Below are 56,688 nucleotides of genomic sequence, written 5' to 3'. Positions count from 1 at the left end.
ACATCATCAGACTCGATACGAGTCCGATCATCGGCACGAGCGGTGCCCCTGAAGGAGTGTTGACGGCCAGGGCCAGCACAAACGTCGCGAAAGCGGCGCCGTAGGCCAGCGCGACCGCGAAGAGCCCCAGCGCGGCGCCCACACCCTGCTGCAACCGGAAGCCCATGACCATGCCGACCGCAAGCAGAACGATGGTGACCGCGGCGACACGCACGAGCTCCGAGACGACGCGCGAGGTCAGGTCGGCCGCCCGGTTGATCGGCAACACGTACAGCCGTGCCAGCAGCCCGGTGGAACGCTCTTGGTTGAGCCGCACCGCTGACGCGATCGAACCGAACATGGCGCCGACCAGTATGACCATCGGGACGGTTCCGTAGATACTGTCCTCGCCGGTCACAGCGGCCAGCGAATCACCGAGCACCACGTTGAACATGACAAGCGTCAAACCGGGCACGATCAGCGATTGCAGAAGTGTGGGGACATCTCGCACGGTCACCAACAACTGCCGACCCGAGAGAGTACGACTCTGCCTGAGCCATGCGGCAAAGGACCGTTCCGGCAGAGGCGCAACGGCTTGTGCCGACGTCGCGACGAGTGCGCCTGATTCCCGGCTCACGTCCGCACCCTCCTGCTTCCGACGAAAAGGAGCACGACGGCGGCGACTGCCAGGGCCAGGCACCACCAGATACTCGGACCGACTGTCGCCCATCTGACCGTGTCGGGCGAGTCGAGGACACGCATCACGTCGACGAACTGCGAGATCGGTTGATTGCGCGCGAACGGTCGGATCCACTCGGGAAACCGCGATTCGGGGACGAATCCCGTCGAGAGCATTCCGAGTATGAGCGTCGGCAACATGAGGGCCTGGCTCGTCGCCTCAGGCGAACCGGCGACCAGACCGATTCCGTCTGCCACCATCGACAGAAGTACGCCGACGAGCGCGACGAACCCGATCACCCCGATTGTCCCGAGGACTCCCCCGCCTGGCCTCCACCCGATGACGAGCGCCGCAAGGCAACCGAATCCAATGGCGATACCCAACAGCACCACGTTGGTGGCGGTGCGAGCCAGCATGGGGATCCATGCCCTCATGGGCAGCACGCGAAATCGGGTGTTGATGCCCTGAGTCGCGTCGAGCGAGGCCCGCATCGCGGCGGCCGACACCGCGAAGCTGACCGCCTGCAACAAGATGATCGGCATCAAGAACTGCCCGTAATTGACGCCGGGCAGCGAGTCCATCACTTTGCGCAACGGCAGGTAGAAGCAGACGGCAAGGAAGATGGGAGACAGGAAGGCGAGGATGATCTCGCCGTTACGCACGACCTTCGCCAGCCCGCGTGTCGTCAACGCCCACCATTGCTGAAGCGCCTTCGGGTGAGCACCATCGGCCAGCGCCGAGGAGACCCGCAGCCGGGGTTGTGCCCGCACGTCGGTTGTCATCGTTGTTGTACCGCACTGTCTCCCGAGGGGTGGTCACGATCGGGATCGGTCAGTACGAGGAACACCTCGTCCAGCGACGGACGGCGCATCGCGACGTCGGACAATGCGATATCGGCGGCCTCGGCTCTGCGTAGGACCTCGACGAGCGTCTGCGGGCCGTCCGGGGCAGGAATGGAGACCATCGACGACTCGGTGCTCGCGTCCGCATCCATGAGGTCGCGCAGCGCCACTCGCAGGCGATCGACGTCCGTGGCCCGGGCAGGTGTGACCTCGCAGTACGATTTACCGATCGCGGCCTTGAGCTGGTCCGCCGTGCCGTCGGCGATCACGGTTCCCTTGTCGATCACGACGATGCGGTCGGCGAGCATGTCCGCCTCTTCGAGGTACTGGGTCGTGAGCAGGACGGACACCCCGTTGTCGCGTAACTGTTCCACGAGAGTCCAGACGTCCGAACGACTACGGGGATCCAGACCGGTGGTCGGTTCGTCGAGGAAGACGACCTTCGGCGAACCGACGAGACCACACGCGATGTCGATCCGTCGACGCATTCCGCCCGAATACTGCCCCACTCGCTTCTTCGCGGCGTCGGACAACGAGAACATCTCGAGCAGCTCGTTTGCCCGCTGTTTGGCCGCTGACTTCGACAATCCCAACAGCCTGCCGAACAGGATGAGATTCTCTCGCCCCGAGAGGGACTCGTCGAGCGCGGCGAACTGCCCGGTCAGCATGATCGATCTCCGCACGGCGGCTGGGTCCGTCGAGACGTCATGCCCCGCGACCTGAGCGTGCCCGCCGTCGGGTTTGAGCAATGTGCAGAGCATGTTGACGGTGGTCGTCTTGCCCGCTCCGTTGGGGCCGAGCAGCGCGACGATGCTGCCGCTGGCGACCTCGAAACTCACATCCGACACAGCCGCCGTGTCGCCGAACTGCTTGCGCAGATTGCGTGCTTCGATCGCCAGATCGCGCGCGGGGATCGCCGTGGCGGGATCCGCCGACGACGACTCCGGCGCAGCGCTTGGTCGAGCGGTGTCGGCGACCTCGTCCGGCGAGACCGCAGGACCCCGCTGTCGGGGCGTCCACGAATCTGAGTCGGATGTGCTGTGCTCCCGCCACGATGCCGGCACCAGATTCTCGACGTCACCGATCGGCTTCCCCGGTCCGCGCCCGCCCAACGGACCAACGGCAGGACTCTCGCCGTCGACGGCGGCGTGGCGGCCGACGGGCGTGGTCGCTTGCCGGGCGATCGAGCCGGCGCCTCCGGACACCGACCCGACCTCGGGTCGGCTGCCCTGTCGCAGGGAATCGCCGACAAACCCATTCACGGCCGAAGCCGCACCGTTCCCGTTTATGGAGCTCGTGGCAACGCGTTCCTCGCGCCACCGACGCAACAATTCGCCGGCAGGGTCGGAATCCGCATCGTCGAAAGACAGCGTCGACCGCTCCGGTGGCAAAGAAGTCTGCGCCGCGGACGCATACCCGACCTCATCGACACGCCAACGTCTCTGTGCGTCGATCGAGACGTCATGCATCAGATGCCTTTCTTCGGAAAGCTAGCGCTGAGAACAGCGGCAGATCTGCCCACGTGTGCCGAGCGGCCACGTTCGGAAACCACCTCGTCCCGACCGCACCACCATATCTTCGATGGCCGTTGTCTCCAGACGACGATCACCGATATCGAAGTGCACAATTCACTCATACATCGGTTTGCCTGACCATTTCGTAACATTCTCCGCGTCGGATTACCGACGACACACCGAGGAGACGCGTCATCAGGTGCGGCGCATCGCGGACTCGCCACCGCGGGAACGAGCTTCCGATCCGTCTCACGACTGAAGACTATTGTGCGAAAGGGAACCCGGGAACTCGTTCGCCACACACTGTCGGCTGACCGATGGACTCATCACCACCGATTCAAGGAGACCCATGACCACCGACAAGACCGGAGCCGAAACCAACGTCACCCACCTTCCGGACGACAATCGCTACCAGATCAGCGTCGACGGCCGTGTCGCCGGCCTGACCGCTTATCGCGATCGTGATCATGACGGGAACGCAGAGCGGGTTTTCTACCACACGGAGGTCGGGCCGGATTTCGGCGGACGCGGGCTCGCGACGATCCTCGTCCAGGAGGCACTCGACGACTCGATCGCCGCGGGCAAGCTGATCGTTCCCGTCTGCCCGATGGTGCGACACTTCCTGCAGGAGCACTCCGACTACGCGGCGAAGTCGCGCAAGGTCACGCCCGACGACATCAACTGGATCCAGAGCGTCACCACGTAGCGTTCCGTCGGCCAAGTCGGGCCCAAAGTCCCTGTCCGACACCCAGGCCAGTTCTTATATTTGAAGTGTGAGCGGGGGTGGACGACCGCTCACCACGACGGTCGAGCAGCTCACCGGCCACCTCTCCGGGTGAGTAGCGGCGCACCGGTCACCGACCCGCCTGGCTTTCCGTAGTCGGGCGGGTCGAGTCGTTTCTGACGAAGCGTTCCTGTCGAGTGGCTAACGGGCTCATCCCCGCTCGGCGAGTCCGGTGGCCAGTACGCGCGACTGCGGCACCTCACCAACGCCGACGGCCTCGACACGATCACGACGCATGCAGCCGGTCCCGGCACCATTCGACACATCGTCAACCGTCGCATGGCCGGCTGATGCCATCGGACACCCGCACCGAACAGCGAAAGCACCCCAACACAAACGACTGTGGCCCGCCCCCTCAAAGGGGACGGGCCACAGTCGTTGTCTGGCGGAGACGGCTCTTACTTGGCCTTCTCCAGCACCTCGACGAGACGCCAGTGCTTGGTCGCGGACAGCGGGCGGGTCTCCATGATCCGCACGCGGTCGCCGACGCCGGCATCGCCCTTCTCGTCGTGGGCCTTGACCTTGCTCGTGGTGCGGATGATCTTGCCGTACAGCGGGTGGCGCGTACGATCTTCCAGCTCGACCACGATGGTCTTCTGCATCTTGTCGCTGACGACGTAACCGATGCGCTCCTTGCGACGGTTACGCTCTTGCGTCTGGGTTTCGGTCACCTTCTGGTCCTCACTCATGCGTCATCACCATCCGGTCCCGACGCCAGACCCAGCTCACGCTCGCGCATCACGGTGTAGATGCGCGCGATCTCGCGACGCACGGTCCGCAGACGACGGTTGTTGTCGAGCTGGCCGGTGGCCATCTGGAACCGAAGGTTGAACAGCTCTTCCTTCGACTCTTTGAGCCGGTCGACCAGGTCGGTGTCGGTGAGCTCACGAAGCTCGGCCGCTGCAACTCCGAGTGCCATCAGAACTGCTCCTCTCTGGTCACGATCCGGGTCTTGATGGGCAGCTTGTGCTGCGCGCGGCGCAGTGCCTCGCGAGCGGTCTGCTCATCCGGGTAGGTCATCTCGAACAGCACGCGACCCGGCTTGACCGGGGCGACCCACCACTCGGGCGAACCCTTACCGGAACCCATGCGGGTCTCGGCGGGCTTCTTGGTCAGCGGACGGTCGGGGAAGATGTTGATCCACACCTTGCCGCCACGCTTGATGTGCCGGTTGATGGCGATACGAGCGGACTCGATCTGACGGTTGGTGATGTAGGCGCTCTCCAGAGCCTGGATGCCGTAGTCACCGAACGTCACCTTTGTGCCGCCCTTGGCCTGGCCCTTGAGGCTCGGGTGATGCTGCTTGCGGTGCTTGACCCGACGAGGGATCAACATGCCTCAGCCCTCCTGCTTTTCTGCTCCGGCGCCGGCGCCAGCAGTTGCCTCGGCAGGAGCCTCCGCTGCCCGACCTGCGTCGGTGCTGGTGGCCGTGGTGCCCGAGGCACCGCTGCGGCGAGGACGGCTGGGACGACGCGGACGACGATCCTCGGCTGCCGGCGCGGCTGCGGACAGCTCACGCTTGCCACCGACGATATCACCCTTGTAGATCCAGACCTTCACGCCGATGCGGCCGAAGGTCGTCTTGGCTTCGTAGAGTCCGTAGTCGATGTCGGCGCGCAGCGTGTGCAGCGGCACGCGACCCTCGCGGTAGAACTCACTGCGGCTCATTTCTGCTCCGCCGAGGCGACCCGAGCACTGGACCCGGATGCCCTTCACGTTCGGCTGACGCATCGCCGACTGGATCGCCTTGCGCATCGCGCGACGGAACGCCACGCGGTTGCTCAACTGCTCGGCGACGCCCTGGGCGACGAGCTGTGCCTCCGACTCCGGGTTCTTGACCTCGAGGATGTTCAGCTGGACCTGCTTACCGGTCAGCTTCTCCAGGTCACCGCGGATGCGGTCGGCCTCGGCGCCACGGCGGCCGATGACGATGCCGGGACGAGCCGTGTGGATGTCGACGCGGACGCGGTCACGCGTGCGCTCGATCTCCACCTTGGCGATGCCTGCGCGCTCGAGCCCCGTCGAGAGGAGCTTGCGGATGGCGACATCTTCTTTCACGTACTCCGCGTACTGCTTGTCGGCGTACCACCGCGAACTCCAGTCGGTGGTGATGCCCAGACGGAAGCCGTGCGGGTTGATTTTCTGGCCCACTGTCAGGCTCCCTTCTTCTTCGGCTGACGCGACCGGCCGCGTGCGGACGATGCCTTCTCGGGAAGGCTCTCGACCACAACAGTGATGTGGCTGGTGCGCTTGCGGATTCGGAACGCGCGACCCTGAGCACGCGGCTGGAACCGCTTGAGCGTCGGGCCCTCGTCGGCGAACGCGGTCGCCACGACCAGGGTCCGGCGATCCAGATCCAGGTTGTTCTCGGCGTTCGCGACAGCGCTGGCGAGAACCTTGTAGACGGGTTCCGACGCCGACTGCGGTGCGAACCGCAGGATGTCGAGCGCCTCGTCGACGTTCTTGCCGCGGACCAGGTCGAGTACACGACGGGCCTTCATCGGCGTCACGCGAACGAACTTGGCGGTCGCCTTCGCGGTGGGATTATCGGTCTGCGTAGTCATTACCGGCGCTTCGCTTTCCGGTCATCCTTGATGTGACCCTTGAAGGTACGGGTGGGGGCGAACTCGCCCAGCTTGTGCCCGACCATGTTGTCCGAGACGAACACCGGGACATGCTTACGACCGTCGTGGACGGCGAAGGTATGACCGATGAAGTCGGGAATGATGGTCGAACGGCGCGACCAGGTCTTGATGACCTGCTTGGTGCCTTTTTCGTTCTGCGTGTCCACCTTGGCGAGCAGGTGGTCGTCGACGAACGGGCCCTTCTTGAGGCTGCGTGGCATTCTCTAACTCCTCCCTGCTTATCGCTTGTTCTTGCCGGTGCGACGGCGCCGGACGATCAGCTTGTCGCTGGCCTTGTTCTTACGGGTACGGCCCTCGGGCTGACCCCACGGGCTGACCGGGTGGCGACCACCGGAGGTCTTGCCCTCGCCGCCACCGTGCGGGTGGTCGACCGGGTTCATCACGACACCGCGGACGGTCGGGCGCTTGCCCTTCCAGCGCATACGGCCGGCCTTGCCCCAGTTGATGTTGCTCTGCTCGGCGTTGCCGACCTCGCCGACGGTTGCGCGGCAGCGCACGTCGACGCGACGGATCTCACCGGACGGCATACGCAGGGTCGCGTATGCGCCCTCCTTGCCGAGGAGCTGGATCGACGCGCCCGCGCTGCGGGCCATCTTCGCGCCGCCACCGGGGCGCAGCTCGACGGCGTGCACCTGGGTACCGGTCGGGATGTTGCGCAGCGGCAGGTTGTTGCCGGGCTTGATGTCGGCGGCGGGACCGCTCTCCACCACGTCGCCCTGCGACAGACCGCGGGGTGCGATGATGTAGCGCTTCTCGCCGTCCACGTAGTGGAGCAGCGCGATACGTGCGGTGCGGTTCGGGTCGTACTCGATGTGAGCGACCTTGGCGTTGACGCCGTCCTTGTCGTTGCGACGGAAGTCGATCAAGCGGTATGCGCGCTTGTGACCGCCGCCCTTGTGCCGGGTGGTGATCCGGCCGTGTGCGTTACGTCCACCGCGACCGTGCAGCGGACGAACCAGCGACTTCTCGGGGTGATCGCGGGTGACCTCGGCGAAATCTGCGCCGCTCGATCCGCGACGACCCGGGGTCGTCGGCTTGTACTTACGAATAGCCATGAGTTCTCAGTCCTTCTCTGGAGTCCCGGTCAGCCGACCGGTCCTCCGAAGATCTCGATGGGCTTGCTGTCAGCGGTCAACGTGACGATCGCGCGCTTGGTGGACTTGCGCTGGCCGTAGCCGAAGCGGGTGCGCTTACGCTTGCCCTGGCGGTTCGCGGTGTTGACGTTCGAGACGGTCACATCGAAGATCTGCTCGACGGCGATCTTGATCTGTGTCTTGTTCGAGTCCGGGTGCACCAGGAAGGTGTAGACGTTGTCCTCGATGAGTCCGTAGGACTTCTCCGAGATCACCGGCGCCAGGATGATGTCACGCGGGTCAGCCTGCGTAGCCATGCTCAGGCCTCCTCTGTCTCAGTCGCGACGGACGCGGCCGTCGACGTGTTCTGTGCGATGAACGCGTTGAGCGTCTCGACGCTGAACACCACTTCGTCCGACTCGAGGACGTCGTAGGTGTTGAGCTGGTCGGGAGCGATCGGCAGAACGTTCTGCAGGTTCGCAACGCTCTTCCACGCGGTCAGGTCCTCACGGCCGAGCACGACGAGGAACTTCCGTCGGTCGCTGAGTGCCTCGAGGAACTGCCGAGCGCTCTTGGTCGACGGCGCCTGGCCTGCGACGAGCTCGGTGATGACGTGGATGCGCTCGTTGCGAGCGCGATCGCTCAGCGCGCCGCGCAGTGCGGCAGCCTTCATCTTCTTGGGGGTGCGCTGGGTGTAGTCGCGCGGCTGCGGGCCGTGCACGGTGCCACCACCGGTGAACTGCGGTGCGCGGGTCGAACCCTGGCGGGCGCGACCGGTGCCCTTCTGGCGGTACGGCTTGGCGCCGCCACCGCTGACCTGTCCACGGGTCTTGGTTGCGTGTGTGCCCTGGCGTGCAGCGGCCTGCTGGGCCACGACGACCTGGTGCATCAGCGCGATGTTCGCGGGCGCGTCGAAGATCTCGGCGGGCAGGTCAACGGTTCCGTTGGTCTCGCCGTCAGCGGTCTTGACGTCCAGCGTCAACTTCGTTGTGGTTTCGGTGCTCACTTGGTCGCACCACCCTTCACAGCGTCACGGACGACCACGATTCCGCCCTTGCGGCCGGGGATGGCGCCCTTGATCAACAGCAGACCGGCCTCGGCGTCCACCTTGTGGACGGTGAGGTTCTGCGTGGTCACGGTGTCGTTACCCATGCGACCGGCCATACGCATGCCCTTGAAGACACGACCCGGGGTGGCACAGCCACCGATCGAGCCGGGGGCACGGTGCACGCGGTGCGCGCCGTGGCTGGCACCCAGGCCTGCGAATCCGTGGCGCTTCATGACGCCTGCGAATCCCTTGCCCTTGGAGGTGCCGGTGACGTCGACCAGCGCACCGTCGGCGAAGATCTCGGCGGTCAGTTCCTGACCGACCTCGAACTCGCTGGTGTCGGAGACGCGGATCTCTGCAAGGTGGCGACGCGGCGTGACGCCTGCCTTCGCGAACTGGCCCGCGACCGGCTTGGTCACCTTGCGGGGGTCGATCGCACCGTAGGCGAGCTGCACCGCGGTGTAGCCATCGCGGTCCTCGCTACGGAGCTGGGTGATGACGTTCGGGCCCGCCTGGATGACGGTGACCGGAACGACACGGTTGTTCTCGTCGAAGACCTGGGTCATGCCGAGCTTGGTGCCCAGAATACCCTTGGTCGCTTTCTGATTGCTCATGATTCTCTTCGCCCCCCGCCTACTGGATGTTGACGTCGACGCTCGCCGGAAGGTCGATGCGCATCAGCGCGTCGACGGTCTTCGGCGTCGGGTCGAGGATGTCGATGAGTCGCTTGTGAGTGCGCATCTCGAAGTGCTCGCGGCTGTCCTTGTACTTGTGCGGCGAGCGGATGACGCAGTACACGTTCTTTTCGGTGGGCAACGGCACCGGGCCGACGACGCGTGCACCCGTACGGGTCACGGTCTCCACGATCTTGCGCGCCGAAGCGTCGATCGCCTCGTGGTCGTAGGCCTTGAGCCTGATGCGGATCTTCTGTCCCGCCACGCTGTGTCCTCTTCCGTCAGTTGTTCTCGACAGACAAACACCGCGCACCTGGGGCCGACACGGGTCGGCGGGCACATAGATCTCCGCGTGAGAGTCGGGGATCGACGCTGTTCATCTGTCGTTGTACGTTGGCTCGTCGCTGGTACGAACCGTTTTGCTCCGGCACCCGCGGTCGGGCGTGTCGAGGCCGTGAACCGGATTCGGCGCACGCGTTACACGCCCTCGGTCCGTTGGATCGGGAACCTTGGGAGTCATTCACCCGATCGGGGCCGCAGAAAACCACGTCCACCGGTCAAGGCAACCCGACAAGTATGCACCAGGTCGGGGGCGAGATTCAAATTGCGCTTGCACGCGGTCGGAACGAGATCATCCAATCCCGGTTACGCAACGATCGCCACGTCGCCGAGCAGTGTGCGTCGCAACCTCATACGCTCGGCGTCAGGGACCCCGACATTCGGCCTGCCAGCCCCGGGCCTACGACTAGGTCTACCCATGAGCACGCTCAATCCTCCACGTCCGGACAAGCCGACGACGGTCGGCACACCCCGAGCGGTCACACCGATGCCGACAGCACGTCGCCCGCGTCCGAGCAACGTCGCCCTCAAGGTCACGATGGCTCTGACGGGGACGGTGTTCGCGCTGTTCGTGCTGGTGCACATGATCGGCAACCTCAAGGTGTACACCGGCGCCACCCACTTCGACGACTACGCGCACTGGCTGCGCACGCTCCTCGAACCACTACTCCCCTACGAGGGAATGCTCTGGATCTTCCGTGCGGTCCTGGTTGCGTGTCTCGTGCTTCACGTAGGTGCGTCGACTGTCCTGATCGGGCGTTCCCACAAGGCGAAGGGCCGCTTTCGGCGCACCGGCATGAGCATCAAACGACTGCCCGCGACGCTGATGCCCTACACCGGGCTGGTGCTGCTCGTCTTCATCGTCTTCCACATCCTCGACCTGACGACCGGAACGAGGCCTGCGGCCAGTGACCACTTCGTGAGGACGACAGAGAACAGCTCGCACGCCTATCACAATCTCGTCGAGAGTCTGCAGCGCTGGCCGGTGGCGACCTTCTACATCCTTGTGATGGTGCTGCTCGGCATTCATCTCGTCCACGGCCTGTGGAGTGTGGTCAACGATCTCGGTGCCACGGGCCACCGCACACGACAGGTCGGTGCGGTCATCGCGCTCGTGGTCGCCGGTGCGGTCATGATCGGCAACATCTCGATTCCGATCGCGGTCCTCGCGGGTCTGGTGAGCTGACGTGACACACACGGCACCCGACACCACAACACCCGACGTGAAGCCGGCCGAGTCCGCTGGACGCGTCGCGTCCCCCGACATCGACGTCCTGCGCAGTATCGGCACCGACCTCGCCTCCGGTGTCCCCGACGGCGATCCCGCGACGGCCTGGCAGCGTCGGCGCGACGCCTACAAACTCGTCGGACCACTCAACCGGCGCAAGTTCACCGTGATCGTGGTCGGTACCGGACTGGCCGGCGCCGGGTGCGCCGCGGCGCTCGGTGAGCTCGGCTACAACGTGTCGTCCTACACCTTCCACGACGCCCCGCGCCGGGCACACAGCGTCGCCGCGCAGGGCGGCATCAACGCCGCGCGGGCACGCAAGGTCGACAACGATTCGCTGCACCGCTTCGTCGTCGACACCGTCAAAGGCGGCGACTTCCGTGGCCGCGAGGCTGACGCCTTCCGTCTCGCAGAGGAGTCGGTGCGCGTCATCGACCATCTCAACGCGATCGGTGCCCCGTTCGCCCGCGAGTACGGCGGGTCGCTGGCCACCCGCAGCTTCGGCGGCGTACAGGTCTCGCGCACCTACTACACGCGCGGCCAGACGGGCCAACAGTTGCAGGTCGCGGCGTCGCAGGCCTTGCTGCGCCAGGTTTCCGCCGGGACCGTCACGCTGCACACGCGGCAGGAGATGCTCGACCTCATCGTCGCCGACGGTCGGGCGCAGGGCGTTGTGGTCCGCGATCTGATCACCGGGGAGATCACCGCGGAGACCGCACACGCCGTCGTCCTCGCCACGGGCGGCTACGGGACCGTGTACTTCCAGTCGACGCTCGCGCGCAACTGCAACGCGACGGCGTCGTGGCGGGCGCATCGTCGCGGAGCGCTCCTGGCCTCGCCGTCGTTCATCCAGTTCCACCCGACCGCGCTGCCGGTCAGTGCCGAGTGGCAGTCCAAGACGACGCTCATGAGTGAATCCCTGCGCAACGACGGCCGTATCTGGGTGCCGAAGAAGGAACACGACGACCGCGCTCCCGGTGACATTCCCGAGGCCGAGCGCGACTACTACCTCGAACGTCGCTACCCCGCCTACGGCAACCTCACCCCGCGCGACGTCGCGTCGCGGGCAGCTGTCACCGAGATCAACAGCGGGCATGGCGTCGGACCGCTACACAACAGCGTCTACCTCGATTTCGCCGACGCCCTCGCCCGCCTCGGCAGAGCGACGATCGCCGAGCGCTACGGCAACCTCTTCTCGATGTACCACGACGCGACCGGCGAAGACCCGTACCGGGTTCCGATGCGCATCGCGCCTGCAGCGCACTTCACCATGGGCGGGTTGTGGTCGGATTTCGACCAGATGTCCTCGATCCCCGGACTGTTCGTCGGCGGGGAGGTCGGCTGGGGCTATCACGGCGCCAATCGTCTCGGCGCGAACTCCCTGTTGTCGGCCTGTGTCGACGGCTGGTTCACGCTCCCCTATTCGGTACCGAATTACCTTGCGCCGCTCCTCGGTGAGGCACCACTGCCGCTTGATCACGAGGCTGTCGGGGAGGCCGTGACATCGGTGCGCGACCGCATCTCCCGTCTGATCGCCGTCGACGGCACCACCGGACCCGACCGCTTCCACCGCAGACTCGGCGAGATCCTCTATCGCGGATGCGGGGTCATGCGCAGCGCGGAGTCGTTGACCGCCGCGCTCGGCGAGGTCCGCGAACTGCGGGACGAATTCTGGTCGGACGTGCGGGTCGTCGGAAGCGGCGCGCAGTTCAACCAGGAACTCGAACGCGCCGGCCGCGTTGCCGACTTCATGGAACTCGCCGAGGTGATGTGCCTCGACGCCCTCGACCGCGACGAATCGTGTGGCGCCCACTTCCGCGTCGAACACCAGACCGCGCAGGGCGAGGCCCTACGCGACGACGAACACTGGACGTTCGCATCGGCGTGGGAAACGACGCCGAGCGGTGAGCAGATACGTCACCGTGAGCCACTCACGTTCACGGCGGTGCCGTTGCAGACACGAAACTACAAGTGACAGTCGAGGAGTGACGCCATGAAGCTCACCATCGAAGCCTGGCGACAGGCCGACGCCGACGACGACGGCCGTTTCGAGACCTACGTGATCGACGACGCCACCGCCGAGATGTCGCTTCTCGACGTCCTCGATCGCCTCAACGACCACCTCGTCGACCAGGGAGAATCGCCGATCGCGTTCGACTCCGACTGCCGCGAGGGTGTCTGCGGCGCGTGCGGGATGATGGTGAACGGCCGCCCGCACGGTCCGACACCGAACACGCCGTCGTGCAGACAACACCTGCGACACTTCGACGGAGTCTCACACCTCAAGCTCGAACCGTTGCGCGCCAACAGCTTTCCCGTGGTGCGCGATCTCGTCGTCGATCGTTCCGCGCTCGACAGGGTCATCGAGGCAGGCGGCCACGTCGCCGTCGCCGCAGGCCAGGCCCCCGACGCCGATGCCGAGTTGGTCGACAAGGACACGAGCGAGAAGGCCCTCGACTACGCGGCGTGCATCGGGTGTGGGGCGTGCGTCGCCGCCTGCCCGAACGGCGCAGCGCACCTGTTCGCGGGCGCCAAGCTGCTCCACCTAGCGGCCCTCACGCAGAGCAAGAAGGAACGCGGTCGCCGCGCCCATGCCATCACCGGACAGATGGAGCAGGACTTCGGCCCGTGCTCCACCTACGGCGAATGTGCCGAGGTGTGCCCCGCGGGCATCCCACTCGACGCGGTGGCAGGCGTCAACCGTGAGGCCCTACGATTCGGCTTCCGCCGCAAGGCGGACTGAGTACTTGAGTCGCAAGGCGGACTGAATATCCGAGCCGCAAGGCGGATTGAGCAGCCGAGCCGCAAGGCGGATTGAACAGCCCGTGTCGACGCCGGTTCACCAGATCCCGATCAGCTTCATCCACGGCGCGCCGATGGCGGTCCAGATGATGATGTTGACCACCGACATCAGGAAGCCGACACGGAACCACTCGCTGGTCTTGATGTATCCCGACCCGTACATGACGCCCGCGGGTCCCGACGAGTAGTGGGCGAGGCCGCCGAAGAGGCTGCCGATGAAACCGAACACCAACGCACTGAACAGTGGTGGAGCACCGGTCGCCACGGCGGCACCGAGGAACACCGCGTACATCGCGACGATCTGCGCGGTGTTCGACGCGAACAGATAGTGCACGTAGAAGTACACGAGCGTGAGAATCGCGAACGCCACCATCCACGGCAGGCCGTCGACGCTGGAGGCCACCTTGTCGCCCACCCAGTCGATGACCTTGAGTTTGCGCAGTTCGTCGGCCATCGCGACGAGCACACCGAAGAAGATCAGCGTCTGCCACGCACCGGTGTCGGTGACGAGGTCCTTCCACGTCAGCACGCCGGTGACGAGCAGTATCGCGATGCCGGCGAAGGCGGTGGTCGTCGCGTCGACGTTGAGCTGCTTGCCCAGACACCACAGGACGAGGAGCAGCACGAACGTCGCCGCGAGAATCCACTCGTTGCGCGTCATCGAACCGCTCTTCTTCAGTTCGTCGCGGGCGAGCGCAGGCGCCTCGGGAGTCTTCTTGAGTGTTGGCGCGTAGATCTTCGACATCACCCACGGAGTCGCGACGAGACTGACCAGGCCGGGGACGATCGCGGCGAGCGCCCAGTTGCCCCAGGTGATCTCGATGCGCATCTTCTCCGCGGCCTCCTGCGCGAGCGGATTGCCTGCCATCGCGGTGAGGAACATGGCCGACGTGACGACGTTGACCTGTAGCGCCGTCAGCATCAGGTAGGCGCCCAGTTTGCGCCGCGAGGCGTCGGTTTTCGGTGTCGAGTCGACGAGTTCGGCGAGCGATCGCACGATCGGGTAGATCACACCGCCTGCGCGTGCGGTGTTCGACCGCGTCGCGGGCGCGAGGATGAGATCGGCGAGACCCATCCCGTAGGCCAGGCCGAGACTCGATTTGCCGATGGCACGCACGAAGATCAGCGCGACCCGGCGCCCGAGACCCGTCACGATGAACGCCTCGGCGATGAAGAACGACGCCACGATCAGCCAGATGGTCGTGTTCGAGAAGCCGGCGAGCGCCTCTTTGGGTGACATGGTTTTCGTGACCATGGCCAGCGCGAGCCCGATGATCGCCACCGATCCCGTCGGCAGGGGCTGCAGGATCAACCCGAGGATCGTCGCGACGAAGATCCCCAGCATGTGCATGCCGTTGGGATCGACGCCGTCGGGAGCCGGGATGAAATAGATGATCACGCCGACGATCAGCGGGATACCGCCGCGCCACCACAACGGACTGAAGTGGACATGGTGCGGATGGTCGTGGTGATCGGTGCCGGTAGGCGAGGCGTCGGGCGTGTCGCCGTTGTCGGTGGATGCCTGTGGATCGGCGGGCTGTGGGTCCTTCTCCGAAGGAGGTGTCACCTCACCAAGGTTCCTCGTCCGGGTAGCATCCGGGCAATGTCCGACGCCAAATCGTCACCTTTGCCGACCAACTCGTCCTCACCGACCTACGCCCTGCGCCGCAGGCTGCCCGACAACGTGCTCGGCAAGGCACTCTTCTCCCTGGGGATGTCGGTGCGCGTGCCGTACTTCGGCACCATCCTCCCCTACGTCGAACAGATGCAGCCCGGCCTGTGCCGGGTGAGCGCCCCCAAGTGGTTCGGCGTCTACAACCACATTCACACCTTTCACGCGATTGCGGCCTGCAACCTCGCCGAGGTCGCCATGGGCATGTTGATGGAGGCGACGACTCCGTCAACGCACCGCTGGATCCCCAAGGGCATGACGGCGTCGTATCTGACGAAGGCGACGACGCGACTGACCGCCGTCGCGACGCTTGCCGAACCTGTGGACTTCGCCGCCATCGACAGTGGCCGCGACGTCGTGGTCTCGATCGCCGTCACCGACACGCGCGGTGTTGAAGTCGTGCACTGCGAGATCACGACATGGGTGACGCCGACCTCGTGACCTGCACCTCCGCTCGCCCTGCCGGGCCGTTGCGAAACTCATAGGCTTGGACACGTCAAGCAACCGAGAGGACTGACCTACATGTGTGGCATCTGCGGTGAAATCCGGTTCGATGGTTCGGCGCCCGACGCCTCGGCCGTCGACACCATGACCTGCTCGATGACCCGTCGTGGTCCCGACGGTTCCGGACTGTTCGTCAAGGGCTCCGTGGCCCTCGGCCATCGACGGCTCAAGATCATCGACCTCTCCGAACGCGGCGCACAGCCGATGGTCGATTCCGAACTGGGCCTGGCGATGGTGTTCAACGGCTGCATCTACAACTACAAGGAGTTGCGCAGCGAACTCGAGGGCCGGGGCTACCGTTTCTTCTCTCATGCCGACAGCGAGGTGATCATCAAGGCGTTCCATGCGTGGGGTACCGACTGCGTGGACCATCTGATCGGAATGTTCGCCTTCGCCGTCGTCGACACCGACTCGGGCGTGGTCACACTCGCGCGCGACCGGCTCGGCATCAAACCGCTCTACCTGTCGGAGACTCCGGGACGTCTGCGCTTCGCGTCGTCGTTGCAGGCACTGCTGCGCGCCGGTGATGTCGACACCTCCCTCGATCGCGTCGCGCTGCACCACTACTTCAGCTTCCACGCGGTTGTTCCGGCGCCGCACACCATCTACAACGGTGTCCGCAAGCTGCCGCCGGCCACGGTCCGCGTGATCCATCCCGACGGCCGCAGCACCGAACGTCGTTACTGGGAGCCGGTGTTCGCGCCCGACCCCGGCCGCGCGGACTGGGATGCGGTGCGCTGGCAGGACGAACTGATGGACTCGCTGCGCACCTCTGTCCGACGCCGCATGGTCGCCGACGTCCCGGTCGGTGTGCTGCTCTCGGGCGGTATCGACTCCTCGTTGGTCGTTGCGTTGCTCGCCGAGCAGGGTCAGCAGGATCTCGCCACCTTCAGCATCGGATTCGATTCCGCGGGCGGCGAATCGGGTGACGAGTACGCCTACTCCGACCTGATCGCCGACACCTTCGCCACCGACCATCACAAGATCCACATCGGCACCGATCGCCTCCTACCAGCCGTGCCGGACACGATCGCGGCGATGAGCGAGCCGATGATCAGCCACGACTGCGTCGCCTTCTACCTGCTTTCTCAGGAGGTCAGCAAGTCCATCAAGGTCGTGCAATCCGGGCAGGGCGCCGACGAGATCCTCGGCGGCTACTCCTGGTATCCGCCGTTGCAGGGCATCGCGCGCGAGGAGACCACCAAGGCCTACCGCGAGGTCTTCTTCGACCGATCACATCAGGCCATCGGCGCGCTGCTGAACGATCCGTACCTCCTCGGCGACAGCGACTACGACCCCAGTTGGGAATTCGCCCTCGCACACCAGTCCGCACCCGGCGCCGACTCGGCCGTCGACGCGGCGCTGCGTCTGGACACCACGGTCATGCTCGTCGACGATCCGGTCAAACGTGTCGACACCATGACCATGGCGTGGGGGCTCGAAGCCCGCGTGCCGTTCCTCGATCACCAATTCGTCGAACTCGCGGCCACCTGTCCGCCCGACCTGAAGCTGAATCCGAGCGGCAAGGGCGTACTCAAGGAAGCTTCGCGGAAGCTGTTGCCCGCGGCGGTGATCGACCGGACCAAGGGGTACTTCCCTGTTCCGGGTATCCGGCACCTCGAGGGTGGCGTGCTCGATCTGGTCACCGACACCCTGCGCGCACAGTCGGCGAAAGACCGTGCCCTGTATCGACCCGAGACCCTCGACCGCCTCTTCGCCGATCCCAACGGCACCCGCACCACCCTGGACTCCAACGAGTTGTGGCAGCTCGCAGTGCTCGAGATGTGGTTACAGACAATGGAAGACATCACGGCACGGTGAGCGCGGACGACATCACCGACACCGTCCCGTCGAACAATGAGGTAGCCAAGGAGAAGCCACTCGTCAATTTCGACGACCGCGGTTGGCACACGTACGGTCCGTCGGTCTCCCCGGACGGCAGGGCATTCGCCTACATCGTCGACGATGGCGCCGGTTATCCTCGTGCGGCGCAACGGGTGCTGTCGCCTGAGGGTGTCGGCGAACTGCGTTGGGTGACCGTGCCCGCCACCGGCCCGGTACGCAAGCTCGTCCATTCGATGGACGGCGAGTGGCTCGCCGTCGAGCTGGCGCCGAGCGGCGGTGAACACCATCAGGTCTGGGTGGTCACCACCGATCCCGATGACAACAGGTCGCACCGTATCGGCAGCAACCGTCAGGAGACTGAGTCCGACTGGTCCAATCGGGCGACACTCGGTTCGCGACGCTCGTTCGGTACGGTCTCGCTCGTCGGCTGGGACACCGACTGGGTACTGATCACTGCGACGACCCCTGACGGCACGGCGTATTCGGTGCGCGCACATCCCGGTACGGGCGCCACCGAGATCCTCGACGTCCGCGTCGGCGGGGCATTGATCGACTCCTGGAAGGGCGCCGCGTTGCTGCGCGTCGGTCCGCGCGGCTACCGCGACATGCTGCTGCTGCGGCGACCGGACCAACGCGAGGACGCCGATCTCGAAGCGACGGAGTCCGACGAGATGGAGATGTCGACGATCCTGCCCAACGATCCGGGTTCGGTGACCGATCAGGGCTACATTCTCGACCAGGGTTTCGATCACCCGTCACTCGTGTTCGTCGGGCCCCCACAGGATTCCTACCGCGACCTCGACAGCGTGCAGGCCCTGGTGACTAGCGACTTCGACGCCAAGTTCCCACGTCTGCTCGGCGTCGAGGTCTCCAGAACCGGAAGGCGTTTCCGCGTCCTCGCGCAGCGCGCGGGGGCCGGGCTCGACGAGTTCGCGGTCAGTAACGACCAGTCGACGGTGGCCATGCTCTGGAATGTCGATGGCCGCAGCGAACTGCAGATCCTCACCCTTCCGGATCAGACGCTGCACGAACCGATCCCGCTGCCCGGCGACGTAGCGTCGGATCTGTCGATCAGCGCGGCGGGCACGATCGTGGCGCTGACGGTCTCATGCCCTCAGCACTCGCCGCTCGTGCACCTCGTGCACACCCCGTCGAGCACCGTGACGCCCATCCGCGACGACGTCATCACCGGCAGCGGACCGTCGGCGGCACTTCGCCCCGAATATCGTGAGTTCTCAGCCCGTGACGGAATGCCGTTGACGGGCTGGCTGTATCGCGCCACGAACCCCGATCCCGACTCCGGCCCGCCGCCGTGTCTGCTGTACTTCCACGGCGGCCCGGAGTCGCAGACCCGCCCCGACTACCAGTTCCTGTTCGGACCACTCGTCGACGCCGGGATCTCGGTCTTCGCACCCAACGTCCGCGGATCGTCGGGATACGGGCGTCTGTTCTCGCACGCCGACGACCGTTACGGGCGCTACGCGGGTATCGACGACGCCGCCGACTGCGCCGCCCACGTGGTGTCTTCGCAGATCGCCGACAAGGACAGGCTCTACGTGGCGGGCCGCTCCTACGGCGGCTATCTCACGCTGGCGGCGTTGACATTTCACCCCGAGGTGTTCGCGGCCGGTATCGCGATCTGCGGCATGAGCGACCTCGAGTCGTTCTTCCGTAACACCGAACCGTGGATCGCCGTGGCCGCGTACACCAAATACGGACACCCCGAATCCGATCGCGAACTACTACGGGACCTGTCCCCCATCCACCGCATCGACGACATCACCGCACCGCTGCTCGTCGTCCACGGCGCCCACGACACCAATGTTCCGGTCAGCGAGTCACAGCAGATGGTCGACGAGCTACGCGCCCGTGGGGGGATCGCCGAACTGTTGATGTTCCACGACGAGGGGCACGAGATCGTCAAGCGCTACAACCAACAGCGACTCACCGAGGCTGTGGCGCAATGGATCAGACGGCATCCCTCGGCAGCCAAGGCACACCGCGAGGTGCGTGAACGCAAACAGTCGAACGCGGCGCCATGAGCAGGAACATGACAAACCGCTTGCTCGTCCAACTGGCGGAGACACGATCGGGCAACGACCGGGCCAATGTGCTCGAGGAGTTGCGTCGACTGATCCTGTCGGGCGGCGCACCTCCCGGTACGCAGATCATGCCCGCCGACATCGCCGACGCCTTCGGCGTCAGCGCGATTCCGGTGAGGGAGGCACTCAAAACCCTTGTCGGCGAAGGGCTCGTAGATCATCAGCGCAATTCCGGCTACCACGTGAGCCAGCTGTCCCTGGCCGAACTCAAGGAGATCTACTTCGTTCGCGGCGTACTCGAGCAAGCCGCTCTGACCCGATCGGTCGAGAACATCACGGACGCACAGATAGCGGCGGCGACCGAGTTCCACCACGAACTCGTCACGGCAACGAGGTTCAACGACGGCAAGGCGTTCCACGACGTCTCGCGCCGCTTCCACACCACACTGACGGCACCGTGCGCCATGCCGCGCCTACTCAACATGTTCGACGCGACGTGGAATCTCACCGAGCCGTTCCAGGTGATGCGCTCGGTCGACGCGCCGACCCAGGACAAGCTGAACGTCGACCACGCCGACCTACTCGCAGCGTTCGCAGCTCGCGACACCGCAGCCGTCCTCGACGCCGCCCGGGTGCACCACGGGCGGCTCGAGGAAGCGATCATCCAGACGAGCGCCTCACTCGGCGTGCGTCCGGAACTCGGCTGAGTCCGCGCTCCCACCGGGATTCGCGCGAGCCGGAGCCGACGCGAGGTCGGGCAATCCCTTGTCGAGGTGCAGGTGCGACTCGATGAGGGAGTGGACACACCCGCGAATCACTCACGAGTCGATTTCGATGTCCGCGAGCGGCGTGCCGTCCGCCACCTGTCCCCGGGTGCATCGCCTGGGTTACAGTTGGTCATACCAAGATACCAGGTTCGGGAAGCCATGCCCCGGAACGGAGACCCACATGCTGCGTCGCGGACACACCCTCAGCGCGAGTACTGCGGCGTACCTGGAGGCGATGGTCGTCAACGACCTCTCGCCAGGAGACAAACTTCCACCGGAACGGGTCCTCGCCGAGAACCTCGAGGTGTCCCGAACGACGATCCGCGAAGCGCTCAGCGACCTGGAGCAGCGCCGTCTGGTGACCAGGACTCCGGGTAGGGGAACCATCGTCGCGCCACGCTCGCCGAACGCGACGGCAATCCTCGAGACGATGAGCACCGACGCAGAAGAAGAGCACGTGGCCGAACTGCGCAAACTGATCGAGCCGCAGGTCGCCGGCCTCGCCGCGGATCGTGCGACGTCGTCGGATCTCGTTGCGCTCGAGTCGATCCTGACATCCACACACGCGGGGCTCGATCCCGCCGAATCGTTGGCGCAGGACGTCGCCTTTCACATGCAACTCGCCAGAGCCGCGCGCAATCCGCTTCTGGTGTCGCTGTGCCAACTCAGTGCGGGATGGGTACACACCGTCCGCGCACGCTCGCACGCCACCCGGGAGGGGCGGCGCAACTCCTTCGAGGGCCACAAAGAGATCCTCGAGGCGGTACGCCTCCACGACCACGAAGAAGCAGTCGCCGCCATGACAGCGCACCTCGACGAGGTCGGGCGGCTCGTCGAACGGAGTACCTCGTGACCACCCAGCCATCAGCACTCGCGCACTTGTCGGGCGGTGACCTGATCCTCCCCGCAGGCTCGGGTCCGATCAGCGGCGACGACTACTTGCCGTGCAGGCCAGAGGACGTGTACTGGGGCGACCTGCCGTGTGCGGCGGACACCCCGGTGATGTCGGTGGAATCCGGCGCCACAGTCACCATCGACACCCTCAGCCACGAGGGCATCCTCGCCGACCAGGGCCGGGATCCGCTGGCCTTCTTCGGTTCCCACGGCGTCGACCCCGAGATGGTTCTCGACGAAGCCGTCACCCTCTGCGCGTCGGACCGACCACATCGACAGGGTGTCGACGGCCCTCACGTCGTCACGGGTCCGATCGAGATCAGAGGCGCCCACCCCGGCGATCTCCTCGCGATGACCGTCGTCGAGACACGTCGCCGAGTCCCCTACGGCGTCGTGTCCAACCGCCATGGCCGCGGCGCACTGCCCGGCGAATACCCGATCGGAGGTGCCACCTACAGCGCATTCGTGACGGTGGAGGGCGACGGCGAGGACGCACGCGGGGTCCTCCCACTGTCGCCGTCGAATCCTGAACCTGCCGCACGATTCCCGCTCGCCCCTTTTCTCGGGATCATGGGCGTGGCAGCACCGGGCGATGTCCGACCGAATTCGATCCAGCCGGGACCCCACGGCGGCAACCTCGACATCACACTGCTCACCGTCGGAGCGACCCTCTATCTGCCGGTGAACGTCGAGGGCGCACTCGCCTACGTCGGCGATCCCCACTTCGCGCAGGGCGACGGCGAGGTCGCCCTGACAGCTCTCGAAGCCTCACTGCGGGCGACGATCCGCTTCGATGTGATCCCGGCATCCGACGTCGCAGCGCGGTTCGGCGAACTCGTCGCGCCGGTTGCCGAGACACGGGAATTCCTGATCCCGACGGGCCTCGACCCCGATCTAGATGTGGCCGTGCAGAATTGCGTTCGATCGGCGATGTCACTGCTCGGTGTGCGATACGGTATGCACCCTGCCCAGGCGCTGGCCTATCTCAGTGCCGCAACCGATTTCAACATCTCTCAGGTCGTTGATCTGGTCAAAGGCGTGCATGCGCGTATCCGCAAGTCGGACTTCGCGCGGTGAGGTCTTCGCGCAAGGTCGGCCACAGTCTCGTCGGCCCACGTGGCTGCGATACCGCACTCATCGGCCGGGCAGTCGAGTTCGCATCAGCCTCGCCGACCGCATCTCGCGACAGCTTCGCCACCCAAGGAGGCACACCGCGGTGCTGAATCGAATCCGCGCTATTCCCCTCGAGCGTATGCATCTGGCCCTGATGTTGGTGCTGACGTTCACCACCGGCATCAACGACGCTGTCGGTTATCTCGGCCTCGACAAGGTCTTCACGGGCAACATGACCGGCAACGTCGTGATCCTCGGGATGGCGCTTGCGGGCGGTTCGGGACTGCCGATACTGGGACCGGCGATGGCGCTCGTGGGATTCATGGCAGGCGCAGCTGCGGGCGGTCGGACTCTCCGACGAGCCGACCGCGCGTGGACGCTCGGGACGACGCTGCTGTTCGCCACGGTCGCGGCGACGATGGTCGCGCTGGCCGTCGTACTGTTCGCCTCAGGCGACCATCCTGAACACCCGGTGATGATCACGGTGACGACGATCGCCGCGACTGCCATGGGCATTCAGGCCGCAGCCGCCCGCGCGGTCGCGGTCAAGGACGTCACGACCGTCGTCGTGACGTCGACGATCACCGGCCTCGCAGCCGACTCCTTCCTCGGATCGGGCCGCGGCAAGGGCACCGGACGTCGCACCGCGGCGGTGGTGTCGTTGATCGCCGGCGCGGCGCTCGGCGTGGTGTTGATGCGCGTGCACATGGGCACGGCTCTCCTCGTGGCGGGCATCATGATCGCCGCGGTTGCCGTTGTCGGCGCCATCCATGACGCCCCCGCCGGCCGGCGGTACCGGTCACAGACACCGTCGACCACCTCATCGACCTGACCCGTGAGACGACGCGAATATATTCGGTATGGCGTCGAATATATCGGCGCGTTAATTGACGGGTAACAAAGCGTTCTTACCTTCGACTCAGACACTTTCGGGATCACTCCGATGTCACACCGCCCTGAGGAGAACCATGAGCGCTTCATCCGACGCGCAGATCGCCACCGAACATCACAGCGCCGCTGGCGAAAGCATCATCAAGGTCGGTTACGACCAACAGTTGACCAACGAAGACCTCGCTCCACTGAAGAATCAGAACTGGACCTGGTACAACATCTTCGCGTTCTGGATGTCCGACGTGCACAGTGTCGGCGGCTACGTGTTCGCCGGAAGCCTGTTCGCACTGGGCATCTCATCGTGGCAGGTGCTCGTCGCCCTGCTCGTGGGCATCGTCGCCGTCAACCTGCTGTGCAATCTCGTGGCCAAGCCGTCACAACAAGCAGGCGTGCCGTATCCGGTCACCACACGAATCTGCTTCGGGGTCAAGGGCGCCAACATTCCCGCGATCATTCGCGGCACCATCGCCGTCGTCTGGTACGGAATCCAGACATATCTGGCATCAACCGCGTTCGGTCTTCTCGCCCTGAAGTTCTGGCCCGCGCTGGAACCCTACGGCGAGAATGGGAACCACGCATTTCTCGGCTTGTCCCTCCTCGGCTGGGGCGGATTCGTTCTGATGTGGGTGCTGCAGGCACTGGTCTTCTGGAACGGCATGGACACCATCCGCAAGTTCATCGATTTCTGCGGACCCGCCGTCTACGTCGTGATGATCGCCCTCGCCGCCTATCTCATCGCGAAGGCCGGGTGGAGCAACGTGCACTTCGACCTCTCCGAAGGCTCGGGCATCAGCGGCACCTGGCCGACCATCACCATGATGATCAGCGCGTTCGCCCTCGTCGTCTCCTACTTCTCGGGTCCGATGCTCAACTTCGGCGACTTCTCGCGCTACGGCAAGACCTTCGGAGAGGTCAAGAAGGGCAACTTCTGGGGCCTGCCGGTCAACTTCCTGTTCTTCTCGATCCTTGTCGTGTGCACCGTCTCGGCAGGCGTCACCGTCATCGGGCGTGACGCCGACGGCAAGATCGTCACCGACCCCGTACACATCGTCGACAAGATCGACAACACCACGGCCGCCGTTCTCGGTGTGTTGACGTTCGCCATCGCGACCATAGGCATCAACATCGTCGCCAACTTCGTCTCGCCCGCTTTCGACTTCTCGAACGTCGCGCCGACCAAGATCTCGTGGCGCATGGGCGGCATGATCGCGGCCATCGGCTCGGTCATCATCACGCCGTGGAACCTGTTCAACAACGCCAGCGCGATCCACTACACAATGGACACCCTCGGTGCCGTCATCGGTCCACTGTTCGGAATTCTCATCGCCGACTTCTACCTCGTGAAGAAGCAGCAGATCATCGTCGACGACCTGTTCACCCTGAGCCCGGAGGGCGCCTACCACTATCGCGGTGGATGGAACCCGGTCGCGGTGATCTCGGTGGTGCTCGCGTCGATCATCCCGATCTGCTTCGTCATCTGGGGCACCTCGTACGAGGCCAGCTTCACCTGGTTCATGGGCGCTGCCGCGGGCCTTGTCTTCTACTACGTCGGGATGCGCCTGGCATCGGACCGATTCCTACACGGCTCGCACATCCCGGTCGCGACCATCACCACCGATATGGAGGTGGCAGCCGACGGCACCATGCTGTCCGGTTCGCCGACCGCCGACGCCCCGACCGCCGACGCCGCGTCCGACGACGACGCGATCACGACCAAGTCGAGCGCCGAAACTGGGTCCTCGGCCTCCTGACATCGTTGTCGTGACGGCACCGCGGCGGTGCCGTCACGACACCGTGTTCGACACAGCCAACGCGTTCGAAATATCAGGAACCCAGAAACCAGGGAGACAACACACCGATGAAGTTGTGCGTCATCAATCCCAACACGACCGCGGAGATGACCGCCGTGATCGAGACGGCCGCACGTTCGGTGGTACGGCCCGACGCCGAGATCATCGCGGTCACCTCCGAGGTGGGACCCTCGTCGATCGAGAGCCACGTCGACGAGGCGATGGCCGTCCCCGGACTCCTCCGAGCGATCAGCGCCAACCCGGACGCCGACGGATACCTGCTCGCCTGCTTCGGTGACCCGGGACTCGACGCCGCCCGCGAACTCGCCGTCGCCCCGGTGCTCGGGATAGCCGAGGCGGCGATGCACCTCGCGGCACCGCTCGGCCGGGGCTTCTCGGTGGTGACGACGCTGGGACGAACCATCGGCAGAGCACAAGACCTGGTGTCGCACTACGGCTTCGGCCGACAATGCCTCGGCATCCACGCCTGCGAGATACCGGTGCTCGACCTCGAGACCAACCCCGACACCGCCGAGATCCTTGCGAAAGCGTGCGCCGAAGCACTCGCCACAGACGGTTCGGACGCGATCGTCCTCGGGTGCGCCGGGATGGCCGACCTCGCCGTCGAACTCTCCGCGCAGATCGGCGCACCGGTGATCGACGGCGTCGCCGCCGGCGTCGGCATGCTGTCGGCGATGGCCGCGATGCACCTGACGACGGGTACCGCTTCCGGTGAATTCGCCACACCGCCCACCAAGCACTACCGCGGCCTGCCGCCCGAACTCGACCCGCGGTGACAGCACCGCGCCCATGACGCAGCCGCACCACGCGTCTACGACGCAGATATCCCACGCGTCTACGACGCAGCTATCTAACGCGTCTACGACGCGGTGTCGTCGGGGGGCTAGGGTGATGTCCATGACCGTCCCCGCCGACCGCGCGTCGTCCGACCACGACGTCGAGGTCACCGAACTGGCCTTCGCAGCCGCTCGTGGAGACCGTCGCGCGCTGGAACACTTCGTGCGGGAGACCCAACGAGACGTCTGGCGATTCGTCGCCCACCTCGCCGACCCGCGTCTCGCAGATGACCTCACACAGGAGACCTATCTGCGGGCGATCCGCTCGCTTCCGCGCTTCGCGGGCAATTCGACCGCTCGCACATGGCTATTGGCCATCGCGCGCCGCGTCTGCGCCGACGACGTACGCAGAGCCATGTCCCGTCCCCGCATCGCCGGCGGCGTCGACTGGATCGACGCCGCGGACACCCGACGTTCCGCGCCCCGCTCGGCCGGGTGGGAGGACGTCGTCGAAGTCAACCTCCTTCTCGAAGACCTCCCTGCCGAACGACGGGAAGCGCTTGTGTTGACGCAGGTCCTCGGCTTGTCGTATCAGGAGGCCGCCGAAGTCACCGGTTGCCCGGTCGGCACCGTGCGGTCACGCGTCGCCCGCGCCCGCGAAGCGCTGATCGGAGCGACAGGATCCGGTAGACGGGGCGAGCGCAGCAGCTGACCTGCGCATGACGCAGCTGGGGACCAAAGCCTTATGACTTTTCTCAGGGTGCTTTGCGTACCCTTGAGAACGGCGACGGGCCGTGATCCCGCTGTGTCATCGCACTCGTACCGCGATGATCCGGACGGTCCCTGTCACCGCAGAGGACGAGCGAAGAGAGATGTGAGGGACCCGTGGCCGACAAGCGTCGTAAGCCGATCGTTGACCCGCGAGCGGCGGAGAAGCGCCGCTCCCTGCTGATGAAGATCGGTGCGGCCGTGGTGCTCGTTGCCCTCGCCATCGGTATCGGCGTCTGGGTGTTGGTCTCCAACAAGTCGGCCACCGGGTCGTCGAGTGACGTCACCGTGGCCACCAACAACGCCTACCGCATCACGACGGCGCCCAAGGGCACCACCCCGCCAGTCACACTCACGGTGGTCGAAGACTTTCAGTGTCCCGCATGCCGCGCCTTCGAAACCCAGTTCAGCGACGCCATGGAGCAGATCCGCAACAACCCGAAGGTGGCCGTCGACTACATGCCGATCGCTTTCCTCGATCGCATGTCGACCACCAACTACTCGTCACGCTCGGCCAACGCCTCCGCATGTGTCGCACAGTCGACGGCCGGTGATGGCAACTTCGACACCTGGCTGAAGTTCCACAACGCGCTGTATGCGCAGCAGCCCGAAGAGGGCGGCGCAGGCCTCACGAACGACGAACTCAACAGCATCGCCAAGCAGGCCGGCGCGACGAACCTCAAACAGTGCATCGACGACGAGCAGTTCAGCGCTTTCGTGAAGGACACGACCCAGAAGGCCCTCGACTCGGGTGTCAACGCCACCCCGACGATCAAGATCAATGGCAACCCGGTGCAGCTGAGCACCCCGGACGCTCTCATCGCCGCGGTCAACGAGGCAGCGAACAAGCAGTAGACCCGAGAACACCGCACCACGCCCCCCGCGGCATCCGATACACGAGGCACACACCATGAGCACGACACATGCCGACAACACCCCACACCCGGCGACCAACTCCGACACCGACACGGTAGAGGGCACCGCCGGAGTCGACGGCACCGCTGAGGCCCAGAAGTCGGAGAAGACGCCCGACGCCGCCGTACGCCGGTCCCCGGACGACGTGGACGCGTCGTCGAGCGGACTGCTCGGCCTGGTGCGTGTGGGCCGTCCCACCGGTTTGGTGCTGCTGATCCTGGGTGTGATCGGATTCGTCGCGGCGGCGACGCTGACGATCGAGAAGATCCACCTGCTGCAGAACCCGGACTACGTGCCGAGTTGCTCGATCAACCCGGTGATCTCCTGCGGTTCGGTGATGAAGAGTTGGCAGGCAGGGCTGTTCGGATTCCCCAACCCGCTGATCGGAATCGCCGCGTTCTCGGTGGTGATCGTCACAGGCGTCCTCGCGGTCGCCGGGATCTCATTGCCGCGCTGGTACTGGCTCGGCTTGGCACTCGGCAGCTTCGCAGGCTTCGTCTTCGTCAACTTCCTCGCGTACTCCGCGCTGTACAAGATCCACGCGTTGTGCCCGTACTGCCTGGTGGTATGGGTCGTCGTGCCGATCATCCTCATCCTGAGCATCAACCGCGTCATCGGTGACAGTGACCGCGGGCGCGAGATCCGTGGCTGGCTCTGGGTACTGCTGCCGGTCTGGTACGCGATCGTGATCGCTGCCATCCTGGTCGAGTTCTGGGACTACTGGCAGACGTTCATCTGACACCGGCCGCCTCGCCTGGCACCCGTCAGAATCCGCGAGAGAGTTCGGGGAACCATTCGGCACCCGCGGACGACATACTTTTAGGAGTACGTGCGCGACCATCGTGATCAGACGATCCCAGGACACCCTCACCGAAGCATCGGGATCGTCTTCGACGCTGCGACGCGCCACGCGGACGAAGAGATCGAGGATCATGTGACCACGCTGGAATCCCCCACGAGCACAGGGACCGGGCAGCGCGAGGCCGCGCAGCACACGGGACCGCAGCGCATCCAGCTCGATGTGACCGGAATGTCATGCGGCGCATGCGCGGCCCGGGTCGAACGCAAGCTCAACAAGGTCGACGGCGTCAAGGCGTCGGTGAACTACGCCACGCGGGTGGCGACCATCGACGCAGCCGACGACGTCAGTGCCGACGCGCTGTGCGAGGTCGTCGACGCGACGGGATACGGCGCGAGTGTCCGCAGCGACACCCCGACACCCATCCCGGACACCGACGGCGACGAGGCCAAGCGGCTCTTCCGACGGCTCGCGGTCGCTCTGATCCTCTTCATCCCCCTCGCCGATCTGTCGATCGTGTTCGCAGTGGTTCCGTCCACACGGTTCACGGGATGGCAGTGGCTTCTCCTCGCACTCGCGACACCGATCCTCACGTGGTGTGCGTGGCCGTTCTATCGTGTCGCCGCCAAGAATCTGCGTACCCGCAACGCGACGATGGAAACACTGGTCACGCTGGGCGTGCTGGCGGCCACAGTATGGTCGCTCTATTCGATGTTCTTCGCCGCCGACACCGGTTCGAGCAGCTCGCAGGGCGTGTGGTCGGCGATCTGGAGCGCCGACTCGATCTACCTGGAGGTCGCGACAGGCGTCACCGTCCTCGTCCTCGCCGGCCGCTACTTCGAAGCGCGCGCCCGCTCACGGGCGGGTGGTGCCCTTCGGGCGCTGGCAGCGCTCGGCGCGAAGGACGTCTCGGTCCTGCTACGCGACGGCACCGAAATGCGCATCCCCGCCGGTGAACTCTCCGAGGGGCAACGTTTCGTCGTCCGTCCGGGCGAGACGATCGGTACCGACGGTCTGGTCATCGAGGGGTCCGCAGCCGTCGACATGAGTGCGATGACCGGCGAATCGAAGCCGGTCGACGTCGAACCGGGCGAGCCGGTGATCGGCGGAACCACAGCACTCAACGGACGGCTCGTCGTCGAGGCCGCGGCCGTCGGACCCGACACCGCATTCGCGGGCATGATGCGCCTGGTCGAGGAAGCCCAGACCGGCAAGGCCAACGCCCAGCGTCTCGCGGACCGCGTCGCGGGTGTGTTCGTCCCCGTCGTCATCGCGATCGCCGTGGTCACCGTCGGCGCGTGGCTCCTCGCAGGCGGGCCCGTCGACCGTGCCGTCGCGGCAGGACTCGCAGTGCTCGTCATCGCTTGTCCGTGCGCGCTCGGTCTCGCGACGCCGATCGCCGTGATGGTGGCGACGGGTCGGGGCGCCCAACTGGGTATCTTCCTGAAGGGCTATCAAGCCCTGGATACGTCGAGGTACATCGACACCGTCGTCTTCGACAAGACCGGCACCGTCACCGAGGGCGCTCTGTCAGTCACCCAGGTTTCCGCGGACGACGAGTCGCAGGTGCCCGACGACCGTCTGCTCGCCCTCGCGGCAGCTGTCGAATCGGCGTCCGAACACGCGGTCGGCTCGGCGATCGTGTCCGCTGTCGACGACGAACACCGCCCCGAGGTGTCCGACTTCCGTGCCGAACCGGGCCGCGGAGTCGTCGGAACGGTCGACGGTCACCGCGTCACGGTCGGTTCACCGCGCTGGGTGTCGCACTCGGTCGTCGTACCCGCCGCGACGGCGCGTCGTCGACGTGATGCAGAAGCCAGGGGCGAAACCGTGATCTACGTGGCCGTCGACGGCCGACTCGCCGGGATGATCGCCGTCGCAGACACCCTCAAGCCGAGCGCTGTCCCGGCCATCGCAGCGCTGCAGGCAGCGGGCATGCGCACGGTGCTGCTCACCGGCGACAACGAGGGAGCCGCACGCGCGGTGGCCGACGAGGTGGGCATCACAGAGGTGATCGCCGAGGTCCTACCCGACGCCAAGGTCGACGCGATCCGTGAACTGCAGGAGTCCGGACGATCGGTGGCGATGGTCGGCGACGGCATCAACGACGGGCCAGCACTCGCGACCGCCGACCTCGGGCTGGCCATCGGACGCGGCACCGACGTCGCGATCGGCGCAGCGGACGTGGTGTTGGTGCGCGACGACCTACGCGCCGCCCCCGCCGCGCTGAGCCTGGCGCGCGCCACGCAGCGCACGATCCGGACCAACCTGATCTGGGCGTTCGGCTACAACGTCGCGGCCATTCCGATCGCTGCGGCCGGTGTGCTCAACCCGCTGATCGCAGGCGCCGCCATGGCGCTGTCGTCGTTGTTCGTCGTCTCCAACAGCCTGCGGCTGCAGCATTTCGGGAACCGTCGCTGATCCGAACCCCGCAGATGGGGGCCTGACCGTCGTCAGCGCCGGGTGTCGCCTGTCGGCGGGCCCTGGTGTCGACGCGCGCGCAGCGCGGTGAGGTCGAGCACGTCCGACGTCGAATCGTCCTCGACGCCCCGGCCGTCGGCACCGGCGACGTCATGGTCCAAAACAGCGTCGGAGGAAGAGGCAGTTGTAGGTTCGACGGCGGCAGGTTCGACGGCGGCCCGCGCGGTTCGGGCACGCCGCGAGTCGACCGAGGCGGCTACGGCCAGCCCGACGGCACAGACAGCGAGCACACCCTGAACCACCGGATACCAGAGCGGAGCCGAGCCGGTCAGGTAGCCGAAGCACAACACGACCACCGCAACGGCACACGCCACCGATCCGCCGCGTAACGCGGTCGCGACCCGACTCACGCCGACCTCGTACCGACGGTGTCCGCCGTGGGGGTGCTGCGATGTCCGTGACGCCTCGAGGATCGTCGTGCTGAGGTCCGGCGCCAGGTCGGCGGCGGCGAAGTTCATTCCCCGAGCGGAGGCGTACCAGCGCTCGCACCCGGGGCACTGCGCGAGATGCTCGTCCACGCGGGCAGCGGGCACCGACTCGCGCTCGCCGTCGATGCGCGCCGACAGCGACTCCCGCGCCACCTCACACCGCACGTCGTCATCCTCCCCCTGCGGTCACGCCGCGCGACGTTCCGACTCGACCGGAGGACTCTGTTCTGCTCATCGACGAGACTTCGACAACTCGTCGAGCATGGCGTTGTACGCGTCGAGTTCGGTGTCCTCGTAGGTGTCGGCGTGGCGGTCGCCGCGGTTCGCCTCGCGGCGGTCGACCTTGGCCCACTGCGCGACGATGGCGACCACGACCAGTACGACGGGGACCTCGCTGGCACCCCAGGCGATGGCACCGCCGAGCCACTGGTCGTGGAGGCGGTCGGTCACCCACGGCAGCATCAGTTCGCTGTAGAACTTGTCGCCGACCACTGTCGACATCGTCATCAGCGCGATACCGAAGAACGCATGGAATGGCATCACGGCGAACAACAGTCCGATGCGCGCCAGGAACGGGATTCGACGCGGTCCGGGGTCGATGCCGATGATGACCCAGTAGAAGAGGTAGCCGACGATGATGAAGTGCACGGTCAGCAGCACGTGACCCCAGTGGTAGCGCGTCAGCGTCCCGAAGATCCCGGTGAAGTAGACGACGTAGAGCGACAACACGAACACCGCCAGTGCGACGATCGGGTTGGACAGCACCGCGGTCACCTTGGAGTGCAGCACCCGCAGCAACCACTCGCGCGGGCCGGGAGGCGCATCGCCGTGGGCCGCGGAAAGGGCGCGTAACGCCAGGGTGGCGGGAGCGCCGAGCACCAGTAGCACGGGCGCGAACATGTTGAGCGCCATGTGTTCTGCCATGTGCACGCTGAACATCGCCGAACCGTACGCGCGCACGCCCGATCCCGTGACGACCACCACGACGAGACAACCGAGGACCCACGAGATGGTGCGGCCGACGGGCCATTCGTCGCCGCGCCGGCGCAGTCGACGCACACCGATCAGATACACGACGATCGCCACGACCGCTGCAACGCCGATCAACAGGTCGAACCGCCAGTAGGTGGCGAGCTTCCACGCTGTCGGTGCTCCGGGCAGTTCGTATCCCAAGAACACGTCCCACGCCGAGAACTTGTGGGCAAGCAGTCCTGGCGCGACACGGGTGTCCATCACCGTCCAGCAGGCAACGGCTCCGACCATCAGCACGGCGCCGGCGGTCACGATTCGACGGCCGGCCTCGTCGTCGACGTCCCCGCGTCGAGCCGCACGGTAGGACTGCACACTCGATCCGAGCGTCGCCGCCAGGAGCACGAGCAGGATGATGGCGGCGATGCCGAACGCGGTGTCGAAGGCGTACCGCGCGGGCAACAGGAATGCGATGAGGCCCAGCGCATAGACGACAGCCACCGCGTCGCTGATGACGAGAATGAGAGCACTGCGGCGGTGGACCACGGGGCCCGCGGCGTCGGATTCGATACGCGGCGCGCTCGCCCACGCCACCCGGAATCCGAGCGAGAGCCCGACGGCCAGCGAGAATCCGATACCGAGACTCGTGTTGTAGTCGTGATTGGGTCCCTGGCCCGCGTTGCTCGCCATGGGTAGTGCGACCATCGCGATCACCGACGGAATCAGCAGGACGACGTGCATCATCCACCCGAGCGAGCACCTGATCAGTACGGCGATCACGGTGGCGCAGACGGCCATCACGATCCATGCGACCGCGGTCTCGCTGACTCCGATCCCCTGCCCGAGATATCCCTCGGTCACCAGCCGCCACGGAGTCGTCCCCGACGCGTCTGCTGCCGCCACGGCAACCATCAACCACGACAACACGGCCCAGGCCACGGAGAGTCGACCGATCATCAGATGTGTGCGATACCCGGTCACGTCGATCGTGCCGTGATCGTCCGGGTGTGACGCGGTGATCACGAAGACCAGTCCACCCATTGTCAGCGCGGCGGCAAGGAAACCGAGGAAGTATCCGACGACGTCAGCGGCCGCGGTGAGGGTACCGGGGAACGGGTCGCCGCTCTCGAGGTGGCGAGCGTCGCCGCTGACGAGCGCATAGATCACGATGCCGATCAGGGCGACCGCGAAAGCCGCTCCGAAGATCATGGTCGGGCGACTGCGTGCCGCGGTGGCCCGCGGTGCACTGTCCACGGCGGTCATCACTTCCTCCTAGCCCGCCGAGCACCAGCGAGCACGACTTTTCGCCGGTCTGACGTCCTCGCCAGTCTACGGCCCCGCGTCGCTGCCCTTCTGCCCCGGGCAATTGCCGACGCGGTCGGGGTCACACACCGATGATCTCCTCGACTGATCGAGTGCCGCGACGCTCGATCAGTCGAGGTGACTGGGCATCCGCACGTTCTTGGCGGCGAGCAGCGTGGCAAGCCCCTGAGGGATCACGGCCAGCGCCAGGATGCCGAAAGCAATCGACCACGATCCGGTGGCGTCGTGAATCCACCCGATCGCGATGGGACCGGCCGCGGCGAGGATGTACCCAACCGACTGCGACATGCCTGACACCTGGCCGGTCTGGGTGGCAGACGAACTGCGCAGCACCATGAACAACAGGGCCAGGCTGATGGCCGCACCCGGTCCGAGCATCACCATGCACACCCACAAGACCGTCGCATGGTCGGTGAAGACGAGCCCGACGAAACCTGCCGCGCAGATGGCCAGGAATCCGAGTGTCACCAGACGCTGATCAGCGAAGCGCCCCGCGATGATCGGGGCGACCAACGACATAATCAGTGCGACGACCTGGCCGATCGCCAACACGGTCCCGGCACTCGCGGCAGAACTACCGTGGTCGATCAGGTACTGCGGGAGCCACGCACTGAACGTGTAGAAGATGAACGACTGGGCAGCCATGTAGACGGTGATCGCCCAGGCGATCGGATCACGCCAGAGCCCGGGAGCCCGCGGACCCACCGCGACGGTGTGCACCCGGCGCAGTTGCGGAAGCCAGACGACGATGGCGACGATCGCCAGCAGCGCCCACATCGCCAGTGACATACGCCAGTTCTCGTTGAGCGCCGTGTCCAACGGCACCATGACCGCGGCGGTGACCGCGGCCCCGCCCGACAGGGTCATCGAGTACAGACCTGTCATCAGACCCGACCGATGCGCGAAATCGCGCTTGATCAAGGCGGGCAACACCACGTTGCACACACCGATCGCGGCTCCGAGGACCGCTGACCCGAGGAAGAGAGTGGCCACAGAGGGGATGAGACGCAACAGGATTCCGGCCACCAGGACGATCAGTGAGGCGAAGATCGTCCGCTCGATCCCCCACCTCGCCGCAAGCCGCGGCGCGATCGGGGCGGTGAGTCCGAAGAACAGCACCGGAAGCGTGGTCAGCAACCCCGCTGTGGCACTGGAGAATCCGAGATCATCGCGGATGACGTCGATCAACGGCGCAACGGAGACGACGGGTGGACGCAGGTTGGCGGCGACCAGCATGATCCCGACAGCAGCGAGAATCGCTGCCACACCCCGTAATTCGCCGGGATTGCGACGAAGAGAATGCTCGGTCGGGGTCTCGGGGGTCGTCGACGGCGCGTGTGTCGACGGCGCCTGTGTCGACGATGCGGCGCCCGATGTTCCGCTCACCGACGCACACTCCCTTCCGCCTCGGCGAGGTAGTCGACGACGGCTGCACGCGCCGCCTGCTCGTCGCCCACATCGATCGCGGCGACCACGTCGCGGTGCCCAGCCGGATGCATGTTGGCCGAGATCGACAACTCCGCGATGTCGGCGTGGGTGCGATGCATCACTTCGAGGACGCCGGAGTAGATCTCGATCAACAGCGGATTCCCCGACGCCGCAACGAGTTCGGTATGGAAGTCGATGTCGGCATCGGCGTACGCGTCGATGTCACCGGTCGCGAGGATGGCCTCCGCACGGTCGAGCGCGTCCCGCAGGGTGCGCTTCGCGTCCGCGGTGGCGTCTCGTGCCGCGCCTGCGGCCGCCTCTGATTCCAACGCCCGCCGCACTTGCAGCAACTCCAGCATTTCCGACGTCGCCATGCGGGTCATCGCGGCGGCGAATGTGTTGGCGCTACGCACGTAGGTACCGTCACCGCGGCGCGGGACGAGCATTCCCGAGTGTTCGAGAGCTCGCACCGCCTCGCGAATCGTGTTGCGCCCCACTCCGAAATGCTTCACCAGTTGCGGTTCGGCCGGGATACAGGTGCCCACCGGCCACTCGCCGTCGCGGATGAGCCTCTCCATCCGCTCCACGACGAGTTCGCTGGTCCGCCTGGGACGCTCGATGACATCGGACATGGGTACATCCTAACATCCCATGTTTGACTGTCCTGGGCGCGTTCCGGGCTTGTGCCTGGCGATCGAGACGATAAACGGACCTCGGTGGCGTGGCAGAGTGGCCGCGGACCTCTCGAGAACCGCGGTCAGCGGGTCGCGAGCGCGTCGCCGATCACGGCAGCGACCATCATCGTCGTGGCGTGCGGTCCGCTGCGGCCCGCGGTCGGAAGAATGGAGCCATCGACGATCCGCAGGTGTCGCACGCCGTGGACACCACCGAGCCAGTCCGTCCGGTCGCCCATCGGCATCGAGCCCCAGGCATGCTGGGAGGTCCGCAGGACAGGGTCGACCCGGATCGATTCGGCATCGACGAGTGCACCGAACACCGACGAGGTCAACATCGCGACCACGTCTCGCGCGCTGCGCGTCAGTCGCTCACGCACGTCGGCGGCGGGCGGACCGAGTCGGATGCCGACCGCGTCACCGTGGAGGTACACGTCTCCCGACGCGCCGGGACGCATCGCGGCGATTCCGACAGCGGGCCCCGACAGGGCCATACCGCTGACATACCGCGCAAAATCATCGCGGTAGCAACGGATTTCGAGACCGTCGGCGGTGTGGACCACCGTCGGCAGGAGCGGACCCCGTCGGTACTGCTCACGCAGGCGGTACCCGACCAGCACCTCTCGGTGCTCGTGCACCTGCAACTGCGCACCGCCGATCCCGGACCGTATCAGCACTCGCGCGGTGCCGAGCGTCCCGGCGCACAGAATGACCTCCCCTGCGTGTATCTCCCGACCGTCGCACACCACCCCGAGTGCATCACCGCCGGCCATGAGTAGTCGATCGACCCGTGCACCGGTGCGGACCCGGAGGTTCGGTCGGGTCAGATGCGGACGCAGGTACGCCTCGGCGGAGGTACGGCGAGCACCGTCGAGGCTGTTGGAACGCACTCGATTGACTCCGACGACCGGCCACTTCTCATCGAGCGGCCGGGTGGGACAACGCGCTCCCCAGTACCGTTCGAACGCGCGCGCGGTCGGGGCGAGCTCGCCGTCAGTGTAGGGATGGACCGCCATCGTCGCGTCGAGCTCGGTGTAGGCCTCGTCGATGGCGTCAGCGGTCCACGTCCCCTGCCAGGTATCGAAGTCGTCGCGGTGCCACCGCATGAAGTAGGCGCCGTTCACGGTCGCGGACCCGCCGAGTCCGCGTCCGCGAACGATCGACAGATCCGGCGATCCACCGTGGTGGGTCACGAACGGCTCGTCCTCGGAGATCGGTAGCCTCCGCAGATCGAGGGCTTCGGCGTCCGGCCAGTCGTCCGGCCCCTGCTCGAGCACGAGCACCGACCGCTGATCGTGACGCGACAGCCGCTCGGCGAGGACCGATCCCGCACTACCCGCACCGACGATCACGACGTCGGGAGCATCACCACCTTCGGTCGGGTACACCACGATGACCGCGAGTTCGAACGCTTACGGCGTCAGGACCGGACGCAATGCCGCGACATCGCGATGCACGAGCACCCCTTGCCACAGGCCTGCGCCGTAGGCGAGATCGTCGAGTCGTCGGCACAGCAGGTAACCGAAGGGCCCCATGGTCGGTGCGACCGCAGGCTCTGCCGCGACGGAACGGATCCACTCGACCAGACCTTCTGCGACCGCGATCTCCACGACGATGCGTCGGAACCGCGGCGAGACGAGAGCGAGCAGTAAAGCCACCGGCCAGTAATGGCGACACACGGCGCCTGCGGCCTGTAACAGCCCGAAGAAGGTCGCGCGAGAAGTCATCTGTGCCGACACGCGCGTTGCTTCGGGTAACTCTCCCAGACGTGTTCGGAGTCGATGGCCGACGCGGAGCAGGATGACCGCGGCCAGGGCCAGGCCGATTCTGGTATGCGTCAGAAGGGCGGCTACGGCAGCTGCCATCGACATCGACATCACGACCGGCGCCACGGAGTCCCCGTGCCGCTCCGCGAGGAACGCCGCACCGGTCCCGTAGAACCGTCGACGATTCAGCACGGTGCGCATCGTGGTGCGGTGATCGTGCGCGACCGTGGCGATCGGGTCGTAGCGAATGCGCCAGCCCTTCTCATGAGTCCGCCAGCACAGGTCGACGTCCTCGGCAACTCGCAGCGATTCGTCGAATCCCTCGAATGCGCTGGTGCGTACCAACATTGCCGCACTGGGGACATAGGCGATCGGCGTTCCCGGCACAACGCCGGCTTCGCTGGGGCCCATGTCGAGCGACGAGTGTCCGTTCTCGTAGCGCTCGGCGAGCGATCGTTTGTGGTCATCGGGCTGCTCGGCGTCGCGGGCCAATCCAACGATGCGCGGTGCCGCGATGGCGACAAGTGGATCCGAGAAGTGACCGAGCAGCATCATCAACCAGTCACTGTTGGGCACCACGTCGGAGTCGAGAAACGCGACGAACTCGGTGTCGGCCGCCGCCGCTCCCGCGTTCCGTGCGGCGGCGGGGCCACGGTTCTGCTCGAAACGCAGCACACGTACCTGCGGTCCGTTGGCGACGATCGGTGTCGACGAGCCGTCGTCAACCACGATCGTCTTGACGCCCTGCGTTGCAGACAGGAGTCTGTCGACGCCGGATTGGTTGTCGCGCACGGGAACAACGATGGTGACGTCGTCGGTGGACGGTCCGTGCATGGGGCGCGGATTGGCCATTCCCGCATCGAGGAGCCGTCGGGCCAGCGCGCGGGTGGGACCGTCGCACACCTCGATCCGGCCGTCGGCCGATGTCATCCCCAACGCCGCGTCGGACAGGCGCATCATGCGGGTGGGTGACCCGCCGACGAGGAAACGCAGATCACCGTGCCGCGCACAGCGCATGTCGATCTGCACCTGGAAGCCGTTGGGCAATCCACTGGTCGGCGTCGGCGCCGGTGGCGCGTCTGTGGGGGCGTTCATCGCAGCCGTCCGTCCTCGGCGACATCCCATCGCCGGATCGCGGCGCTCAGAGTGCTCACCAGGTGCTCGACCAGCACTGCCCCGTCCCTCGCCGATGCCGTCGTCGGATCACCGAGTACGCCGTTGACGCTCACTGCGGCAACTCCCCCGTCGCGCATCGTCGGCAGCAGTGTCGCGATGGGCGCACGATTTCCGACCTCGACGCTGTCCTGGCGCACCGACTCGGGCGAAAGATGTAGCAGCACCGACGTTTCCGTCGAACCGGCATGCGCGTCGGCGCCGACGAACGCGCAGGGACACCACGCGACGTCGCGACCTTCGTAGCGAAGCAACCTGACAGCGTCGACCAGCGTCGTCGCGTTACCGCCGTGGCCGTTGACGAAGACGACGCGCTGCGCCCACCGGCAGGCACTGCGCCCGTACTCCACCAGGACGCCGCGTAGCGCGTCGTGCCCGAGCGAGATGGTGCCGGGGAAACCTTCGTGCTCGCCGCTGGCACCGTAAGCCAGTGGCGGCGCGACGAGGGTCGACCGATCGGCGAGGTCTGTACGAATGCGGGTGACCACGGCGCTCGCAATGCGCGTGTCGGTGTCGAGTGGCAGGTGCGGCCCGTGCTGTTCGAGGGAACCGACTGCGACCAGGAGCGTGGTGGCGGACTCGTCCAGTTCCGGCCAAGTGCACGAACTCAAAGTCGCCGGACGCGTCATTGGGTCGACTTTACCGATGTGAAGCCTCGGAGGTAACCGCCGCCGGAAACTTTGTCCCCCTACAGCGCGGAGAGTCGGCTCGGCGTGCGTGCTGTTGTCCGACAATCAGCCCGGTTCCGCCGTACGGTCGATTCCCGGTCCGCCGGACGATCGCCCCGGTTCTGTCGGACAACCACCCCCGACCCTGCCGAACGATCGCTCGGTATGGCATGCTGAGGCGATCGTGACGCCCGACACACAGCGGCGCCCCACACCGAGCGGGAGGAACCTCATGAGCGCATCGTCGACCTCCGACGCGGACAGCCGGTCGACCGGCGGCGCATCGTCGAAAAACATTGGTACGGGTGGTCCGCTCAACGGCATACGTGTCGTCGAGTTCGCGGGTATCGGGCCGGGCCCGCATGCGGCGATGATGCTGGCCGACCTGGGCGCGGATGTCATTCGCATCCAGCGTCCGGGGCAGCTGTCTGATCCGGCGCGCAACGCCGACGCACTCCTGCGTGGGCGGCGTGTCGTCGAGGCCGATCTCAAGGACCCCGCCGATCGGGAGGAGATCCTACGGCTCATCGGAAAGGCCGATGTTCTCCTCGAGGGTTTCCGTCCAGGTGTCATGGAGCGTCTGGGGTTCGGCCCATCCGACGTGGAGTCGGTCAACGAGCGCCTCGTCTATGGGCGCATGACGGGTTGGGGTCAGGACGGTCCGCGTGCGCGGCAGGCAGGCCACGACATCAACTACATCTCGCTGACGGGCATGCTGCACGCGATCGGGCGAGCAGGCGAACGCCCGGTGCCGCCGATGAACCTCGTCGGCGACTTCGGTGGTGGGTCGATGTTCTTGGTGATGGGTGTCCTCGCGGCGCTCGTCGAGCGCGCGTCGTCGGGCCGCGGGCAGGTCGTCGACGCTGCGATGGTCGACGGTGCTTCGGTTCTGGGACAGATGATCTGGGCTTTCCGCGGGACCGGGTTGTGGCGTGACGAACACGGTACGAACATGCTCGACACCGGTGCGCCCTACTACGAGGTCTACGAGACGTCGGACGGTCGATACATGGCCGTCGGGGCGATCGAACCGCAGTTCTACGCGGAGATGCTGCGCGGCCTTGGCCTGACGGACGCCGATCTTCCCGATCAGAACGACGTCTCGAGCTGGCCCCGGCTGAAGGAGATCTTCACCGAGACGTTCGCATCCCGCACCCGCGACGAGTGGGCGAAAGTCTTCGAGGGAACCGACGCCTGTGTCTCGCCGGTCCTCACCTTCGCCGAAGCCCCCGACGATCCGCACATGGCTGCTCGCGCAAACCTCGTCGAGATCGATGACGTGCGCCAGGCACAGGTGGCTCCGCGGTTCTCCCGGACAACACCGTCGACGCCGCGGGGCCCGGACCGCGAGGCTGTCGAGGCCGCGACGGTCTGGACCGACTGAGGTCGCGTCGGGCTCGACAGCCCCCGGTCCTGCTGGCCTCGTCGGCGGGTCCGGGCGTGAACCGGCAGGGGCCCGGATCATCTGACCCGCACGACAACTAGAACGTGTTACAGTTCTGCTCATGGGACAGTTCGACGGCACGGTCGTGTACATCACGGGTATCGCACGCGGCCAGGGCCGCAATCATGCCATCCGTTTCGCGCGTGAGGGCGCGTCCATCATCGGCCTCGACATCGCCGACACCGTCGCCGACTACATCACCTATCCGTCCTCGACCGAGGCGGACCTGGCCGAGACAGTACGACTCGTCGAAGAGGTCGGCGGCAAGATCCTTGCGCGACAGGGCGATACCCGCGATCTGGCCTTCCAGGAGCAGCTCGTCGCCGACGGCGTCGAACAGTTCGGTCGGCTCGACCACGTCGTCGCCAACGCCGGCATTCTGTCGTGGGGATTCACGTGGGAACTGCCCGAGCAACAGTTCACCGATGTGCTCGACGTCAACGTGACCGGGACGTGGAAGACACTGCGCGCCACCATTCCCGCGCTGCTGGAGACCGAGGCAGACAACCGGTCGATCGTGGTCGTCTCGTCGGTCGCGGGCCTCAAGGCGATGCCGATGCAGGCCGCGTACTCCGCGTCGAAGTACGCGTTGACCGGGCTTGCGCAGACCACGTCGAAAGAGCTCGCGCCCAAGAACATTCGCGTCAACTCGGTGCATCCGTACGCGGTGGACACCCCGATGGGCGTCGCCGACACCTCGGCGATGAGGATCTTCGAGATGGGCGAGTACACGCGGTACTTCATCTCGATGATGGATCATTTCCCCGTCGCCTCCACCGACGACATCAGCGATGCCGTGCTGTACCTGTCCTCCCCCGCCGCCCGCGCCATCACCGGCGCCCAGTTCCAGATCGACATGGGCAACTCGAAGGTCTGAGGCGCGCCGCGTCTCGCGCCGAGGCAGCGGTTTTCGCGCCGACAGCACCGCGCCGCGCGCCGACAGCACCGCGCCTCCCGCCGACAGCACCCGGCCTCCCGCCGACAGCACCGGTCTCACGCCGACAGCACCCGGCCTCCCGCCCACGGCACCAGGAATTACGCCCACGGCACCCGGTCTTACGCCGACGGCACCAGGAATTACGCCGACAGCACCGGACCTCCCGCCGACAGCACCCGGTCTTACGCCGACAGCACCGGTGTCACGCCGCGGGAGTTTCGCGGGAAGAACGGAACGGCACCCGCTGGAATTGGGGGATGGATACTCTTCCCCTACTTTCATGCTCTTCCCTGCGAAGTTTCTTGGGGAAGGGCACGAAACCCGCGGAAGAATCCTTTCCCCTGGTTTCTGCGGAGCGCAGCACCCGAGCGGCAGCGCTTCCCCTAGTTCCTGCGGGGCGCAGCGCCCGCTCGGCAACTCTTCCCCTACATTTGTGCTCTTCCCTGCGAAGCTTCTTGGGGAAGGGCACGAAACCCGCGGAAAGACCCTTTCCCCTGGTTTCTGCGGAGCGCAGCACCCGAGCGGCAGCGCTTCCTCTGGCTTCTGCGGAGCGCAGCACCCTCGCGGCAACTCTCCCCCCAATTTCTGCGTAGCGCCGCACCCGTGCGGCAGCTCTTCCCCTAGTTTCTGCGGGGCGCAGCACCCGAGCGACACGCCCTTCCCCTACTTTCGTGCTCTTCCCCACGAAGTTTCTCGGGGAAGAGCACAAAACCCGCGGAAAGACCCTTTCCCCTACTTTTCGCGCGCCGCCCGCGCCCAGCCGCGGCCCCGCGCGCCGCCCCGCGCCGCGCGCCCGCAAAGCGCGGACGGGACGGGACCCGAGGAGTCGACGGTCCCGCGGCAGCGGCGCCGCGAGGCGTCGACTCGACCACCCGCACGCGGGCGGTCAGACGTGGCCGAACGACCGCTCGAAGCCTTCGGGGATGATCAGGTCGTCGCGGGACAGTTCGTGAACGCTCTTGTGGCCCAGGCCCATCACGACGCCGTCGAGGCCCATGCGGAGCAGGTCGAGGACGTTCTCGACGCCCGCCTGACCGTTGGCCGCGAGTCCCCACAGGTACGCGCGGCCGATCATCACCGCACGGGCGCCGAGGGCGACGGCCTTGGCGACGTCGCTGCCGCGTCGGATGCCGCCGTCGAGGAGCACCTCGATCTGGTCGCCGACGGCGACGGCGATACCCGGAAGCAGTCGGATGGTGGCCGGGGTGCCGTCGAGGTTGTTGCCGCCGTGGTTGGACACCGAGAGCGCGGTTGCGCCGATGTCGACGGCCCGTTTGGCGTCGTCGAGTCGCGTGACGCCCTTGACCATGAACGGTCCGCCCCACTGCTCGCGCAGCCACTGCAGATCGTCCCAGGTGGGCGGCGGGGTGTTCATCCACTCGCCGTAGGCGCCGAAGAATGTCGGGCCTGGCTGCCCCTTGCCCTTGGAGACGTTGGGCGCGGTGAGGTCGGGGACGATGATCTTCCCGTCCTGAATCCAGTCGAGTGCGTATCGCGGCTTGACGGCGATCTCGGGCGCAAGACGCAGCAACGCCTTGAAGTCCACCTTCTCCGGGATCTCCGGGCTCCCCCAGTCACGACCGATGTTGAACACCCAGTCGGTGGTCACGATGAGTCCCTTGGCGCCGGCCTCTCTCGCGCGCATCGCGCGGGCGAGGATGTCGTCGCGGGAACCGAGCCAGTAGATCTGGAAGAAGATCTTGTCGTTGACCGCGGTGACCTCTTCGATCGGGTGAGATGCGAAGCTGCTCAATCCCATTGCGGTTCCGCGAGCGGCAGCGGCCCGCGCCACCGCGACCTCGCCGTCCGGGTCGACGGCTTGCACGCCGGTCGGCGAGATCATCACCGGAAATGACAGATCCTGCCCCATCACGGTGGTCGACAGTTCACGGTCGGGCTGCGCTCCCACGACGTGCGGCGTGTACTCGATCTCGTCGAACGCCTCGACGTTGTCGCGGGTGGTGTGCCCGCCCTGAGTGCCGGCGATCAACGACGAATAGACCGACTTGGGTAGACGCTTTTTCGCTCGACGCTGCGCCTCGTGGACGGTCTCGAACCAGGGGTTGCGCGCCCAGGGATTGGTGACCATGGTGTGTTCCTACCTATTTCATTCTGCCGCGGGCACGTTCGGACGAGCCCGGTGTCGGACCGGGCGGTGTGCGTGCTCGTGTGGGTTGTTACAGCGCGAAGCCTGCGAGCGGATTCTCGTCGCAGTTCTTCGACGGCGGGCCGCCGACCGGCGCGAGATCGCCGTCTGGCCTGCGCGTCATGAGTGTGAGGGGTGTGCCGCGCGAATGATCCTTGTTCGCTGTGGGTTTGGACCGTTCACCGGCAAGCAGCTCCTCGCCGAAGCCCTGCACGCATTCGGGGTCGGGTCCCGCAAGCGGTAGTCCGGTGAAGAACTTGGCCGCCATGCAGCCTCCGCGGCAGGCATCGAAGTGGGCGCACTTGGTACACGCTCCGGCGTTCTGCGGCTCACGCAGTTCGGTGAACAGCTCGGAGTTCTGCCAGATCTCGGAGAAACCACCGTCGGACACGATGTTGCCCGCGAGGAAGTTCTCGTGGATCGCGAACGGGCATGCGTAGACGTCGCCGACGGGATCGATGAGGCACACGACACGGCCCGCACCGCACAGGTTGAGACCCGGGAGCCCTCCCCCGTTGCCCGATCCGAACGCCGAGAGGTGGAAGAAGGAGTCGCCGGTGAGCACGTTCTCACCGTGTGCCACAAGCCATTCGTAGAGCTCGCGCTGCTGCGAGGGAAGCGGATGCAGGTCGTCCCAGACGTCGGCGCCGCGGCCGGACGGACGCAACCGGGTGATCCTCAACGTGGCACCGTACCGGTCGGCCAGCGCTTTGAATTCGTCGAGCTGCGCGACATTCTGACGGGTCATCACCACGCTGATCTTGGCGTCGCGGAATCCCGCCTCGGCGAGGTTCTCCAGCGCCCGCACGGCCATGTCGAACGAACCGGGTCCGCGCACGGCGTCGTTGACCTCCGCGGTGGCTCCGTCGAGAGAGATCTGGACGTCGACATAGTCCGACGCCGCGAGGCGCTGCGCGACCGACTTGTCGATGCGCAGGCCGTTGGTGGAGAACTTCACTCCCACCTGATGGCTCGTCGCGTAGTCGACGAGTTCCCAGAAGTCGGGTCGCACAGTCGGTTCGCCGCCGCCGATGTTGACGTAGAACACCTGCATGCGCTGCAGCTCGTCGATGATCGCCTTGCACTGCTCGGTCGAGAGCTCACGCGGATCGCGCTTGCCGGACGACGACAGGCAGTGCACACACGCCAGATTGCACGCGTACGTCAGCTCCCAGGTGAGGCAGATAGGGGCGTCGAGGCCCTTCTCGAACTGGTCGACGAGGCGCCCGACCTTGGGCGGCGCGGCAGACGTCGCCAGTGCGGACGTCGTGGCGAGTTCGGTTGCGGTTGGCGGCAACTCGAGAGTGGTCATGGATACTCCTTGGCGCTTGCTGTGGAGAAGCTTGCTGTGGACGTGGGAGCTTACGCGGACGTACGGCCGCGAGGGGCTGACTTCTTCCGAGGCTCAGGTCGCCTCAGGCCGCGCGACGACAGATCATCTCCGACGCGGCGAGAGCGTCGAGCGCCTGCACATAGAGCGGACGCTGGGCCGCGTCGATACCCGCTGCCGCGAGGGCGTCGTCGGCGCTGTCGTGATCGCGCAGGGATTCGACGATGCCGACCACCGTGAGGTTCTTGAGGAACGAGAGCTTGCGCGTCCCGAAGTGATAAAGCAACGCGCCGAAGGGTTCTGGGCGTAACGCGACCTTCGGGTTGAGCTGCCAGGCCTCCGCGGCGTCGAAGGTCGCTGCAGGTCGGCCGGTGGTGGCGGATGCGGCCGGGTCACCGGTGGCCGCGTCGCGACCCCCGGTGACCTCATGCGATGTCGGTGCGGACATCAGTAGACCCCGCACATCCCGTCGATCGAGACCTCTTCGACAAGCGATTCGCCCACGAGCTCGGCATCGGTGTCCGCCGGAATCCCGGTGGTCGCCGTCGCGTCCTGCACAGACTTGGCTGACTGATCTGCCATGATCCAAACCTCCTTGTGTTGGTGAAGTGAAGTGGATCACGCAACACTATAATGGCACCGGGTGCATGAAAACAGCCCACAGCGGAAACTATCCAGACGGACAGGTGAGGATGAACCCTTCGGACCCCACCACCTCGACGGCCCCGGAGCCCCCGAACGCACCGGGCCGAAGGCCCCCGACGACACCACGCCGAAGGCCCTCGCCGACACCACGCCGCAGGCCCGCGGCGACACCGGGCCGCAGGCCGATCACGACGCGCGACGAGATCAGCGAGATCGCGATCGACATGTTCACCGAGTCGGGCTTCGAGAACACCAGTGTCGACGACATCGCCGACGCCGCGGGCATCGCCAGGCGCACCTTGTTCCGCTACTACCCGTCGAAGAACGCCATCTGCTGGGGAGACTTCGACTCACACCTCGACGACATGCGCATGCTGCTGGCCGGAATCCCCCCGGAACTGCCGATCGCGCAGGCGTTGACCGACGCGCTCGTGTCGTTCAACGCGGTCGACGACGCCTACCTCGATCACCATCGTCGTCGCATGACACTGCTTCTGGGAGTGCCTGCGTTGCAAGCATATTCGATGCTGATGTATGCCGAGTGGCGTCAGGTGGTCGCAGAATTCTGTGCGCGCAGACTCACACTCGACGTCGGCGACCACATTCCCCAGACCATCGGCTGGATGTGTCTGGGCGCCACCCTCGCCGCCTACGAGCAGTGGTTGGCTGATCCCGAAGCCGATCTGACCGCGCTGATCGTGTCCGGGTGCGCGACACTCACCGACGGCCTGCGCGCTCTCGGGTGAGCTGGGTCTTCACCCCAATCGCACATGCCCGATGGCGGCCGACTCGTATGCTGCGGTTGCCCGACCATCAACATCAGATTTCCTCGGAGGTCCACACCGTGAGCGTCGCCGTATCCACCAGAGCGGCGATCGCCGCGGTAGCCGCTGCGGTAAGCCTCGCGCTTACAGCGCCGCTCGCGCAGGCGACACCGACTCATGCTGCGCCGACCGCAAGCCGGTCCAGCTCCGCCGGGTCGGTCATCGACACCCAGGCCCGCCCCGACGGCTGGCGTGGTGCCGCTCACGGGATCGCGATCGACTACTGGACACGTGGCGCCGACGGACAGCGGGTGCCTGCTAGCGGTGGCCTACTCCTTCCCGCCGGACGGCCGCCCGCAGGAGGCTGGCCCGTGGTCGCCTACACACACGGCACGTCCGGGTACGGACCGGGCTGCGGCGGCCAGAGCGCCCCGGATGCCAAGTCGGACAGGTTCGTCGCACGCCTCCTGGCGTCCGGGTACGCGGTCGTCGCACCCGACTACGTGGGGCTCGGACGGTTCGACACCGGCGTCCATCCGTATCTGAACGTCGACAGCGAGGGCGCTGCCACCATCGATCTGCTGCACGCGGCGCGCACCGTCGAACCGCGTCTGGCCGACAAGTGGGTGGTTGCCGGTCCGTCGCAGGGCGGGCACGCCGCACTCGCGACCGCACACCTGCAGAGCAGGTACGGCGGGCCAACGGACTTCCGGGGAGCGATCGCAGTCGACCCCGAATCCGACGTCGAGGAGGTGATGGGCTTGCTCGGGCCGTACGTCCCGCCTGCTCCAGCAGTCCTGGAGAAGGCCTACGGCTATCTGCTCGCGGTGCTCGCGGGCAACCGGGTTGCGGACCCGACAGTCGATGTCGACAGCTACCTCTCGCCCTACGGTCGGCGTCTCGTGGACACCGTGGGGAAGGGCTGCCCGGCCCCCACGGTCCCTGCCGGGACGGCGTTCGGAAGCCTGCTCGCCAAGCCGCTCGGATCACCTGCGCTGCGGGCCTCCCTCGAGCGGTACATGGCGGTGCCCACGTCCGGGTACACCAGACCGACCCTGTTGCTCGTCAACGCGGGCGACCTCACCGTGCCCTCCCCGCTGCACGCGAAGCTCGAGGCGGACTTCACCGCGAACGGCGTGGACCATCGGACCGTTCTCGGCACGGGCAGCCACACCCAGATGAATTCCGCGCAGTGGGCGGCGTGGGACGATTTCCTGCGTAGCGCCTTCGCGCGCTGAGTGGACGAACGAGCAGTTCCGAGCGGGCTGAACGAGCAGTTCCGAACAGCGGCTCAAAAGAACCACTCCGGCATCTGACGTGACCTCGCCCGGCCGTCGGACGACCTAGTCGATACCCTGGGCCGATCAGCTACGCTAGGCTGAATTAGAACGTGTTCTCGTTTTGAGGACGACAGGTACGCAGGAGAGTCCGCGAGATGGCAGAACTGACCCCGCACGGATCACGCAGTGTGATCCTGACCGTGGCCGACGTGATAGACGAGACCGCCGACGCACGCTCGATCGTGTTCGAGATCCCCGATGAGCACAAGGATGCCTTCACCGACTACAAGCCGGGTCAGTTCCTCACGCTCCGCATCCCCAGCGACCAGACGGGCTCGGTGGCGCGGTGCTACTCGCTGGCCTCGTCTCCAGCGACCGACGAACTCCCCAAGGTCACGGTCAAGCGGACCGTCGACGGATATGGCTCGAATTGGGTGTGCGACAACCTCGCCGCCGGCACCGAGATCGAAGTGTTGCCGCCTTCGGGGGTGTTCACCCCGCACACGCTCGACAACCCGATGCTGCTCATCGCCGCCGGTAGCGGCGTCACCCCCGTGATGTCGATCCTCAAGACGGCCCTCGCGTCCTCGACCGCCCCGGTGGTCTTCTTCTATGCCAATCGCAGCGCCGACGACGTCATCTTCGCCGCCGAACTCGACGAACTCTCCCGCGCCAACGCCGACAACCTGACCGTCATCCACTGGCTCGAAACCGACAGGGGCCTACCGGACGCCGCCGCCCTGGCCGAGATCTTCTCTCCCTACGTCGGGCGCATCGCCTACATGTGCGGACCGGGACCGTTCATGGACGCTGTCCACAGGGCGCTCGACACCGCCGGATTCGCCCACCACGACGTGCACACCGAGGTGTACAACTCGCTGTCAGGCGACCCGTTCGCCGATCACGAACTGACCGAGGTCTCCGACGACGAGAAAGCGGCCGCAGCGGTGGTCGAGGTCGAACTCGACGGCGAGACCCACGAACTCGCATGGCCGCGTAGTCGTTCGCTGATCGACATCATGCTCGAAGCGGGACTCGATGCGCCGTATTCGTGCCAGGAGGGCGAGTGCGGTTCGTGCGCATGTACATTGACCGAGGGAACGGTCGAGATGGACAACGACGGTGCACTCGACCCCGAAGACATCGAAGACGGGTACATCCTGGGTTGTCAGGCGCACCCGACCTCCGACCGACTACGAATCGAGTTCTGACATGACGCCAGACGCTTCGACGAACCGTCTGGCCCGCGTGCTGGGCGGCATGCTGCTCGGAATGGGTGCGCTGCACTTCGCCGTCCCCAAGCCGTTCGACGAGATAGTCCCACCCGAGATCAGCGATGCGCTGGGGACCGACGCCCGCGCACTGACCTACGCGTCGGGGGTCGCAGAACTCGGCATCGGCGCGGGACTGCTCGTTCCGCAGACCCGACGACCCGCCGCGGCGTCGGCGGCGGCACTGTTCGTGGCGGTCTATCCGGCGAACGTGAACATGGTCCGGATGTGGTGGCACAAGCCCGCGGTGTACAAGGCCATCGCGATCGGCCGTCTGCCGCTGCAGATTCCCCTCATCGCGGCCGCGGTGAAAGTCTTCCGCAACGCTTCGTGAGTCACTCCGACCACGCAGGCTTCCACCGCGTCGAGCAGGAAAGGCTCGACGTGCGCGCGCTGGTCGTCCTGACGCTCATCGCTGCCGCCGCGGGCGCTGTCACCGGATTCGTCGGCGGTGGGTTCCGCTGGCTTCTCGAGCACATCGACATCTGGCGCACGGGAACCGTTCTGGGCTGGACATCGTCACACGGACCGTGGGGATGGCTTGTGCCGGTGGCGGTCTCGGCCGCCGCCGCAGCGGGTGCGACGTGGATTGCCGTCCGGGTCCCGCTCGCTGCCGGTAGCGGCATCCAACATGTCGAGGCGGTCGAGCGCCGCGAAGCCGATCCCCCGCCGTTGCGGGTGGTACCCGCGCGCTTTGTCGGCGGTCTGCTCTCGATCGGGCTGGCCGGGATGGTGCTCGGCCGCGAAGGACCGACGGTGCACATCGGCGCGACGATCGGTGCGGCTGCGGGGCGCCTGTTCCGTGCGAGCGCCGACGAGGTGCGGGGACTGCAGACCGTCCTGGCAGGAGCAGGTCTCGCCGTCGCCTTCAACGCCCCCATCAGCGCGGCGATGTTCGTCTTCGAGGAGATCGCGAAGAACGTCCGTATCCGACTTCTGGTCTGGACTCTGGCCTCGGTCGCCACAGCGGTGGGGTGCTCACGTCTCGTCCTCGGCGATCACCCCGACTTCGCGGTGTCGGCGATTGCACGTCCGAGCTTCGCGCTGCTTCCGGTGTTCGTATTGTTCGGAGCATTCGTCGGCCTGGTGGGAGTAGCGTACAACTGGCTCATCCGTGCGATGCTGCGCTGGTTCGATGCACTCGCACGTATCCCCGCCGTCGTGAAAGCCGCCGCTGTGGGGGCGGTCATCGGCGCGGTCATGCAAGTCGATCCCGATCTCGTTGGTGGCGGGGACGCGCTGTCGCAGAAGATCTTCGACGGTCAGCGGTTCGCGCTTCTCAGCCTCATCGTTTTTCTCGCCGTGCGGTTCATCGGCGGACCGTTGTCCTATTCCGTCGGTACCCCGGGCGGCATCTTCGCGCCGATGTTGGCACTCGGCGCACTGCTCGGTCTGCTGTTCGCGCGGTTCGTCGAGCTGTTCTCCGACGATCTGGGGCGGCGGCTGGTGTTGTCGCTGGTGCTCGTCGGCATGTCGAGCCTGTTCGCCTCGGTGGTCAGGGCACCGTTCACCGGCATCGTGTTGGTCATCGAGATGACGACCATCACGAGCGTGACCGTCCCCCTCCTCGCGGCCGGCGCCGCGGCGGTGATCGTCGCGTCACTACTACGCAGTCCACCTATCTACGACGCACTCCGTGAACGGATGCTCCGCGCGGGTCACCCGGCCTGAGGTCACGGTGCCGTGACCCGGCTCAGCGCAGCGACCGATAGTGCGCTCGTGTATCCGGTTCGAGGTGTTCGACGGCGTAACCGAGTGCGGTTCGCCCCATCTGCGCTGCGTGGGCGTCGAGGTAGGACAACAGTAATGAGCCGTCGACGCGTTTGCCCATCTCCCGCAGCATCCAGCCGAAAGCCTTCTGGATCAATGGCCGCCGGTCGTCGACCACCAGCGGGGCCACCAGCTGCAACGCCTGTGCGTCACCGTGTTTGAGCCATGCGAAGGTGCCGATGATGCCGATTCGTCGTTCCCACAGGTCATCTCGCCGAGCGAAGTCGGTCAGCACACCGGGATCGGCTCGCTGCCATGACCATTCCCCGAGGACCGGATCGGCAGACGAATCGACGAGATCCCAGTTGTTCACCCTGCCCGCGGCAACGGCGGCGAGGTACACCTTTGCCCACGCGTCGACGTCGTCGGGCGCGGCCCGCTCGAACCCGTCGCGTAGGCAGAACAGGCCCGCGAGCCGTACCTCGTGGGCGGCCGAGTCGACCAACTCGGCCACCTGTGTGCGGTCGAGACCGCGCGCTGTCCGCGCGATCGCACGCAACTGCGGTACGCGGACGCCCAGGAACCGATCGTCGCCGCCGTAGCCGCCGGGACCTGCCTGGAAATAGCGCGCCGCGGACTCTGCTCTGTCTGGATCGGCGATCCGCTCGATAGCCGCGCGCACGCTCTCGGCCGAGATGCCCTCGGTTCGACCCGGGCCCGCCCCACGCGACGTCGAGTTCATGCGTCGGGCACGAGCTCCGAGATCGGGGTCGGCGTCTGCAGTTTCGGCCGGGTCTTCATCACCGCGCCGACCTTGCCAGCGCCCACGACCGCGGTGAGCACACCGTCCCTGCTGTAGTAGGCGAGGAACTTCTTGCCGTCGTCGGAGACGATGTGTACGTCGTCGTCGGCTCTCGGGTCGCCGAGGACCTGGATCTTGAGATCGAACTGGTCGCTCCAGAAGTACGGCACCGCAGCCGCGACCCCCTCGCCCCCGGTGATGTCTGCCGCCACGACCGCTGCCTGCTCGACCGTGTGGTTCCAGTGCTCCACACGCCTCGGCGAGCCGGCGCCGTCGAGCCAGTTGGCGACGTCCCCGACGGCGTACACGTCCGGTACCGATGTATGTCCCGTTGCGTCACAGGCTATTCCACCACCCACCTCACGCGGTGCGAGCTCGATACCCGAACCGTCGAGATAGTCGGTGACAGGTACCGAGCCGATCCCCGCGACGACGAGGTCCGCGGGTAGGACGGTCCCGTCGTCGAGTCTGACCTCGCGGACCACGTCACCGTCTCCCGCGACGATCTCCGACACCCCGACACCGGTCAGCACCCTGACACCGTTGGCTTCGTGCATCCGGGTGACGAGCTCACCGATCCGCGGGCCGAGAGCAAGCGCAAGCGGCGTCGGAGCCGGTTCGACGATCGTGACGGAGACACCCTGCGACGAGAGACTCGCGGCGACCTCGCATCCGATGAATCCTGCTCCGATCACGACCGCGTTCTGGGCCGAGTCGATCGCGGACCGCACCGCGAGTGCGTCGGCGAACGTGCGCAGGGTGTACACCCCCGACATCCCGTCGGTACCCGGGAAAGTGCGTGGCCGGAGGCCGGTCGCCAGCACGAGCGTGTCGTAGTCGACCACTGTGGCGTCGCCCGCGGTGTCGACGACGGTCACCGCCTTGGCGCCGGTGTCGATCGAGGTGACCGTGCATCCGAGCCGTAACTCGACATCGGCTTCGGTGTAGAAGCTCTCGGGTTTGAGGTCGACGCGGTCATCCTTGCCGAGCAACACCGACTTCGACAGCGGCGGACGGTCATAGGGCGGATGTGGTTCGGCGCCGATCAGTGTGATCGGCTTGTCGTAGGAATCGGCACGCAGGTTCTCTGCCACCCGAACAGCAGCCAGACCGGCTCCGACGACGACAACACCGGGTGTTGATTGCATGAGATCCTCTCGCTCGACGCCCCGACCACCCCTACGCGACGTGGCTCGCCCCGAGTGTCGGGTGACGGCCCCGGTCGTCACGTGCTGTCCGCGATCAACGGGTGACATCGCCGACAGGGGTGAGGTCGGCCAGTAACCAGTTCCCGTCGACATTACGCATGTGGGCCCACCGAGCAATAGGGGTTCTGGTGTCCGACTTCGTATCGCCCGCCAGCACCTCGTCGACGAGGACGAGGACGCGCGCATCCGGCGGCGAGTACTCGGCGACGCCTGCGCCGACGACATTCGCGTCGACCGTCAATCTGCCTGCGACGGCACCGGGCAGCACGGCGTCGGCACCATCGAGCGCGTATCTGGTGCCGAGCGGGTCGGTGAGGCCTGCGGCCACCGAGAGGCGCTGCGCCCGGGTCATGTCGGGCGTGGTGCGCAGGGTCTGCGCGACGATCCGCTCGGTTGCGCCGAGCAGCGCCGAACGCGCCGCTGCGTCGGGCGACGGCCTGGTGGCGCGCACGCCGAGCCATGACGTCGCGGCAACGACGATGGCCACGACGAGAAGCACCGACACCGCGACCAGCACTCCACGCGTGCGCCGTGGCACCCGGTGGTGGACGACCAGTGCGCTCATACCGGCACCAACCTGGCGATCTTCCACGCTCCATCCACCCGTTCCAGCGACAGTCGTACCGTGACGACGTCGGCGTCCGGGTCGGCGCCCACCAGCGCCGGATCCGAGGCCTGCGCGGTGACGAGCGCCTCGGCGCGCGCACCGTCGGAAGTCGATGTGGGATCGCTGATCAGTCCGGCCGCCACGACACGCCCCGACGTTCCGGTCCGTGCGGACGACACCGCGGCGACGAGCGCATCGCGCGCCGCGCTGAGTCGATCGTGTTCGGCGCCGGTGCTCCTCGCGATCACGCGGTCGGCGTAGCCGCTCGCATCGCCCGGCGTCGCGGTGAGCATCGTGTCGACCGCACCGCGTGCCGCCTCCAATGCGCCGCGCTGTTCGTCGACTCGCGCTTCCTGACGGCCACCGACGACGACGAGCCAGATGATCGACACCAGCCCGCACACGACGAGAAGTGCCGCGCAGACCATGGTGATGCGCAGCCACCGCGACCGGCGGGCTGCCCGTTCACGCAACGGGCGGGCGGCGGCGACCCGGGCGATCCGGGCCGCCCGGGTCGCTTCCTCGACGCGCGCGACCGCCGCGTCGACGCGGTCGGGCGATGTCTGTTCCACGCCGCTCACGCGAGCACCTCCACGTGTGTCAGCAACCAGCGACCGCCGGCGTCGGTGAATGACGCACTCACCGTTCGCTGTTCGATGAGCGGCGCGGCGTCGGCGCGCGTCGTCGTGACGGTCGCGGTCATCAGCACGGTTCCGCTGCCCCTTTCCGCACTCGTGACGGCCGTATCACGGGGACGCCATTCGACACTGCTGACACCGCGTGCGGGCTCGCGATCGAGTTGCGCGGCGAAGCCACGCGCGAAGTCGCCGCCGACGAGTGCACGAGCGTGTGCACGTTCGGCCTGCCACGTCGCGGCATGCACGGTGAAGACGGCAGCGATCGTCGGCCCGGCGTGCGCGCGCAGGTCGTCGCGGGTCTGCGCAACGGCACCGTTGTGCGCCACGGCGCGCGCCGCCCCGACCACACCGAAGGCCACGACGACGAGGGCGACCACAGCGCACACCGCGAGCACGACGGCACGCCGCGTCCGGATTATCGTCGTCCGACGTCGATCGGCGCCCCGGTCCGCCGTGGGCGTCGCGCTCACGGCAGGTACTGGACGGCGCTCACCCTGAGCGCTCCGTCGTCGGGCACGACGAGCATGCGTAACCGGAACTCCCGCACGGGCGCCGGCGTTTGCCCGCGATAGGCGACGGCGGCGACGACGAGAACCGTGGCGTCGTCGCCCGAGCGCCCGGATACGCCACTGCCTTCGACCGTCGCCTCACCGACGGTTCCGGTCCGTCGCACGTAGTCAATGTAACTGGTTGCCGATTGCGCGAACTCGTCGTGGAACGCGCCCGTGGCACGGTCGAGTATGCGTCGTGCGCGGTCGGGATCGGACGGATCGGCGGACAACAGCAGCGACGTGAGCTCGCTCGCTGTGTGTCGATAGTCGTCGTCGGTGTAGGCATGTGCGGACCGCGCCCACGCGGCGACGCCCAGAGCCGCGGCGAGGACGGCGCCGATCACCGCGATGCCGATGACGACCCACCAGATCCGCCGCACACCCGGCCGGAGACCGGCGTGGACTTCTGCGTCAACCAGATCGTCGACGGCCCTGCGCAACTGCGCGCGAGCGGCGCGCTCGTTGTCGAGCAATGCGCGATCGCTCGACGCGGATTCGGCTTCTGCGCGCCCCCTCATGACGCCAGCCCTCCTCGTGTCGACGCTCGGGTGTACGTGGGCCTCGCGGCGCCACCACGCATCCACCCTAGGGCGTCTCGGCGAACTCTCACCAGATCATCGGCGCCAGGAACGTCGCCGCGAAGTCCCGGACACTTCTCGGCTCGCGCCGCGATTCGTCCGACGAGGGCATTTCCAGAAACGAGATGACCAGTCGCACATGAATTTCCACGGCGTCGAACAGATCCTTGTCGGGCATCTGCGCACCTGCGGTGCGTAGCACCGCCGCGATACGTGCGGTGGCCATCTCGACGAACAGTGCGCCGAGCCCTGTGGTGAGACGCCTCATTCCGTGGTCGGCGAGAATCAGCCGGTTCACCAGCGGATCGTCGGAGATCATCTGTGCGCCCTGGAAGAATGCCTCGATCACCGCATCCGCTGGCCCGAGACCGAAAACTGCGGCGTCGAGCGTGCGCATGCCGCGTTCGTAACGGTCGGTTGCGACAGCGTGCAGGAGGGCGTCTTTGTTCGGGAACCGGCGGTAGAGCGTGCTCCTGCTCACCCCGGCTCTCGCTGCCACCGCGTCGACGTTGGCCTGCGCGACGCCGGCGGCCGTGAACTCCTCTGCCGCTGCAGCGAGTATCGCCGCTTCCTGATCCGCGGGACTCCGGGTGTTGCGCCGTTTGCGCGCCCCGGCAGGTGCCGGCGGTTCCGCTGTGCCCGATGTGGCGCCTCTGCTCGACCGACCGCGATGGCTCATCGACGCCACAGTGTGACCGGCAATCGATCCTTGGGAACCGGCAGTGCGCTGTAATCCATCGGCATCTCGTAGCCCCGCGGCACCGACCATTCGTAGTCACGCAGAAGGTGATGCATGATCGTCTTGATCTCCATCTGCCCGAAGTACAGTCCGATGCATTTGTGCACACCACCCCCGAACGGCGCCCACGCCATACGGTGCCGCTTGTCCTCCGCACGTTCGGGCATGAACCGTTCTGGATCGAAGCGATCGGGCTCCGAATAGATCTCCGGATCGCGATGATTGGCCAACTGGGGTACCGAGACCATCGTGCCTGCGGGAATGAAGTAGTCGCCGATCGAGGTGTCGACGACCGCGGTGCGCGGCTGGGACGGCACCGGCGGACACAGGCGCAGGGACTCACGCATCACGAGATCGAGTGTGCCGAGGTGCCCCAGGTCGTCGTAGCCGAGTTCGCCGGCCAGGTCGTCGGATTCGTCGCGAGCGCGCTGCTGCCATTCGGGGTGTCGGGCGAGGTGATAGGCCATCTGGGTCATGGTGATGGTCGAGGTGTCGTGTGCGGCCATCAACACGAAGATCATGTGGTTGACCACGTCGTCGTCGGTGAAGCGTTGTCCCTCTTCACTTTCGGCGTGGCAGAGAACCGAGAACAGGTCGGGTGTCTCGCGCGCACGTTTGTCATCGATGGCGGAGGCGAAGAACTCTTCGAGGACGCGGCGTGACCGCAGTCCTTTCCACCAGCGTCCGCCGGGCACGGGTCTGCGTACCAGTGCGACTCCCGCGC

The 56,688-nt window shown here is 66.3% G+C and carries 60 protein-coding genes (2 of these 60 running past the window's edge); 24 read left to right on the top strand and 36 right to left on the bottom strand.

Annotated features, from left to right (window positions below):
- The 3 genes in view from GOOTI_RS01080 to GOOTI_RS01070 are tightly spaced (each overlapping or abutting the next) and all read right to left on the bottom strand, a layout consistent with a single transcriptional unit that may run on beyond the window.
- On the bottom strand, positions 1-616 hold the 5' portion of the coding sequence (locus GOOTI_RS01080) for an ABC transporter permease (protein WP_007236698.1). Its footprint begins 224 nt before the window's first position; 616 of the gene's 840 nt are visible here — the first part of the coding sequence; the start codon lies at positions 614-616; its stop codon lies beyond the left edge, outside the window.
- Positions 613-1,440 carry an ABC transporter permease gene (locus GOOTI_RS01075; RefSeq protein ID WP_007236697.1) on the bottom strand — a complete coding sequence of 276 codons (828 nt, stop codon included), beginning with the start codon at positions 1,438-1,440 and terminating at the stop codon, positions 613-615. The genes GOOTI_RS01080 and GOOTI_RS01075 overlap by 4 nt, the downstream gene beginning before the upstream one ends.
- The gene (locus GOOTI_RS01070; protein WP_233425387.1) at positions 1,437-2,705 is read right to left on the bottom strand and encodes an ATP-binding cassette domain-containing protein; all 1,269 of its coding nucleotides are present in this window, start codon (positions 2,703-2,705) and stop codon (positions 1,437-1,439) included. The genes GOOTI_RS01075 and GOOTI_RS01070 overlap by 4 nt, the downstream gene beginning before the upstream one ends.
- 658 nt (positions 2,706-3,363) lie before the next feature.
- On the opposite strand from GOOTI_RS01070, the gene GOOTI_RS01065 reads away from it, so the two are divergent.
- Positions 3,364-3,720, top strand: coding sequence for a GNAT family N-acetyltransferase (locus GOOTI_RS01065; protein ID WP_007236695.1), 357 nt, complete (start codon positions 3,364-3,366; stop codon positions 3,718-3,720).
- A 228-nt stretch (positions 3,721-3,948) separates the two neighbouring features.
- On the opposite strand, the gene GOOTI_RS25940 is transcribed toward GOOTI_RS01065, so the two are convergent.
- The 12 genes from GOOTI_RS25940 to rpsJ form a co-directional block, all read right to left on the bottom strand.
- The gene (locus GOOTI_RS25940) at positions 3,949-4,095 is read right to left on the bottom strand and encodes a hypothetical protein (RefSeq protein WP_169315776.1); all 147 of its coding nucleotides are present in this window, start codon (positions 4,093-4,095) and stop codon (positions 3,949-3,951) included.
- Between the two features lie 101 nt (positions 4,096-4,196).
- A complete protein-coding gene (gene rpsQ / locus GOOTI_RS01060) occupies positions 4,197-4,487 on the bottom strand; it encodes a 30S ribosomal protein S17 (RefSeq protein ID WP_005170322.1) in 291 nt (96 codons plus the stop codon).
- Positions 4,484-4,717, bottom strand: a complete 234-nt coding sequence (gene rpmC, locus GOOTI_RS01055) for a 50S ribosomal protein L29 (protein WP_005170321.1) — start codon at positions 4,715-4,717, stop codon at positions 4,484-4,486. The genes rpsQ and rpmC overlap by 4 nt, the downstream gene beginning before the upstream one ends.
- Complete coding sequence (rplP, locus tag GOOTI_RS01050) at positions 4,717-5,133, bottom strand: 50S ribosomal protein L16 (protein ID WP_007236694.1); 417 nt, start codon at positions 5,131-5,133, stop codon at positions 4,717-4,719. Before rplP ends, rpmC begins: the two co-directional genes overlap by 1 nt.
- 3 nt (positions 5,134-5,136) lie before the next feature.
- Positions 5,137-5,949, bottom strand: coding sequence for a 30S ribosomal protein S3 (gene rpsC / locus GOOTI_RS01045; protein WP_005170317.1), 813 nt, complete (start codon positions 5,947-5,949; stop codon positions 5,137-5,139).
- Between the two features lie 2 nt (positions 5,950-5,951).
- Positions 5,952-6,362: a 50S ribosomal protein L22 gene (rplV, locus tag GOOTI_RS01040; RefSeq protein ID WP_005170314.1), complete on the bottom strand. Its 411-nt coding sequence runs from the start codon at positions 6,360-6,362 to the stop codon at positions 5,952-5,954.
- Positions 6,362-6,643 (bottom strand): 30S ribosomal protein S19, encoded by a 282-nt coding sequence (rpsS, locus tag GOOTI_RS01035; protein ID WP_005203946.1) that lies wholly within the window; start codon positions 6,641-6,643, stop codon positions 6,362-6,364. The genes rplV and rpsS overlap by 1 nt, the downstream gene beginning before the upstream one ends.
- Positions 6,644-6,661: 18 nt before the next feature.
- Entirely contained in the window at positions 6,662-7,498 is an 837-nt protein-coding gene (rplB, locus tag GOOTI_RS01030) for a 50S ribosomal protein L2 (protein ID WP_007236693.1), read from the bottom strand.
- A 29-nt stretch (positions 7,499-7,527) separates the two neighbouring features.
- Positions 7,528-7,833: a 50S ribosomal protein L23 gene (gene rplW / locus GOOTI_RS01025; protein ID WP_005170305.1), complete on the bottom strand. Its 306-nt coding sequence runs from the start codon at positions 7,831-7,833 to the stop codon at positions 7,528-7,530.
- Positions 7,834-7,835: 2 nt separating this feature from the next.
- Positions 7,836-8,522 (bottom strand): 50S ribosomal protein L4, encoded by a 687-nt coding sequence (gene rplD / locus GOOTI_RS01020; protein ID WP_007236692.1) that lies wholly within the window; start codon positions 8,520-8,522, stop codon positions 7,836-7,838.
- Positions 8,519-9,178 carry a 50S ribosomal protein L3 gene (gene rplC, locus GOOTI_RS01015; protein ID WP_007236691.1) on the bottom strand — a complete coding sequence of 220 codons (660 nt, stop codon included), beginning with the start codon at positions 9,176-9,178 and terminating at the stop codon, positions 8,519-8,521. The genes rplD and rplC overlap by 4 nt, the downstream gene beginning before the upstream one ends.
- Before the next feature lie 19 nt (positions 9,179-9,197).
- The gene (gene rpsJ / locus GOOTI_RS01010) at positions 9,198-9,503 is read right to left on the bottom strand and encodes a 30S ribosomal protein S10 (protein ID WP_003938093.1); all 306 of its coding nucleotides are present in this window, start codon (positions 9,501-9,503) and stop codon (positions 9,198-9,200) included.
- 492 nt (positions 9,504-9,995) lie between these two features.
- Here rpsJ and GOOTI_RS01005 point away from each other — a divergent pair, with 492 nt between their 5' ends.
- The 3 genes from GOOTI_RS01005 to GOOTI_RS00995 are packed head-to-tail and all read left to right on the top strand — an operon-like array spanning position 9,996 to position 13,548.
- Positions 9,996-10,763, top strand: coding sequence for a succinate dehydrogenase cytochrome b subunit (locus GOOTI_RS01005; RefSeq protein ID WP_007236690.1), 768 nt, complete (start codon positions 9,996-9,998; stop codon positions 10,761-10,763).
- A gap of 37 nt (positions 10,764-10,800) precedes the next feature.
- Positions 10,801-12,780: a fumarate reductase/succinate dehydrogenase flavoprotein subunit gene (locus GOOTI_RS01000; RefSeq protein WP_039993042.1), complete on the top strand. Its 1,980-nt coding sequence runs from the start codon at positions 10,801-10,803 to the stop codon at positions 12,778-12,780.
- A gap of 18 nt (positions 12,781-12,798) precedes the next feature.
- Positions 12,799-13,548, top strand: a complete 750-nt coding sequence (locus GOOTI_RS00995) for a succinate dehydrogenase/fumarate reductase iron-sulfur subunit (RefSeq protein ID WP_007236688.1) — start codon at positions 12,799-12,801, stop codon at positions 13,546-13,548.
- A gap of 96 nt (positions 13,549-13,644) precedes the next feature.
- Here GOOTI_RS00995 and GOOTI_RS00990 read toward each other — a convergent pair whose 3' ends face one another.
- The gene (locus tag GOOTI_RS00990; protein WP_007236687.1) at positions 13,645-15,174 is read right to left on the bottom strand and encodes an anion permease; all 1,530 of its coding nucleotides are present in this window, start codon (positions 15,172-15,174) and stop codon (positions 13,645-13,647) included.
- Between the two features lie 36 nt (positions 15,175-15,210).
- Between GOOTI_RS00990 and GOOTI_RS00985 the strand changes: the two genes are divergently transcribed.
- The 13 genes from GOOTI_RS00985 to GOOTI_RS00925 all read left to right on the top strand — a co-directional run bounded on the left by GOOTI_RS00985 (position 15,211) and on the right by GOOTI_RS00925 (position 30,825).
- Positions 15,211-15,720, top strand: a complete 510-nt coding sequence (locus tag GOOTI_RS00985; protein ID WP_007236686.1) for a hotdog fold domain-containing protein — start codon at positions 15,211-15,213, stop codon at positions 15,718-15,720.
- 81 nt (positions 15,721-15,801) lie between these two features.
- On the top strand, positions 15,802-17,604 hold the full coding sequence (locus tag GOOTI_RS00980) for an N-acetylglutaminylglutamine amidotransferase (protein WP_007236685.1): 1,803 nt from the start codon (positions 15,802-15,804) through the stop codon (positions 17,602-17,604).
- A gap of 11 nt (positions 17,605-17,615) precedes the next feature.
- Positions 17,616-19,670: a S9 family peptidase gene (locus tag GOOTI_RS00975; protein WP_051997825.1), complete on the top strand. Its 2,055-nt coding sequence runs from the start codon at positions 17,616-17,618 to the stop codon at positions 19,668-19,670.
- An 8-nt stretch (positions 19,671-19,678) separates the two neighbouring features.
- Positions 19,679-20,377, top strand: coding sequence for a GntR family transcriptional regulator (locus GOOTI_RS00970; RefSeq protein ID WP_007236683.1), 699 nt, complete (start codon positions 19,679-19,681; stop codon positions 20,375-20,377).
- A gap of 241 nt (positions 20,378-20,618) precedes the next feature.
- A complete protein-coding gene (locus tag GOOTI_RS00965; protein WP_007236682.1) occupies positions 20,619-21,290 on the top strand; it encodes a FadR/GntR family transcriptional regulator in 672 nt (223 codons plus the stop codon).
- Positions 21,287-22,408 carry an acetamidase/formamidase family protein gene (locus GOOTI_RS00960; protein WP_007236681.1) on the top strand — a complete coding sequence of 374 codons (1,122 nt, stop codon included), beginning with the start codon at positions 21,287-21,289 and terminating at the stop codon, positions 22,406-22,408. The genes GOOTI_RS00965 and GOOTI_RS00960 overlap by 4 nt, the downstream gene beginning before the upstream one ends.
- A gap of 139 nt (positions 22,409-22,547) precedes the next feature.
- Positions 22,548-23,276: a YoaK family protein gene (locus GOOTI_RS00955; RefSeq protein WP_007236680.1), complete on the top strand. Its 729-nt coding sequence runs from the start codon at positions 22,548-22,550 to the stop codon at positions 23,274-23,276.
- Between the two features lie 136 nt (positions 23,277-23,412).
- Positions 23,413-25,086 (top strand): NCS1 family nucleobase:cation symporter-1, encoded by a 1,674-nt coding sequence (locus tag GOOTI_RS00950; RefSeq protein ID WP_007236679.1) that lies wholly within the window; start codon positions 23,413-23,415, stop codon positions 25,084-25,086.
- 107 nt (positions 25,087-25,193) lie between these two features.
- Positions 25,194-25,922, top strand: a complete 729-nt coding sequence (locus tag GOOTI_RS00945; RefSeq protein ID WP_007236678.1) for an aspartate/glutamate racemase family protein — start codon at positions 25,194-25,196, stop codon at positions 25,920-25,922.
- Between the two features lie 121 nt (positions 25,923-26,043).
- Positions 26,044-26,634: an RNA polymerase sigma factor SigC gene (gene sigC / locus GOOTI_RS00940; RefSeq protein ID WP_007236677.1), complete on the top strand. Its 591-nt coding sequence runs from the start codon at positions 26,044-26,046 to the stop codon at positions 26,632-26,634.
- 173 nt (positions 26,635-26,807) lie between these two features.
- Positions 26,808-27,545: a DsbA family protein gene (locus GOOTI_RS00935; RefSeq protein ID WP_007236676.1), complete on the top strand. Its 738-nt coding sequence runs from the start codon at positions 26,808-26,810 to the stop codon at positions 27,543-27,545.
- A gap of 55 nt (positions 27,546-27,600) precedes the next feature.
- A complete protein-coding gene (locus tag GOOTI_RS00930; protein WP_007236675.1) occupies positions 27,601-28,344 on the top strand; it encodes a vitamin K epoxide reductase family protein in 744 nt (247 codons plus the stop codon).
- A gap of 204 nt (positions 28,345-28,548) precedes the next feature.
- Positions 28,549-30,825, top strand: a complete 2,277-nt coding sequence (locus tag GOOTI_RS00925; protein WP_051997824.1) for a heavy metal translocating P-type ATPase — start codon at positions 28,549-28,551, stop codon at positions 30,823-30,825.
- 32 nt (positions 30,826-30,857) lie between these two features.
- On the opposite strand, the gene GOOTI_RS00920 is transcribed toward GOOTI_RS00925, so the two are convergent.
- The 7 genes from GOOTI_RS00920 to mftE all read right to left on the bottom strand — a co-directional run bounded on the left by GOOTI_RS00920 (position 30,858) and on the right by mftE (position 39,275).
- Entirely contained in the window at positions 30,858-31,478 is a 621-nt protein-coding gene (locus GOOTI_RS00920) for a zf-HC2 domain-containing protein (RefSeq protein ID WP_007236673.1), read from the bottom strand.
- Between the two features lie 66 nt (positions 31,479-31,544).
- Complete coding sequence (locus GOOTI_RS00915) at positions 31,545-33,545, bottom strand: cytochrome c oxidase assembly protein (protein WP_007236672.1); 2,001 nt, start codon at positions 33,543-33,545, stop codon at positions 31,545-31,547.
- Between the two features lie 168 nt (positions 33,546-33,713).
- Positions 33,714-34,991: a CynX/NimT family MFS transporter gene (locus GOOTI_RS00910; protein WP_007236671.1), complete on the bottom strand. Its 1,278-nt coding sequence runs from the start codon at positions 34,989-34,991 to the stop codon at positions 33,714-33,716.
- Positions 34,988-35,665 (bottom strand): FadR/GntR family transcriptional regulator, encoded by a 678-nt coding sequence (locus tag GOOTI_RS00905; RefSeq protein ID WP_007236670.1) that lies wholly within the window; start codon positions 35,663-35,665, stop codon positions 34,988-34,990. The genes GOOTI_RS00910 and GOOTI_RS00905 overlap by 4 nt, the downstream gene beginning before the upstream one ends.
- Before the next feature lie 125 nt (positions 35,666-35,790).
- Positions 35,791-37,098 carry a mycofactocin system GMC family oxidoreductase MftG gene (gene mftG, locus GOOTI_RS00900; RefSeq protein ID WP_007236669.1) on the bottom strand — a complete coding sequence of 436 codons (1,308 nt, stop codon included), beginning with the start codon at positions 37,096-37,098 and terminating at the stop codon, positions 35,791-35,793.
- A gap of 21 nt (positions 37,099-37,119) precedes the next feature.
- Positions 37,120-38,568 (bottom strand): mycofactocin biosynthesis glycosyltransferase MftF, encoded by a 1,449-nt coding sequence (gene mftF, locus GOOTI_RS00895; RefSeq protein ID WP_007236668.1) that lies wholly within the window; start codon positions 38,566-38,568, stop codon positions 37,120-37,122.
- Positions 38,565-39,275 (bottom strand): mycofactocin biosynthesis peptidyl-dipeptidase MftE, encoded by a 711-nt coding sequence (gene mftE, locus GOOTI_RS00890; RefSeq protein ID WP_007236667.1) that lies wholly within the window; start codon positions 39,273-39,275, stop codon positions 38,565-38,567. Before mftE ends, mftF begins: the two co-directional genes overlap by 4 nt.
- Before the next feature lie 271 nt (positions 39,276-39,546).
- On the opposite strand from mftE, the gene GOOTI_RS00885 reads away from it, so the two are divergent.
- Together GOOTI_RS00885 and GOOTI_RS00880 are read left to right on the top strand one after the other, a co-directional pair.
- Positions 39,547-40,698, top strand: coding sequence for a CaiB/BaiF CoA transferase family protein (locus GOOTI_RS00885; protein WP_007236666.1), 1,152 nt, complete (start codon positions 39,547-39,549; stop codon positions 40,696-40,698).
- A 121-nt stretch (positions 40,699-40,819) separates the two neighbouring features.
- Positions 40,820-41,635: a mycofactocin-coupled SDR family oxidoreductase gene (locus tag GOOTI_RS00880; protein WP_007236665.1), complete on the top strand. Its 816-nt coding sequence runs from the start codon at positions 40,820-40,822 to the stop codon at positions 41,633-41,635.
- Positions 41,636-42,581: 946 nt separating this feature from the next.
- Here the strand turns inward: GOOTI_RS00880 and mftD are convergent.
- The 5 genes from mftD to GOOTI_RS26575 form a co-directional block, all read right to left on the bottom strand.
- Complete coding sequence (gene mftD, locus GOOTI_RS00875) at positions 42,582-43,784, bottom strand: pre-mycofactocin synthase MftD (RefSeq protein WP_007236664.1); 1,203 nt, start codon at positions 43,782-43,784, stop codon at positions 42,582-42,584.
- Positions 43,785-43,872: 88 nt separating this feature from the next.
- Positions 43,873-45,153, bottom strand: a complete 1,281-nt coding sequence (gene mftC, locus GOOTI_RS00870; RefSeq protein ID WP_007236663.1) for a mycofactocin radical SAM maturase — start codon at positions 45,151-45,153, stop codon at positions 43,873-43,875.
- Positions 45,154-45,256: 103 nt separating this feature from the next.
- On the bottom strand, positions 45,257-45,619 hold the full coding sequence (mftB, locus tag GOOTI_RS00865; RefSeq protein ID WP_007236662.1) for a mycofactocin biosynthesis chaperone MftB: 363 nt from the start codon (positions 45,617-45,619) through the stop codon (positions 45,257-45,259).
- The gene (gene mftA / locus GOOTI_RS26580) at positions 45,619-45,702 is read right to left on the bottom strand and encodes a mycofactocin precursor MftA (protein WP_227923798.1); all 84 of its coding nucleotides are present in this window, start codon (positions 45,700-45,702) and stop codon (positions 45,619-45,621) included. The genes mftB and mftA overlap by 1 nt, the downstream gene beginning before the upstream one ends.
- A gap of 139 nt (positions 45,703-45,841) precedes the next feature.
- Positions 45,842-46,042, bottom strand: coding sequence for a hypothetical protein (locus GOOTI_RS26575; protein WP_039993012.1), 201 nt, complete (start codon positions 46,040-46,042; stop codon positions 45,842-45,844).
- Here GOOTI_RS26575 and mftR point away from each other — a divergent pair.
- From mftR to GOOTI_RS00835, 5 genes are all read left to right on the top strand, one after another.
- Entirely contained in the window at positions 46,002-46,562 is a 561-nt protein-coding gene (gene mftR, locus GOOTI_RS00855) for a mycofactocin system transcriptional regulator MftR (protein ID WP_233425388.1), read from the top strand. The two genes, GOOTI_RS26575 and mftR, sit on opposite strands and share 41 nt — an antisense overlap.
- A gap of 98 nt (positions 46,563-46,660) precedes the next feature.
- Positions 46,661-47,818, top strand: a complete 1,158-nt coding sequence (locus GOOTI_RS00850) for an alpha/beta hydrolase family protein (protein WP_007236659.1) — start codon at positions 46,661-46,663, stop codon at positions 47,816-47,818.
- A gap of 197 nt (positions 47,819-48,015) precedes the next feature.
- Positions 48,016-49,071, top strand: a complete 1,056-nt coding sequence (locus GOOTI_RS00845) for a ferredoxin--NADP reductase (protein WP_007236658.1) — start codon at positions 48,016-48,018, stop codon at positions 49,069-49,071.
- Position 49,072: 1 nt separating this feature from the next.
- Positions 49,073-49,465: a DoxX family protein gene (locus GOOTI_RS00840; RefSeq protein WP_007236657.1), complete on the top strand. Its 393-nt coding sequence runs from the start codon at positions 49,073-49,075 to the stop codon at positions 49,463-49,465.
- Positions 49,462-50,802, top strand: coding sequence for a ClC family H(+)/Cl(-) exchange transporter (locus tag GOOTI_RS00835; protein WP_007236656.1), 1,341 nt, complete (start codon positions 49,462-49,464; stop codon positions 50,800-50,802). Before GOOTI_RS00840 ends, GOOTI_RS00835 begins: the two co-directional genes overlap by 4 nt.
- Positions 50,803-50,824: 22 nt before the next feature.
- Here GOOTI_RS00835 and GOOTI_RS00830 read toward each other — a convergent pair whose 3' ends face one another.
- From GOOTI_RS00830 to GOOTI_RS00795, 8 genes are all read right to left on the bottom strand, one after another.
- Complete coding sequence (locus GOOTI_RS00830) at positions 50,825-51,583, bottom strand: DNA alkylation repair protein (protein WP_007236655.1); 759 nt, start codon at positions 51,581-51,583, stop codon at positions 50,825-50,827.
- The gene (locus GOOTI_RS00825) at positions 51,580-52,791 is read right to left on the bottom strand and encodes an NAD(P)/FAD-dependent oxidoreductase (protein WP_007236654.1); all 1,212 of its coding nucleotides are present in this window, start codon (positions 52,789-52,791) and stop codon (positions 51,580-51,582) included. The genes GOOTI_RS00830 and GOOTI_RS00825 overlap by 4 nt, the downstream gene beginning before the upstream one ends.
- Before the next feature lie 94 nt (positions 52,792-52,885).
- Positions 52,886-53,416, bottom strand: coding sequence for a hypothetical protein (locus tag GOOTI_RS00820; protein WP_007236653.1), 531 nt, complete (start codon positions 53,414-53,416; stop codon positions 52,886-52,888).
- Positions 53,413-54,039: a hypothetical protein gene (locus GOOTI_RS00815; protein WP_007236652.1), complete on the bottom strand. Its 627-nt coding sequence runs from the start codon at positions 54,037-54,039 to the stop codon at positions 53,413-53,415. Before GOOTI_RS00815 ends, GOOTI_RS00820 begins: the two co-directional genes overlap by 4 nt.
- Positions 54,036-54,566: a hypothetical protein gene (locus GOOTI_RS00810; RefSeq protein ID WP_039993010.1), complete on the bottom strand. Its 531-nt coding sequence runs from the start codon at positions 54,564-54,566 to the stop codon at positions 54,036-54,038. Before GOOTI_RS00810 ends, GOOTI_RS00815 begins: the two co-directional genes overlap by 4 nt.
- Positions 54,563-55,165 carry an Rv1363c family protein gene (locus GOOTI_RS00805; protein WP_007236650.1) on the bottom strand — a complete coding sequence of 201 codons (603 nt, stop codon included), beginning with the start codon at positions 55,163-55,165 and terminating at the stop codon, positions 54,563-54,565. The genes GOOTI_RS00810 and GOOTI_RS00805 overlap by 4 nt, the downstream gene beginning before the upstream one ends.
- 88 nt (positions 55,166-55,253) lie before the next feature.
- Positions 55,254-55,904, bottom strand: a complete 651-nt coding sequence (locus tag GOOTI_RS00800; RefSeq protein ID WP_007236649.1) for a TetR/AcrR family transcriptional regulator — start codon at positions 55,902-55,904, stop codon at positions 55,254-55,256.
- Positions 55,901-56,688: the 3' portion of a cytochrome P450 gene (locus GOOTI_RS00795; RefSeq protein ID WP_007236648.1), read on the bottom strand. The gene runs 547 nt beyond the window's last position; 788 of the gene's 1,335 nt are visible here — the last part of the coding sequence; the start codon falls outside the window, past its right edge; its stop codon occupies positions 55,901-55,903. The genes GOOTI_RS00800 and GOOTI_RS00795 overlap by 4 nt, the downstream gene beginning before the upstream one ends.

It is taken from the genome of Gordonia otitidis NBRC 100426, assembly GCF_000248075.1.
In the GTDB taxonomy this organism is placed as follows: Bacteria; Actinomycetota; Actinomycetes; order Mycobacteriales; family Mycobacteriaceae; genus Gordonia; species Gordonia otitidis.
Note: the sequence above shows the minus strand (reverse complement) of the source record. Positions and strands in the feature narration are given on the sequence as shown.

What these genes read in the sequence shown, in the direction of transcription:
- mftD (WP_007236664.1), bottom strand. Translation starts at nt 43,784, where the DNA reads ATGGTCACCAATCCCTGGGCGCGCAACCCCTGGTTCGAGACCGTCCAC.
- GOOTI_RS00970 (WP_007236683.1), top strand. Translation starts at nt 19,679, where the DNA reads ATGACAAACCGCTTGCTCGTCCAACTGGCGGAGACACGATCGGGCAAC.
- GOOTI_RS00800 (WP_007236649.1), bottom strand. Translation starts at nt 55,904, where the DNA reads ATGAGCCATCGCGGTCGGTCGAGCAGAGGCGCCACATCGGGCACAGCG.
- rpmC (WP_005170321.1), bottom strand. Translation starts at nt 4,717, where the DNA reads ATGGCACTCGGAGTTGCAGCGGCCGAGCTTCGTGAGCTCACCGACACC.
- sigC (WP_007236677.1), top strand. Translation starts at nt 26,044, where the DNA reads ATGACCGTCCCCGCCGACCGCGCGTCGTCCGACCACGACGTCGAGGTC.
- rplW (WP_005170305.1), bottom strand. Translation starts at nt 7,833, where the DNA reads ATGGCTACGCAGGCTGACCCGCGTGACATCATCCTGGCGCCGGTGATC.
- GOOTI_RS00825 (WP_007236654.1), bottom strand. Translation starts at nt 52,791, where the DNA reads ATGCAATCAACACCCGGTGTTGTCGTCGTCGGAGCCGGTCTGGCTGCT.
- mftF (WP_007236668.1), bottom strand. Translation starts at nt 38,568, where the DNA reads ATGAACGCCCCCACAGACGCGCCACCGGCGCCGACGCCGACCAGTGGA.
- rpsS (WP_005203946.1), bottom strand. Translation starts at nt 6,643, where the DNA reads ATGCCACGCAGCCTCAAGAAGGGCCCGTTCGTCGACGACCACCTGCTC.
- rpsQ (WP_005170322.1), bottom strand. Translation starts at nt 4,487, where the DNA reads ATGAGTGAGGACCAGAAGGTGACCGAAACCCAGACGCAAGAGCGTAAC.
- GOOTI_RS01005 (WP_007236690.1), top strand. Translation starts at nt 9,996, where the DNA reads ATGAGCACGCTCAATCCTCCACGTCCGGACAAGCCGACGACGGTCGGC.
- GOOTI_RS00905 (WP_007236670.1), bottom strand. Translation starts at nt 35,665, where the DNA reads ATGTCCGATGTCATCGAGCGTCCCAGGCGGACCAGCGAACTCGTCGTG.
- GOOTI_RS00840 (WP_007236657.1), top strand. Translation starts at nt 49,073, where the DNA reads ATGACGCCAGACGCTTCGACGAACCGTCTGGCCCGCGTGCTGGGCGGC.
- GOOTI_RS00805 (WP_007236650.1), bottom strand. Translation starts at nt 55,165, where the DNA reads ATGAGGGGGCGCGCAGAAGCCGAATCCGCGTCGAGCGATCGCGCATTG.
- GOOTI_RS00965 (WP_007236682.1), top strand. Translation starts at nt 20,619, where the DNA reads ATGCTGCGTCGCGGACACACCCTCAGCGCGAGTACTGCGGCGTACCTG.
- GOOTI_RS00820 (WP_007236653.1), bottom strand. Translation starts at nt 53,416, where the DNA reads ATGAGCGCACTGGTCGTCCACCACCGGGTGCCACGGCGCACGCGTGGA.
- GOOTI_RS00845 (WP_007236658.1), top strand. Translation starts at nt 48,016, where the DNA reads ATGGCAGAACTGACCCCGCACGGATCACGCAGTGTGATCCTGACCGTG.
- GOOTI_RS00980 (WP_007236685.1), top strand. Translation starts at nt 15,802, where the DNA reads ATGTGTGGCATCTGCGGTGAAATCCGGTTCGATGGTTCGGCGCCCGAC.
- mftE (WP_007236667.1), bottom strand. Translation starts at nt 39,275, where the DNA reads ATGACGCGTCCGGCGACTTTGAGTTCGTGCACTTGGCCGGAACTGGAC.
- GOOTI_RS25940 (WP_169315776.1), bottom strand. Translation starts at nt 4,095, where the DNA reads ATGGCATCAGCCGGCCATGCGACGGTTGACGATGTGTCGAATGGTGCC.
- GOOTI_RS00915 (WP_007236672.1), bottom strand. Translation starts at nt 33,545, where the DNA reads ATGACCGCCGTGGACAGTGCACCGCGGGCCACCGCGGCACGCAGTCGC.
- GOOTI_RS00885 (WP_007236666.1), top strand. Translation starts at nt 39,547, where the DNA reads ATGAGCGCATCGTCGACCTCCGACGCGGACAGCCGGTCGACCGGCGGC.
- rplC (WP_007236691.1), bottom strand. Translation starts at nt 9,178, where the DNA reads ATGAGCAATCAGAAAGCGACCAAGGGTATTCTGGGCACCAAGCTCGGC.
- mftC (WP_007236663.1), bottom strand. Translation starts at nt 45,153, where the DNA reads ATGACCACTCTCGAGTTGCCGCCAACCGCAACCGAACTCGCCACGACG.
- rplP (WP_007236694.1), bottom strand. Translation starts at nt 5,133, where the DNA reads ATGTTGATCCCTCGTCGGGTCAAGCACCGCAAGCAGCATCACCCGAGC.
- GOOTI_RS00945 (WP_007236678.1), top strand. Translation starts at nt 25,194, where the DNA reads ATGAAGTTGTGCGTCATCAATCCCAACACGACCGCGGAGATGACCGCC.
- GOOTI_RS01075 (WP_007236697.1), bottom strand. Translation starts at nt 1,440, where the DNA reads ATGACAACCGACGTGCGGGCACAACCCCGGCTGCGGGTCTCCTCGGCG.
- rplV (WP_005170314.1), bottom strand. Translation starts at nt 6,362, where the DNA reads ATGACTACGCAGACCGATAATCCCACCGCGAAGGCGACCGCCAAGTTC.
- GOOTI_RS00930 (WP_007236675.1), top strand. Translation starts at nt 27,601, where the DNA reads ATGAGCACGACACATGCCGACAACACCCCACACCCGGCGACCAACTCC.
- GOOTI_RS00830 (WP_007236655.1), bottom strand. Translation starts at nt 51,583, where the DNA reads ATGAACTCGACGTCGCGTGGGGCGGGCCCGGGTCGAACCGAGGGCATC.
- GOOTI_RS01065 (WP_007236695.1), top strand. Translation starts at nt 3,364, where the DNA reads ATGACCACCGACAAGACCGGAGCCGAAACCAACGTCACCCACCTTCCG.
- GOOTI_RS00985 (WP_007236686.1), top strand. Translation starts at nt 15,211, where the DNA reads ATGTCCGACGCCAAATCGTCACCTTTGCCGACCAACTCGTCCTCACCG.
- GOOTI_RS00950 (WP_007236679.1), top strand. Translation starts at nt 23,413, where the DNA reads ATGAGCGCTTCATCCGACGCGCAGATCGCCACCGAACATCACAGCGCC.
- GOOTI_RS26575 (WP_039993012.1), bottom strand. Translation starts at nt 46,042, where the DNA reads ATGTCGATCGCGATCTCGCTGATCTCGTCGCGCGTCGTGATCGGCCTG.
- GOOTI_RS00995 (WP_007236688.1), top strand. Translation starts at nt 12,799, where the DNA reads ATGAAGCTCACCATCGAAGCCTGGCGACAGGCCGACGCCGACGACGAC.
- mftB (WP_007236662.1), bottom strand. Translation starts at nt 45,619, where the DNA reads ATGTCCGCACCGACATCGCATGAGGTCACCGGGGGTCGCGACGCGGCC.
- rplB (WP_007236693.1), bottom strand. Translation starts at nt 7,498, where the DNA reads ATGGCTATTCGTAAGTACAAGCCGACGACCCCGGGTCGTCGCGGATCG.
- GOOTI_RS00880 (WP_007236665.1), top strand. Translation starts at nt 40,820, where the DNA reads ATGGGACAGTTCGACGGCACGGTCGTGTACATCACGGGTATCGCACGC.